Origin of the sequence: Streptomyces achromogenes subsp. achromogenes (assembly GCF_000720835.1) — a bacterium.
GTDB lineage: Bacteria > Actinomycetota > Actinomycetes > Streptomycetales > Streptomycetaceae > Streptomyces > Streptomyces achromogenes.
Genome location: NZ_JODT01000035.1, coordinates 1 through 56,472, shown reverse-complemented (window position 1 = coordinate 56,472; position 56,472 = coordinate 1). Strand labels below are relative to the sequence as shown.

General features: G+C 72.8%; 50 protein-coding genes and 2 pseudogenes. 28 read left to right on the top strand and 24 right to left on the bottom strand.

The genetic code is table 11. The features are described 5' to 3' along the window. Positions 1-122: 122 nt before the first annotated feature. The gene (locus IH25_RS0130125) at positions 123-428 is read left to right on the top strand and encodes a universal stress protein (RefSeq protein ID WP_030617665.1); all 306 of its coding nucleotides are present in this window, start codon (positions 123-125) and stop codon (positions 426-428) included. 228 nt (positions 429-656) lie between these two features. On the opposite strand, the gene IH25_RS0130120 is transcribed toward IH25_RS0130125, so the two are convergent. The 4 genes from IH25_RS0130120 to IH25_RS0130105 form a co-directional block, all read right to left on the bottom strand. After that, positions 657-1,523, bottom strand: coding sequence for an SCO6745 family protein (locus tag IH25_RS0130120; protein ID WP_409350151.1), 867 nt, complete (start codon positions 1,521-1,523; stop codon positions 657-659). Between the two features lie 156 nt (positions 1,524-1,679). Next, entirely contained in the window at positions 1,680-2,570 is an 891-nt protein-coding gene (locus IH25_RS0130115) for a fumarylacetoacetate hydrolase family protein (protein ID WP_030617662.1), read from the bottom strand. Next, positions 2,567-3,346, bottom strand: coding sequence for an SDR family NAD(P)-dependent oxidoreductase (locus tag IH25_RS0130110; protein WP_030617661.1), 780 nt, complete (start codon positions 3,344-3,346; stop codon positions 2,567-2,569). Before IH25_RS0130110 ends, IH25_RS0130115 begins: the two co-directional genes overlap by 4 nt. Further along, positions 3,343-4,452: an epoxide hydrolase family protein gene (locus tag IH25_RS0130105; protein WP_209445393.1), complete on the bottom strand. Its 1,110-nt coding sequence runs from the start codon at positions 4,450-4,452 to the stop codon at positions 3,343-3,345. The genes IH25_RS0130110 and IH25_RS0130105 overlap by 4 nt, the downstream gene beginning before the upstream one ends. A gap of 94 nt (positions 4,453-4,546) precedes the next feature. Between IH25_RS0130105 and IH25_RS0130100 the strand changes: the two genes are divergently transcribed. The 4 genes from IH25_RS0130100 to arr all read left to right on the top strand — a co-directional run bounded on the left by IH25_RS0130100 (position 4,547) and on the right by arr (position 8,480). Next, the gene (locus IH25_RS0130100) at positions 4,547-5,473 is read left to right on the top strand and encodes a LysR family transcriptional regulator (protein WP_030617658.1); all 927 of its coding nucleotides are present in this window, start codon (positions 4,547-4,549) and stop codon (positions 5,471-5,473) included. 69 nt (positions 5,474-5,542) lie between these two features. Further along, on the top strand, positions 5,543-5,800 hold the full coding sequence (locus IH25_RS0130095; RefSeq protein WP_051754223.1) for a hypothetical protein: 258 nt from the start codon (positions 5,543-5,545) through the stop codon (positions 5,798-5,800). Positions 5,801-6,012: 212 nt separating this feature from the next. After that, entirely contained in the window at positions 6,013-7,749 is a 1,737-nt protein-coding gene (locus tag IH25_RS0130090) for a sensor histidine kinase (RefSeq protein ID WP_030617654.1), read from the top strand. A gap of 320 nt (positions 7,750-8,069) precedes the next feature. Further along, positions 8,070-8,480: an NAD(+)--rifampin ADP-ribosyltransferase gene (gene arr / locus IH25_RS0130085; protein ID WP_030617651.1), complete on the top strand. Its 411-nt coding sequence runs from the start codon at positions 8,070-8,072 to the stop codon at positions 8,478-8,480. A 288-nt stretch (positions 8,481-8,768) separates the two neighbouring features. On the opposite strand, the gene IH25_RS0130080 is transcribed toward arr, so the two are convergent. From IH25_RS0130080 to IH25_RS0130065, 4 genes are read right to left on the bottom strand one after another with little or no spacing between them, the layout of a single operon-like run. After that, positions 8,769-9,776: a DUF5914 domain-containing protein gene (locus IH25_RS0130080; RefSeq protein WP_030617648.1), complete on the bottom strand. Its 1,008-nt coding sequence runs from the start codon at positions 9,774-9,776 to the stop codon at positions 8,769-8,771. Further along, positions 9,773-10,798 carry a phytoene/squalene synthase family protein gene (locus IH25_RS0130075; protein ID WP_030617645.1) on the bottom strand — a complete coding sequence of 342 codons (1,026 nt, stop codon included), beginning with the start codon at positions 10,796-10,798 and terminating at the stop codon, positions 9,773-9,775. Before IH25_RS0130075 ends, IH25_RS0130080 begins: the two co-directional genes overlap by 4 nt. Then, entirely contained in the window at positions 10,795-12,561 is a 1,767-nt protein-coding gene (gene crtI / locus IH25_RS0130070; protein ID WP_030617643.1) for a phytoene desaturase family protein, read from the bottom strand. Before crtI ends, IH25_RS0130075 begins: the two co-directional genes overlap by 4 nt. Beyond that, a complete protein-coding gene (locus IH25_RS0130065) occupies positions 12,558-13,862 on the bottom strand; it encodes a polyprenyl synthetase family protein (protein ID WP_030617641.1) in 1,305 nt (434 codons plus the stop codon). Before IH25_RS0130065 ends, crtI begins: the two co-directional genes overlap by 4 nt. Positions 13,863-14,142: 280 nt before the next feature. Between IH25_RS0130065 and IH25_RS0130060 the strand changes: the two genes are divergently transcribed. From IH25_RS0130060 to IH25_RS0130050, 3 genes are read left to right on the top strand one after another with little or no spacing between them, the layout of a single operon-like run. Further along, positions 14,143-15,387, top strand: a complete 1,245-nt coding sequence (locus tag IH25_RS0130060) for a lycopene cyclase family protein (protein WP_030617639.1) — start codon at positions 14,143-14,145, stop codon at positions 15,385-15,387. Further along, the gene (locus IH25_RS0130055) at positions 15,384-16,112 is read left to right on the top strand and encodes a class I SAM-dependent methyltransferase (protein WP_030617637.1); all 729 of its coding nucleotides are present in this window, start codon (positions 15,384-15,386) and stop codon (positions 16,110-16,112) included. The genes IH25_RS0130060 and IH25_RS0130055 overlap by 4 nt, the downstream gene beginning before the upstream one ends. Further along, positions 16,109-17,695, top strand: a complete 1,587-nt coding sequence (locus IH25_RS0130050; protein ID WP_030617634.1) for an FAD-dependent oxidoreductase — start codon at positions 16,109-16,111, stop codon at positions 17,693-17,695. Before IH25_RS0130055 ends, IH25_RS0130050 begins: the two co-directional genes overlap by 4 nt. Before the next feature lie 136 nt (positions 17,696-17,831). Here IH25_RS0130050 and IH25_RS0130045 read toward each other — a convergent pair whose 3' ends face one another. Together IH25_RS0130045 and IH25_RS40075 are read right to left on the bottom strand one after the other, a co-directional pair. Further along, positions 17,832-18,776, bottom strand: a complete 945-nt coding sequence (locus tag IH25_RS0130045) for an SDR family oxidoreductase (protein ID WP_051754222.1) — start codon at positions 18,774-18,776, stop codon at positions 17,832-17,834. 187 nt (positions 18,777-18,963) lie between these two features. Beyond that, positions 18,964-19,257, bottom strand: a pseudogene (locus IH25_RS40075) (FAD:protein FMN transferase); the annotation flags it as partial. Between the two features lie 439 nt (positions 19,258-19,696). Between IH25_RS40075 and IH25_RS0130040 the strand changes: the two are divergent. The 4 genes from IH25_RS0130040 (at position 19,697) to IH25_RS43225 (ending at position 22,344) form a co-directional block, all read left to right on the top strand. Continuing rightward, positions 19,697-20,158, top strand: a complete 462-nt coding sequence (locus IH25_RS0130040; protein ID WP_030617631.1) for a hypothetical protein — start codon at positions 19,697-19,699, stop codon at positions 20,156-20,158. A 404-nt stretch (positions 20,159-20,562) separates the two neighbouring features. Continuing rightward, the gene (locus IH25_RS0130035; protein ID WP_457852785.1) at positions 20,563-20,862 is read left to right on the top strand and encodes a DUF3592 domain-containing protein; all 300 of its coding nucleotides are present in this window, start codon (positions 20,563-20,565) and stop codon (positions 20,860-20,862) included. A gap of 38 nt (positions 20,863-20,900) precedes the next feature. Then, a complete protein-coding gene (locus tag IH25_RS0130030) occupies positions 20,901-21,980 on the top strand; it encodes a protein kinase family protein (RefSeq protein WP_030617627.1) in 1,080 nt (359 codons plus the stop codon). A 139-nt stretch (positions 21,981-22,119) separates the two neighbouring features. Next, positions 22,120-22,344 carry a helix-turn-helix domain-containing protein gene (locus IH25_RS43225; RefSeq protein WP_030617625.1) on the top strand — a complete coding sequence of 75 codons (225 nt, stop codon included), beginning with the start codon at positions 22,120-22,122 and terminating at the stop codon, positions 22,342-22,344. A gap of 137 nt (positions 22,345-22,481) precedes the next feature. Here IH25_RS43225 and IH25_RS0130020 read toward each other — a convergent pair whose 3' ends face one another. Together IH25_RS0130020 and IH25_RS37925 are read right to left on the bottom strand one after the other, a co-directional pair. After that, on the bottom strand, positions 22,482-23,630 hold the full coding sequence (locus tag IH25_RS0130020; protein ID WP_030617623.1) for a trans-sulfuration enzyme family protein: 1,149 nt from the start codon (positions 23,628-23,630) through the stop codon (positions 22,482-22,484). Beyond that, a pseudogene (locus IH25_RS37925) lies at positions 23,630-24,821 on the bottom strand (MFS transporter). Before IH25_RS37925 ends, IH25_RS0130020 begins: the two are co-directional and overlap by 1 nt. A 54-nt stretch (positions 24,822-24,875) precedes the next feature. On the opposite strand from IH25_RS37925, the gene IH25_RS0130010 reads away from it, so the two are divergent. Continuing rightward, the gene (locus IH25_RS0130010; protein WP_037655889.1) at positions 24,876-25,619 is read left to right on the top strand and encodes an AraC family transcriptional regulator; all 744 of its coding nucleotides are present in this window, start codon (positions 24,876-24,878) and stop codon (positions 25,617-25,619) included. 488 nt (positions 25,620-26,107) lie between these two features. On the opposite strand, the gene IH25_RS0130000 is transcribed toward IH25_RS0130010, so the two are convergent. Continuing rightward, entirely contained in the window at positions 26,108-26,584 is a 477-nt protein-coding gene (locus IH25_RS0130000; protein ID WP_030617617.1) for a MarR family winged helix-turn-helix transcriptional regulator, read from the bottom strand. Positions 26,585-26,627: 43 nt separating this feature from the next. On the opposite strand from IH25_RS0130000, the gene IH25_RS0129995 reads away from it, so the two are divergent. Continuing rightward, positions 26,628-27,551, top strand: a complete 924-nt coding sequence (locus IH25_RS0129995) for an alpha/beta hydrolase (protein ID WP_030617612.1) — start codon at positions 26,628-26,630, stop codon at positions 27,549-27,551. Positions 27,552-27,627: 76 nt separating this feature from the next. Here the strand turns inward: IH25_RS0129995 and IH25_RS0129990 are convergent, their stop codons facing one another. After that, positions 27,628-28,413, bottom strand: a complete 786-nt coding sequence (locus IH25_RS0129990; protein ID WP_030617609.1) for a helix-turn-helix domain-containing protein — start codon at positions 28,411-28,413, stop codon at positions 27,628-27,630. 63 nt (positions 28,414-28,476) lie between these two features. Between IH25_RS0129990 and IH25_RS0129985 the strand changes: the two genes are divergently transcribed. The 3 genes from IH25_RS0129985 to IH25_RS0129975 all read left to right on the top strand — a co-directional run bounded on the left by IH25_RS0129985 (position 28,477) and on the right by IH25_RS0129975 (position 35,882). Continuing rightward, positions 28,477-29,283: an SDR family oxidoreductase gene (locus IH25_RS0129985; RefSeq protein ID WP_030617606.1), complete on the top strand. Its 807-nt coding sequence runs from the start codon at positions 28,477-28,479 to the stop codon at positions 29,281-29,283. Between the two features lie 278 nt (positions 29,284-29,561). Further along, positions 29,562-33,755 carry a CHAT domain-containing protein gene (locus IH25_RS38705; RefSeq protein WP_051754219.1) on the top strand — a complete coding sequence of 1,398 codons (4,194 nt, stop codon included), beginning with the start codon at positions 29,562-29,564 and terminating at the stop codon, positions 33,753-33,755. A gap of 102 nt (positions 33,756-33,857) precedes the next feature. After that, complete coding sequence (locus IH25_RS0129975; RefSeq protein WP_051754216.1) at positions 33,858-35,882, top strand: caspase family protein; 2,025 nt, start codon at positions 33,858-33,860, stop codon at positions 35,880-35,882. Between the two features lie 8 nt (positions 35,883-35,890). Here the strand turns inward: IH25_RS0129975 and IH25_RS0129970 are convergent, their stop codons facing one another. From IH25_RS0129970 to IH25_RS38700, 3 genes are all read right to left on the bottom strand, one after another. Then, the gene (locus IH25_RS0129970; protein WP_051754214.1) at positions 35,891-36,541 is read right to left on the bottom strand and encodes an RES family NAD+ phosphorylase; all 651 of its coding nucleotides are present in this window, start codon (positions 36,539-36,541) and stop codon (positions 35,891-35,893) included. A 2-nt stretch (positions 36,542-36,543) separates the two neighbouring features. Next, a complete protein-coding gene (locus tag IH25_RS0129965; RefSeq protein ID WP_030617593.1) occupies positions 36,544-37,212 on the bottom strand; it encodes a hypothetical protein in 669 nt (222 codons plus the stop codon). A gap of 212 nt (positions 37,213-37,424) precedes the next feature. Beyond that, complete coding sequence (locus IH25_RS38700) at positions 37,425-38,129, bottom strand: glycerophosphodiester phosphodiesterase (protein ID WP_157847041.1); 705 nt, start codon at positions 38,127-38,129, stop codon at positions 37,425-37,427. 700 nt (positions 38,130-38,829) lie between these two features. Here IH25_RS38700 and IH25_RS0129955 point away from each other — a divergent pair. From IH25_RS0129955 to IH25_RS0129915, 9 genes are all read left to right on the top strand, one after another. Then, entirely contained in the window at positions 38,830-40,257 is a 1,428-nt protein-coding gene (locus IH25_RS0129955) for a nitroreductase family protein (protein WP_030617588.1), read from the top strand. 5 nt (positions 40,258-40,262) lie between these two features. Beyond that, positions 40,263-41,702: a class I adenylate-forming enzyme family protein gene (locus IH25_RS0129950; RefSeq protein WP_030617585.1), complete on the top strand. Its 1,440-nt coding sequence runs from the start codon at positions 40,263-40,265 to the stop codon at positions 41,700-41,702. 28 nt (positions 41,703-41,730) lie between these two features. After that, positions 41,731-41,994 (top strand): phosphopantetheine-binding protein, encoded by a 264-nt coding sequence (locus IH25_RS0129945; RefSeq protein WP_030617584.1) that lies wholly within the window; start codon positions 41,731-41,733, stop codon positions 41,992-41,994. Next, on the top strand, positions 41,987-42,703 hold the full coding sequence (locus IH25_RS0129940; RefSeq protein WP_030617581.1) for a dihydrodipicolinate reductase C-terminal domain-containing protein: 717 nt from the start codon (positions 41,987-41,989) through the stop codon (positions 42,701-42,703). The genes IH25_RS0129945 and IH25_RS0129940 overlap by 8 nt, the downstream gene beginning before the upstream one ends. Beyond that, complete coding sequence (locus IH25_RS0129935) at positions 42,700-43,449, top strand: class II aldolase/adducin family protein (RefSeq protein ID WP_030617578.1); 750 nt, start codon at positions 42,700-42,702, stop codon at positions 43,447-43,449. The genes IH25_RS0129940 and IH25_RS0129935 overlap by 4 nt, the downstream gene beginning before the upstream one ends. A gap of 175 nt (positions 43,450-43,624) precedes the next feature. Further along, positions 43,625-44,761 (top strand): acyl-CoA dehydrogenase family protein, encoded by a 1,137-nt coding sequence (locus IH25_RS0129930; RefSeq protein ID WP_030617575.1) that lies wholly within the window; start codon positions 43,625-43,627, stop codon positions 44,759-44,761. 70 nt (positions 44,762-44,831) lie between these two features. Beyond that, complete coding sequence (locus IH25_RS0129925) at positions 44,832-46,208, top strand: condensation domain-containing protein (protein ID WP_030617572.1); 1,377 nt, start codon at positions 44,832-44,834, stop codon at positions 46,206-46,208. Beyond that, positions 46,205-47,296: a polysaccharide deacetylase family protein gene (locus tag IH25_RS0129920; RefSeq protein ID WP_051754210.1), complete on the top strand. Its 1,092-nt coding sequence runs from the start codon at positions 46,205-46,207 to the stop codon at positions 47,294-47,296. The genes IH25_RS0129925 and IH25_RS0129920 overlap by 4 nt, the downstream gene beginning before the upstream one ends. A gap of 6 nt (positions 47,297-47,302) precedes the next feature. After that, entirely contained in the window at positions 47,303-48,586 is a 1,284-nt protein-coding gene (locus IH25_RS0129915; protein WP_030617565.1) for an MFS transporter, read from the top strand. Positions 48,587-48,779: 193 nt separating this feature from the next. Here the strand turns inward: IH25_RS0129915 and IH25_RS0129910 are convergent, their stop codons facing one another. Genes IH25_RS0129910 through IH25_RS0129880 form a run of 7 tightly spaced genes read right to left on the bottom strand, consistent with a single transcriptional unit; the run spans position 48,780 to position 54,704 of the window. Next, positions 48,780-49,760: a transketolase family protein gene (locus tag IH25_RS0129910; RefSeq protein WP_030617562.1), complete on the bottom strand. Its 981-nt coding sequence runs from the start codon at positions 49,758-49,760 to the stop codon at positions 48,780-48,782. After that, positions 49,757-50,629, bottom strand: coding sequence for a transketolase (locus IH25_RS0129905; RefSeq protein ID WP_078844490.1), 873 nt, complete (start codon positions 50,627-50,629; stop codon positions 49,757-49,759). Before IH25_RS0129905 ends, IH25_RS0129910 begins: the two co-directional genes overlap by 4 nt. After that, the gene (locus tag IH25_RS0129900) at positions 50,626-51,768 is read right to left on the bottom strand and encodes a M20/M25/M40 family metallo-hydrolase (protein WP_051754208.1); all 1,143 of its coding nucleotides are present in this window, start codon (positions 51,766-51,768) and stop codon (positions 50,626-50,628) included. The genes IH25_RS0129905 and IH25_RS0129900 overlap by 4 nt, the downstream gene beginning before the upstream one ends. Then, positions 51,765-52,598: a [LysW]-aminoadipate kinase gene (locus IH25_RS0129895; protein WP_030617556.1), complete on the bottom strand. Its 834-nt coding sequence runs from the start codon at positions 52,596-52,598 to the stop codon at positions 51,765-51,767. The genes IH25_RS0129900 and IH25_RS0129895 overlap by 4 nt, the downstream gene beginning before the upstream one ends. 41 nt (positions 52,599-52,639) lie before the next feature. Further along, positions 52,640-53,677, bottom strand: a complete 1,038-nt coding sequence (gene argC, locus IH25_RS0129890; RefSeq protein WP_030617554.1) for an N-acetyl-gamma-glutamyl-phosphate reductase — start codon at positions 53,675-53,677, stop codon at positions 52,640-52,642. Beyond that, a complete protein-coding gene (locus tag IH25_RS0129885; RefSeq protein ID WP_030617551.1) occupies positions 53,665-54,543 on the bottom strand; it encodes a RimK family alpha-L-glutamate ligase in 879 nt (292 codons plus the stop codon). Before IH25_RS0129885 ends, argC begins: the two co-directional genes overlap by 13 nt. Continuing rightward, positions 54,540-54,704, bottom strand: a complete 165-nt coding sequence (locus IH25_RS0129880) for a lysine biosynthesis protein LysW (protein ID WP_030617547.1) — start codon at positions 54,702-54,704, stop codon at positions 54,540-54,542. The genes IH25_RS0129885 and IH25_RS0129880 overlap by 4 nt, the downstream gene beginning before the upstream one ends. A 320-nt stretch (positions 54,705-55,024) precedes the next feature. On the opposite strand from IH25_RS0129880, the gene IH25_RS0129875 reads away from it, so the two are divergent. Further along, positions 55,025-55,753, top strand: coding sequence for a sulfotransferase-like domain-containing protein (locus tag IH25_RS0129875; protein WP_030617543.1), 729 nt, complete (start codon positions 55,025-55,027; stop codon positions 55,751-55,753). A gap of 41 nt (positions 55,754-55,794) precedes the next feature. Next, positions 55,795-56,364, top strand: coding sequence for an adenylyl-sulfate kinase (gene cysC, locus IH25_RS0129870; RefSeq protein ID WP_051754206.1), 570 nt, complete (start codon positions 55,795-55,797; stop codon positions 56,362-56,364). The last annotated feature ends 108 nt before the right edge of the window (positions 56,365-56,472 follow it).

The following is a 56,472-nucleotide window of genomic DNA, read 5'->3' as shown; positions in this document are numbered from 1 at the left end:
CGTCCCGGAGCGGGCGCGGGGGCCGAACGGGCCGGGGCAAGACCGTGCGGCCTCTACCCGCCCCGTGGGTGCCGCACGACGCCGGCAGTGAGGAACAGACCGAGCGCAGGAGGTGCGCACCCATGTTGTCGCCTGTCATCGCCGGAGTCGACGGATCGGCCGAGGGCCTGGCCGCCGCGGAGTGGGCCGCCCGGGAGGCGGTACGCCGGAACCGGCCGCTGCACCTGCTGCACGTCTGGGTCCGGCACTCGCACGGACACCACAGCACGCCGGCGAGCACCGCACATCGGTATCCGGCGCGCCGTGCCCTGCGCGAGGCGGAGGACCGCGTTCGCCGTGCGTGCCCCGGCGTCCGCCTCGGCGCGGCCGAGCAGGTCGAAGGGCCCGCGACCGCTGCCCTGGCCGACAGTCGACAGTGCAGCGGTTAGTGGTAGCAGTGGTTCCGATTCAGGTCTGGTCACTTATGAAACGCGCCGTGCCCCCGCACCCGTCGCAGAGCCCGGGACGCCGGCGGCCGGCGTGGCCGCGGCGCACCTGGGCGCCACGCCGTCGGCCGGGCACTTGTCCTGGCCGGCGGCGCGTCCATGCTCACGGCAAGCCTGGCTGTTCGCCTGCCGTGGCCGACACCGGCGGGATGTCCCGCCACCGCGATCGGACTACCTGGCGGCCTCCAGATCGGCGGACTGCGTGTCTCCTATCTCCACGCGGAAGGGGTATGTCCCGGCTGCGGTGAACGTGTCGTGGATCGGCATGATGAGCGAGGTGAGGCGACGGACGTTCGCGTCGCCGATCGGCGTCCACAGCGCGGCGCAGTGCTCGTCGGTCTCGACCTCGATCTGCTCGCGCGCCGCGATACCGGCATCGGTCGCGGTGCCGTCGGCGTTGAGCCAGCCGCGTGCGACGAGGCGTGTCGTTGCCGCAGCCACCTCCTCGTCGTTCCACAGCCGGGTGGCACGTGCGATCGCTTCCGGGAAGTGACCTGTCGCGGTTTGCAGAACGTTGCAGTCGCACGGCCCGAGGCCGTTGGCGGCGAGCACGATGAAATGCGCGTCGCCGCGCCACTCGCGCAGCACCGTGATCTGCTGCCATAGCGCGACGAGCGGATCGGACGGGAGGGCGACCGAGACGTTGGCGGCAGCCATCGTCTTTCCGGCGTAGTCGGCACGCGCGACGACCGGGTCGATCAGCGATCGTGCCTCCGCGATCTGATCGGCGGTGAGGTGTACGCCGACGCGCTGCAACGCACGATCGACGGCCGCGAAGCGAGCGGCCTGCCACTGCTCTGGCGTGGCGATGTCCCACACGCCTGCCATGGCCTGCACCGACCGTGGACTGAAGTTGTAGAAGGCCGCGAGCGTGACCTGCCACGGGACTGCGCCCATCGGGGCCGACCGGAACGCGAAGTACGCCGGTCCGTACTCGGTCACGCCGAGCTTGGCGGCCTCTTCCGGTGCCTCGGGGATGAAGTAGACGAACAGGTGGGTCGCATTGATGGTGAGGCTGACCTCGCGAACGGCGTTCATGTCCATGTGGGCACGACCAAGGGTGCTGGCGAGATGCATCGCAGGTTGTCTCCTGGCAAGTCGAAGGATCAACGGCGGGTGAGGGGGTGGCACGAGGGTGACCGCACTCAACCTCAAGTGGTGAAGTGCGAGATCGTCTTTGACCTGTCCGGTATGTCAGGACGGCTCTGGCGCGGTGATCCGTGCGGAGATTGCGCCGAGTTCTTGCACTTCGACCCGGACCGTGTCTCCCGGTGCCAGGTAGGGGCGATGGCCGGACAACTCCTGGATGCAGCCGGTGCCCACGGGGCCGCTGGCGAGGATGTCACCGGCTCGCAGCGTGGTGCCGCGCGACGCGTGCGCCAGCATCTCGCCGAACGACCAGTGGATCTCGTCCCAGCTGCCGCCGCCGTAATGCTCGCCGTTGACGTACCCGTTCATCCGCAACGCATAGCCCTTGTTCGAGCGGTAGGGCTCCAGCTCGTCGGGGGTGACGAGGAACGGGCCGAGGCTGGTCGAGGCGTCCTTGCTCTTGGACGGGCCGTACACGAACCCCATCTCGCTCGCGGAGATATCGCGCGCGCTCCAGTCGCAATAGACCAGGTAGCCGGCGATGTGCTTCTCCGCCGTGGCGGCGACGAGGTCGGAACAGTCCCCGGCGATCACCGCGGCGACCTCGACCTCGTAGTCCCACCACCGCGCGCCCGGGGCGATGGGGACCTCGTCGTGCGGTCCCTTGATCGCCGCCGGGTTCGAGAAGAAGAAGAGTGGATACTCGTACCAGACCGGGCTGACCGTGCCGTCGGCGACGGCTGCCTTGCCCGCGTTGCTGATGTGACGCTCGAACGCGGCGAAGTTGCGGACCGCCGGGGGTACCGGTATCGGCGCCAGCAGGTGGGCCGTGGCCAGCTCGACGATCTCGGTCGGTTCCCTGGCTGCGGCGGCCTCCAGCCCGCCTTCGGCGCGCAGCAGCTCCAGCAGGTCCGTACCCAGGGCGTGGATGGTGTCGTCGTGCACCACGCCGCAGCGTGTGGAGCCGTCCGCGGAGCGGTAGCTGACCCACCTCATCGGGCAAGCACCTCCCGGGTGTAGTCGTGGAGTCGTCGTGCGTCGGCGGGGGATGAGGCCTGGGGGTCCAGGGGAATGGCGACCCCCTCGCTCAAGGCGACGGGGTGGCCCGGGGCGCCGGGATCCAGGAACGGCAGGATCTCCCCGACGGCGGTCTCCACGGGTTTGCCGGTCGCGCGAAGGCGGCCGATCTGCGCGGCCTCGGCCTCGTCGTAGTCGCCGGCGAAGCTCGTGGCGACGGTGCCGGGGAAGTTGAGCACGTACTGGATGGAAGGGTGACGGCCGACGAAGTCGACCGCGAGCGCGGCATTGAGGAGCCCGGCCCGGACCATCGCGGTAAGTCCCTGATAGCGCGTCCGCTGCTGAAGGGCGTCCCAGCGTGGGGGCCCTAAACACCCGGCGCCGCCGAGGTTGAGCACGACCGGATCGGCGGCGCGGCCGAGCAGGCCGGCCAGGCCGTGGCTGAGCAGGAAGCGACTGAGGTAGGACAGCGCGAAGTTGGACTCCGAGCCGTCGGCGGTCTCCGTACGCCTGGAGCGCTGGAACCGAGCACCCAGGACGAGAACGTCGATCGTGTCGAGCTCTGCGGAGAGCCGGTCGATCAGCCGCCTGTTCTCGTCGACGAGCTCCAGGTCGGCCCGGAGGAACAAGGCGCCGGGCTCGGCCTTGGCCTTGTCCGTCCCGACGGTCACGACCCGGTCTCCACGCCCGAGATGGGTACGGGCGAGGCCGCGCCCGATGCCGTCCGTGCCCCCGGTGATCACGACCGTCCTCATGCGGCCACCGTCCGCGCGAACTTGACGATCTCCTCGACGAACAGCTCCGGCTGCTCCAGAGCGGCGAAGTGGCCGCCCGCGGGGATGTCGTCATTGAAGTAACGCAGGTCGTGGTAAGCGCGCTCGGCCCAGACGCGCGGGGTACGCGTCAGTTCGTCCGGGAAGACGCTGACACCGACGGGGAGGTCCAGCTCGGTCAGAGCGAGCGGCTGCCGGGCGTACTCCCAGTACAGGCGGGCGGCAGAAGCAGCGGTACCGGTGAACCAGTAAAGGGAGATGTGGTCGAGGATCTCGTCGGGGGTGAGGGCGCCCGGCCGGGTCCAGTCGAGAAACTTTTCGTAGATCCACGCCGCCTGCCCGGCCGGGGAGTCGGTCAGGGCGTAGCCGATGGTCTGCGGCCGGGTGCGCTGCATGATGTGGTATCCGGAATGGACGGCGATGAAACGGCTGCCCTGTTCGAGTGCGACCTTCTCCTCAGGGGCCGGGTCGTCGCCGACCGGCGGGGCGGCGAGGAACTCGGGGAAGTTGACGTGGATCGCGCGCAGGCCCGCCGGGCGCTGCGCCCCCATGCGGGTCGCGACGACACCGCCCCAGTCCCCTCCCTGGGCCACGTAGGAGTCATAGCCGAGGCGCTGCATGAGTACGCCGTACGCGCGGGCGATCCGGTCCGGGTCCCAGCCGGTGGAGGCGGGCTGGTCGGAGAAGCCGTAGCCGGGCATCGAGGGGATGACGAGGTGGAAGCCGTGCTCGGTGAGCGGGCCGACGGTCTTGAGGAACTCCAGGAACGAGCCCGGCCACCCATGCAGCAGCAACAGGGGAGTGGCGTCGGGGCGAGGCGAGCGCACGTGCATGAAGTGGATGCCGAGACCGTCGATGGTGATACGGAATTGGCCCAGCTCGTTGAGCTGCCGCTCGAGCTTGCGCCAGTCGTAGCCAGTGGCCCAGTAGTCCAGCAGCTCCTCAAGGAGCTCCAGTTGCACCCCCTGGCTACTGTCCGGCGCTGTCTCCCGGCCGGCAAGGCGTACCCGGTGGAGCCGGTCCTTCAGATCCTTAAGGGCACTGTCCGGAATGTCGATGCGAAACGGTGTCGCACTGTTCGGTGTCATGATCACCACGATGCGCCTGCGCCGGATCCGCGGTCCAATGATTGTTCCGCAACACGTAATACGAAGCGCGTATAACACCAGCTAGGCTAGTTTGGTGTCCGATCCCTTCCCCACCCCCGTGGATCTCGACCTGCGGCTGGTGCAGTGCTTCACGGTGGTCGCCGAGTACCAGCATTTCGGCCGCGCGGCCGAGGCGCTGCACACCACCCAGCCGTCGCTGAGCCGGCAGATCCGCCGCCTCGAACAGCAAGTGGGCGCCCGCCTGCTCGACCGCACCACGCACGGCACCCGGCTCAGCGAGGCCGGCGAGATCTTCCTGCCCCAGGCCAAGGGCCTGCTGCGCGCCGCGGTCGAGGCGATGGCCCGCACCCGCGCCGCGGCCCGGCCCAGCAGCGTCACCATCGGCTACACCAAGGGGCTGATCATCACCTCGGCCGTGCGCGCCCTGCGCGACCGCAATCCCGATGCCGAGGTCCACACCCGCCTGCTCGCCTGGAACGACTCACGAGGCGCGTTGCTGGAGCACCGCGTCGACGCGGTGGTGACGCGCCTGCCGTTCCCCACCGACCAGCTACGCATCACCGTCCTCTACGACGAGCCGCGCGTGCTGGTCGTGCCGCGGGACCATCGTCTGGCCGGCAAGAAGTGGGTCACCCTCGACGACATCGCCGACGAGCCGATCCCCCACGTACGCCAGTCCGACCCGCTGCTGAACGCCTACTGGCGGCTCGATCCCCGGCCCGACGGGCGGCCCGCGCCCGACGGCCCCCTGGTCGAAGCCCTTGAGGACAAACACGAACTCATCGCCGCCGGGCAGGCCGTGGCCATCGGGCCGCCCCTCGACTACGCGACCGGCCTGCACCCCAGCCTCACCACCATCCCGTTGCAGGGGGTCGAACCCAGCCAGGTCGTGCTCGCCACCCGCACCGGCGACCGCAGCCGCCTGGTCACCGCTTTCCGCAAACATGCCGAAGCTCTGCTCACCGGAACCCACCAGGCTGGACCGACACGCACGACGTGATCCGCGGCGGCTCCGCCCGCATACACGAGCGATCATGGCCTGTGCCTGGTCTGCCGCCACAGCGCCTCGATGAGATCGGCGGACTCGTCCGGGGACTTCCCCCGCACCGCTGAACTGGACGACGCCGAGCAGGCCGCGCTCGATCAGGGCGTGACAGTACGGCGCGGTCAGGGCTGCACCCCGCGCGTCAGCACCACACCCGGTGTCCACCGCGCTCTCCCCACCCGATGCCGGCCCCTCGACGGCACCCTGCCCATCCCGGAACAGCGCAAGGCCCGCCGCGAGTACGAGAACCGCGCCAACACCCTCGTGCCCGACACCCCGTAGCAAACCGCGATCGCGCCCACGTGGGCGTGCCGCCGCCAACGGGCCGGCGGTCGACCGCCGCCGGTGAACGAGGGGCTGCCGGATCAGCACGGCTGAACCGCCTTCCTCCTCCGGGAGCGGGACTCTCGCACCGGCCCCGCAGCGGAGCCGATACGTTGGTGCCGAGCGGCGAAAGGCGTCGGTCATCGCATCGGGTGTGTGGAGGGACGGCGTTGGGGAGCGCGGAAGAGACCCAGAGGGCACGTCTACGGCTGCCCCACCTCCGCCTGGACGAGCTGCTGGAGGAGGTACAGGCCCGGCTGGACGCCGCGCGCGGCACCCGTGACCGGGTGCACAGCCTGCTGGAGGCGGTGCTGTCGGTCGGCCGGGAGCTCGATCTGCAGCAGGTGTTGCACAGCATCGTCGAGGCCGCCGCGCTCCTCGTCGACGCGGAGTACGCGGCCCTCGGCGTCATCGGCCCGGACGGCAAGCGGCTGTCCGCCTTCCACACGGTGGGCGTCGGGCGGGAGCAGATCGCGCGCATCGGCAACTATCCGGAGGGCCACGGCATTCTCGGCGAGCTGATCCGGCACCCCGAGCCGCTGCGCCTCGCCAAGCTCTCCGAACATCCCGCCTCCTACGGCTTCCCGCCCCACCACCCGCCCATGAACAGCTTCCTCGGTGTCCCCATCAGGGTGCGGGACCACGTCTTCGGCAACCTGTACCTGACCGAGAAGCGCGGCGGGCAGCAGTTCGACGAGGACGACGAGTCGGTGCTGGCCACCCTGGCCGTGGCGGCGGGCGTGGCGATCGACAACGCCCGCCTGTACGAGGAGTCCCGGTTGCGCGAGCGGTGGCTCCAGGCGAACGCGGAGATCACGCACAGCCTGATGTCCGGTGCCGACCAGGGCGCGGTACTGGGCCTGATCGCCGAGCGGGCCAGGGAGATCACCGCCGCCGCCCTGAGCGTGGTGGCCGTGCCGGTACGCGGCACCGACACGCTCGTGGCCGAGCTGGCCATCGGCAGGGCGGCCGAGGCCCTGCGCGGCCTCGTGCTCCCGGTGGAGAGCAGCCTGGTCGGACAGGCCTTCCTCCAGGCGGCGCCGGTCAGCACCACGGACGTGTCCCGCGACGAGCGGATCTCGGCGGACCCGCCGCGTTTCGACGGTCTGGGACCGGCCGTGGCCGTTCCGATCGGCTCCGGGGGCAAGCAGGTCCGTGGCGTCGTCCTGCTGGTACGCGAAAGGGACGGGAACGAGTTCACCGCGAAGGAGACGGGGCACCTACAGGTCTTCGCCGCGCAGGCCGCCGTGGCGATGGAACTTGCGGAGCACCGCGAGGACGCCGAGCAGATCGCCCTCTTCGAGGACCGTGACCGCATCGCCCGGGACCTGCACGACCTGGCCATCCAGCGCTTGTTCGCCACCGGCATGACCCTCCAGAGCGCCGACCGCTTCATCGACCACGAAGGCGCCGCCGAGCGGGTGCGACGCGCTGTCGACGACCTCGACGAAACCATCAAGATCATCAGGTCCACCATCTTCGGTCTGCGCTCCCGGGAGGACGACACCGCCGGTCTGCGTTCCCGCGTGGTCCGAGCGGTCGGTGAGGTCACGCCGGCCCTGGGGTACGCGCCCAGCCTCCGTATGGAGGGCCTGCTCGACACCCACGTGTCGAAGGAGACCGCCGACCACGTCATGGCCGTCCTCTCCGAGTCCCTCACCAACATCGCGCGGCATGCCCGGGCCGACCGTGCCGACGTGGTCCTCGAGACGGACGGCAGGCTGGTGCGGCTCACGGTCACGGACAACGGCGTAGGCATACCGCCCGAGGGCCGTCGCAGCGGCCTCGCCAACATGGAGGAACGGGCGCGACAACTCGGCGGCGCCATGGAGCTGAGCAGCCCCCGCGGAGGCGGAGCGCGGCTGGTGTGGCACGCCCCGGTGGGGGAGACCCCGCAGTCTTCGTGAGGCCGGCGCCGGGACCTGGCCTCGCGCGGCGCGCCGGCCTTCCGCCCCGTGACCGCCAGGCCGGGGCCGCACCACAGCCCTGCCGCCGCAGCGGATTGCACCACCACCGCCACAGCCGATCCCCTGGTCCCCGCCGACCCCTTTCCGCCGCCCACGGCATCCCTCCGCTCGGGGGATTCCTGAGCCCAGGGGGACCGCACCACCGTCCGGACGGGGCCGTTCACCGGTGGTTCCGGGACCGGGGCCCGCGCCCGCTCGTGACGTCCCAGCCGTCCTGGACAGGCCGACCTCACGACAGCTCGGTGGGATAACCTGCCCCGATGGACAAGGTGTTGGACGAGGGCCCTTTCTATCACGGGACGAAAGCCGATCTGCGGGTCGGAGATCACCTCACCGCCGGTTTCCGTTCCAACTACCGGCCCGAAGTCGTGATGAACCACATCTACTTCACCGCGTTGCGCGACGGCGCGGGACTCGCCGCCGAACTCGCCGCCGGCGACGGGGCCCCGCGTGTGTATCTCGTCGAACCGACAGGGGAGTTCGAGAACGATCCGAACGTCACCGACAGGAAATTCCCCGGCAACCCCACCCGCTCCTACCGCAGCAGGGAACCGCTCCGGATCGTCGGCGAAGTCACCGACTGGACGCGACTGACACCCGAGGCTCTCCAGATGTGGCGAGAGCGGCTGGCCGCGATCCGTGCGGACGAGCGCGCCGAAATCATCAACTGACAGCCGTTCGGCCGGCCCGGGAGCGGGACGAGTCACGCCGCCGGGCCGGCGAGTACGGGGGAGGAACATGGCCTCGGGCGGGCCCGTCCGAAGCACTGAGACGTAGGCGATGGGCGGGCAGCTGCCGCAGGTCGGATTGTCCGGAAACGTAACGTACCGCGCCGGCCACCCGAAGGCCGGCACGGGCGAAGTACGCGATCCGCCGCGCACCCTCGCCCGACTGGCGGCCCCTCGCCCGGCTGGTAAGGCACGGGACGGCCCCGTGTCCCGCCGAGCGCGCACGGCCCCTCAGCCCGGGAAGCCGCCCGTGGACCGCAGGTGCCAGCGTCGCTCCGCGTAGGCCAGGTCGTCCCGCCACAGGCGGCCGGCCGTGCCGCGTACCAGGGGACGCAGCAGCGGCGCGGCGCGGCGGGCGGCCGTGAAGCCCGGGCGGTCGGAGGCGGCGATCACCGCCTCGATGACGGCGGTGCGGGGCCGCCCGGCCCCGTCCGCGCCGAGCGGGGTGGCATGGGTCTCCACCACGGACCCCGCGCCCTCGCCCTCGGTGACGCGCATGACGACCGTGCGGGGGCCGGGTGCGGTGAAGACGGCGCGGACCGGTACGACGAGGCGGCCCGCCACCTTGAAGGACACGTCGACGGTCAGGGCGTCCGGGCCGACGTCCATCGCGCCGGCCGGATCCCCGGAGGCGTCCACCACGGTCAGGTCGACGAACGAGTACGGGTGCAGCCACGCCCCGTGCCACGGGTCGAGCCGGTTGGCCACCACGTCCTCCGGCTCACAGACACCCACGCCGGTGTAGACGGCCGTCAGAGCGCGCGCGGGCTCGGGCCGGGCCGGTACGACCGGTGCGGCCAAAGGCTCCTCGCCGCCCACCGCGTCCAGCCGCGCCCACACCAGCACCCCGTCGTCGTACACCGGCAGCGGCGACCAGCCCGCGTACGGGCCGCCGTCCAGGGCCAGCCCGTGCCAGTGGCACACCAGCGTGCCGCAGCGCACCGGACTGTCCCGCAACGGCGCCCCCAGGTGCGGGCAGACCCCCGGGCCACCGACGGGCCGGCCGTCGGGCCCCCGCCACACGACGATCTCCTGCCCCGCCACGGTCCGCGCCAGTTTGCCGTCGCCCCGCAGGGCCCGGGAGGCGCCGACGACGTACCAGTTCCCGGACGGGCGGGCCTGTGCCCGCTTCAGCGCCGCGGCGATCAGACCGGGCCGCGCCTCGCGCCAGGTCGGCCGCTGCCTTTCCCAGGGCACGGCATGGCGGCGCAGCGACAGCGGCAGGCGGCGACGGCTCACGCGACGCCCTCGGCGAGGCGGACGGCCGTCGTCGGCGGGAGGGAGGCGGCGGGCAGGGCGCGGCCGGCCGGCCGGGGTGGGGGAGTGGTCCGCGCTCGCAGCCGGGCCGCCGCCACCCGGGCCAGCCCATCGGCGGCGACCACCGCCCTGCGCCGCCGCGCCACCACGGACCGCCGGTGCAGCACGGCGTAGCCGTCGCGGGCGACGGCGTCGAGGATGCCGCCGTACAGGACGGCCGCGGTGCGGATGCAGGGCCGGGCCACCGGTTCGAGCAGCTCGATACCGGGCACGGCCTCCCGGTACACGCCGCGGGTCAGCGCCTCGAACTCCCTGAGCGCGGCGGTGATCCGGCGGTCCGGGTGGCCCGTGGCGCGGCTCCAGACCAGCAGTTCCCTGTCGACGCCGTGCCCGGCGAGCAGGTCGGCGGGCAGGTAGACGCGCCCGCGGTCCAGGTCCTCGCCGACGTCCCGCAGGAAGTTGCTCAGCTGGAAGGCGACGCCGAGCGCCGCGGCGTACGGCTCGGCTTCCTCCCGTGGCGCCACCGTGCCCAGTACGGGCAGCATCTGGAGCCCGATCACCGCGGCCGAGCCGTGCATGTACGCGCGCAGGTCGGCGTAGGCGGGGTAGCCCGTCACGACCAGGTCGGAGCGCATGGCGGTCATGAAGTCCCGGAAGTGGGCGTGGTCGATGGCGTAGCGGCGGGCGGTGTCGGCGAGCGCGCGCACCACCGGCTCCCCGCCGCCGCCCCGCCGCAATCCCTCCTCCAGCTCCTCCTGGAGCCGGGTCAGAGCGCGCGCCCGCGCCTCGGGTCCGGGTCCGGTGCCGAGGGAGTCGACGATGTCGTCGGCCCAGCGGGCGAAGCCGTACAGGGCGTGTACGGCGGGCCGGCGCTCGACGGGCAGCAGCCGGGTGGCGAGGAAGTAGGTCCTGCCATGGCGGGCGTTGAGGGTCCGGCAGTGGCGGTAGGCCGCGCGCAGCGCCGGGTCGGTGATCCCCGCCGCGTCCAGTTCTCGATCCGTCATCCTGTCCTGTCTTCGGTCGTGGGGGCCGTGGGGCTTCCCGGCGGCGGGGACTGCCGTGCGGCGGCCGGGGAGTCCGGGGAGTCCGGGGAGTCGAAGGAGGAGATCGGCGGCAGCTGTGCGGCGGTGAGGCGGCGGAAAGGCTTCTCAGGCGCTTGTGGGGCGGCCCGTTCACCCGTGGCGGCCGGGGCGGCGGTCCGCTCCGGCACGGTGGCGGCGGGGGCGCCGGCCCGCTCCGGCGCAGTGGCGGCCGGGAAGGAGCGCGGGCGGCCGCCGCCCCGGCCGGGTCCGCCCGTGACGCGGGCCGCGGCCAGCTTCCCCGACAGCAGCACGGTCGGCACGCCGACGCCGGGCGTGGTGCCGCAGCCGGCCAGGACGGCGTTCCGCGTGCCGCGTACCAGGTTGCGCGGCCGGAACGGCCCGGTCTGCGCGAAGGTGTGGGCGGCCGAGAAGGGGGTTCCGGCGGCGTGTCCCCGCGCGTGCCAGTCGGCCGGGGTGACCAGGCACTCCTCCTCGATGGCGGCCTCGATGCCGTGCAGTCCGCGCCGCTCCAGCTCCCGCAGCAGCGTGTCCCGGTAGCGCGGACCGAGGTCGGACCAGGCCGCGGGGCCCGGGCCGATGTCGGTGTTGGGGCAGGGGGCGAGGATGTAGTGCAGGTGGCGGCCGGGTGGCGCGAGGGACGGATCGGTCGCGGTGGGGCGGGTGACGAGCAGCGACGGGTCGCTCATCAGGCTTCCGGCGCGGGTGAGTTCGTCGAAGGTGCTGTGCCACGCCGCGCCGAACGAGATCGTGTGATGGGCGAGGTGGGGCCAGGTGCGGTCCGTGCCGGCGTGCAGCACGACCGCGGAGGGGGAGTGGCGCAGCCCGAGCGGCCGGCGCGGCCGGCGGCCGAGCAGCCGGTAGACGACGGGCAGGTCCGGGGTGAGGACGACCGCGTCGCACGGGATGCGGCCGGCGTCGGTGACGACGGCCGTGACGCGCTCGCCCGACCGCTCGAGGCGGGTCACCGGCTCCCCGAACCGCAGCTCCGCCCCGGCCGCGGCAGCCGCCTGGGCCATCGCCCGCGGCAGGGCGTGCATGCCGCCCCGGGGAAAGTACACGCCGGCGACGGTGTCCATGTAGGCGATCACCGCGTAGGCCGCCAGCGCCCGCGCCGGAGGCACACCCGCGTACAGGGCCTGGAAGGAGAACACCCGGCGCAGCCGCTCGTCGCTCAGGAAACGGCCGATCCGGGCGTCCAGGCGGCCGAAGCCGCCGAGGGCGGCCAGCCGGGCGAGATCGGGGTGCAGCAGACCGAGCGGCGAGTCGAAGTCGGCGTCGATGAACCGGCGCAGCTGCACCCGGTACAACCGCTGGAGCCAGTCGCGCAGCCGCAGGTAACCCGCCGCCTCCGCCGCCCCGGCGAACCGCTCCACCTCCGCGGCCATCGCCTCCGCGCCGGTGTGCACGTCGAGGCTGCTGCCGTCCGCGAAGCAGGCCCGGTAGGCGGGGTGCAGGGGGATCAGCTCCACCCGCTCGTACAGGCTCTCGCCGACGGCGGCGAACGCCTCGTCGGCCAGGTCGGGCATGGTCAACACGGTCGGCCCCGTGTCGATCCGGTAACCGGCCAGGTCCAGGCGCCCGGCCCGGCCGCCGGGCGCCTCCTCGCGCTCCACGACGGTGACGCGGCGTCCGGCCCCCAGCAGGTGCAGCGTCGCCGACAGCCCGGCGAGTCCCGCGCCGACGACCACGACGTGGTCCGTGGGCCCGGGCAGGGCGCGGGTCACCGGTCGTCCCCGCGCCGCCGCGGGCACGGGCCGTGCGCGGGCGGCGGACCCGCGCCGGCGTGCGTTTCCGGCGGCGCCCCCGCCGTGGCGAGCAGCAGGTCGCGCAGCGGCCCGGCGCCCTCGGCGTCGAGGGCGGCGCCGTCGAAGTGCCGCAGCCCCTGCGCGGCCAGCCGGTCCACCTCGGCCTCCACGGTGGCGCGCGCGCCCGTAGCGACCAGTACGTCCCGCACCTCGTCCAGGCCGCGCTCGGTGAGGGCCGGATCACCGAACCACCGGTCCAGCACGGCGAGCGCGGTGCCGTCGCCGGCGGCCTCGGCCCCGGTGCGGGCGACCGCCAGCAGATAGGTGGGCTTGCCCTCCCGGATGTCACCGCCGCACGCCTTGCCCGTCCGAAGCGGATCCCCGAAGACGTCGTCCAGGTCGTCGCGCAGCTGGAACGCCATCCCGACACAGCGCCCGGCCTCGCCCAGCCGGCGCAGCGTCACCTCGTCCGCGCCCGCCACGGCGGCCCCCAGGGCGAGGGGCCGCTCGACCGAGTACAGGGCGCTCTTCAGGCGGGCGGCACGCAGCACGCGGGCCGGGGACTGGGCCGAGGTGACCTGACCGTGCAGGTCCAGGTACTGGCCCGCCACCATCTCGGTGCGCATGTCGCTCCACAGCCGGCGCACCACCTCACCCGTTCCCGGCGCCAGCGGTGTCTCGGCCACCAGATCATCGGCCCAGACCAGCGCCAGGTCCCCGCCGAGGACCGCCGCCGACTGCCCGAACCGCCCGGCCCGCTCGGACCCGGCCCGGTCGGCGTACCGGTCGGTCAGGTCCGTGTGCAGCGCGGGCCGGCCGCGCCGCAGCACGGCCCGGTCCATCACGTCGTCGTGGACGAGCGCGCACGTCTGGAGCAGTTCGAGGGCACCCCCGATCCGCAGGGCCGCGGCGGCGGGCCCCGGGTCCCGGCCGGCACAGGCCCGCGCGGCCCACCACACCAGCCGGGCACGCGTGCGCTTGCCACCCTGGAGAGTGAACCGCGCCACCCGTTCGGCCAGTTCCCCGGCGAACAGGGGATCCGCCAGACGAGCGCCGCGCAGACGCTCCGCCAGCACGTGGCCGAGCACCCGGCCGACGGCTCCGGGCACGTCGGCGTCGATCCGGCGCACCTCGGCCGGCCCGGCCGGAAGCGGCTGGCGCTCGCGGACACGGTGTCCCTCCCCGTCGTCGGCCGCCGTCGCGTGCGGAAGCGACCCCGCGGGTCCCGCCGCGCCCGGCGGCGCGGTCGCCACGGGGTCCTTCGCGTGGACAGGCCGCATCCCGGTTCCCTCCGTCGTGCTCGTATCCGTCGTGCCGTCACCCGTCCGCCGTCGCACGTGCGGACACGTGAACGCCCCGCGCGATCGCCGGGACCACCGGGGATCCGCCCCCTCCACCGTGCCGTGTCCGGCGCCCGGCCGCTCGTCACCAGGGGGCGCCCTGCATCCGCCGGGGTACACAATCCGCGATACCGGGCCGGGACAGCGTGTCCCCGACGGCCGGTCCGGGGCCGCGAGGCTCCCCGGGCGGACCGGAAGCACACCGAGGAGAGGAGGCGCCGTGCCGGACACGGACGTGGCCGTCGTGGGCGCGGGTGCCGCCGGGCTGTCGCTGGCCCACCGGCTCGCGGGACACGCCCCCGGACTTCGGACACCGTCCGTGGTGCTGGTGGACGCGCCGCCCGGCCCGCTGCGGCCGCCCCCGCGGACGTGGTGCCACTGGACGGCGGGAACGGGACGGTTCGACGCGGCGGTGCGCGCCGAGTGGCGGCGGCTGAGGGTGCGCCCGCGCACCGGCGCCCCGGTCGAGGATGACATCGACCCGCTGCGGTACCGCATGATCCGCTCCGACGACTTCGAGCGCCTCGTCTCCCGGGACCTGGCCCGCAGCCCCAACGTGCGGCGCCTGGAGGCGACCGTGGAAGCGGTGGAGGACGTACCCGGCGGTGCGCTCGTCCACCTGAGGGACACCGGCGGCCGGGCGCGCGTGCTCAGCGCCCGCTGGGTGCTCGACTCCCGCCCCCTGGGCAGCCTCCCGGCCGCCCGCACCACCCTGCTCCAGCACTTCCACGGCTGGTTCGTGCGCACCGCCCGGCCCGCCTTCGACCCGGCCGTCGTGGAGCTGATGGACTTCCGTACCCCGCAGCCCGCCCACGGCCTGTCCTTCGGCTACGTCCTGCCGACCGGGCCGTGCGAGGCGCTCGTGGAATACACCGAGTTCTCCCGGCGCACCCTCGCACCGGACCGCTACGAAGCCGCCGTGCGGCACTACGCCGACGAGGTGCTGCGGCTCGGTGAACGGCGGATCCTCGCCACCGAGACCGGTGTCATCCCGATGACCGACGCGCCGATCGCCCGGCAGACCGGGGCCTCGGTCTTCCGCATCGGCGCCGCCGGCGGAGCGACCCGCCCCGCCACCGGTTACACCTTCGCCGGACTGCAACGCCAGACCAGGGCCGTCGCCGACGCCCTGCGCCACGGGCGCCGCCCCCTGCCGCCCGCCGCCCACCCGGCGCGCTCCCGCGTCATGGACGCCGTCCTGCTGCGCGCCCTGGACAGCGGCCGGGCCGACGGCCCGGACCTGTTCGCCCGCCTCTTCACCCGCGTGCCCATGGCACGGCTGCTGCGCTTCCTCGACGGGGACACCCGCCTGTACGAAGACCTGTCCATCGGCCTGCGCACCCCCGTCAAGCCGATGCTGAGCTCCGCCCTGGAACTGCCCCGCCTGCCCCGCCGCTCCTTCGACCCGCCCCCGCCGACGCCTCCTTCCGCCGCCCCGCACCTCCCCCCGACGGAGACCGCATGACACTGTTGCGCGACGAGCACCTCGCCGCCGCCTTCGACCACGCCGCCCGCAGCTACGACACCCTCGTGGCCGCCAACCCCGGCTACCACGCCCACCTGCGCCGCTCGGTGCGCCGGCTCCGCCTGCCCGGGCAGGGCCGGGGACTGCGCCTGCTCGACCTCGGCTGCGGCACCGGCGCCTCCACGGCCGCGCTGCGGTCCGTCCTGCCCGCCGCCCGCATCACCGCCGTGGACGCCTCGGCCGGCATGCTCCGGCGGGCCGCGGCCAAACCGTGGGCGGACGGGGTCACCTTCGTGCACGCCCCCGCGGAGCGGCTGCCCGAGGCCGGGGTGTCCGGCCCGTTCGACGCGGTGTTCGCGGCCTATCTCTTCCGCAACGTCACCGACCCCGACGCCGTACTCGCCGCCGTGCGCGGGCTGCTGCGGCCGGGCGGCCGGCTCGGCGTGCACGAGTACACCCTCCGCGGGCGGCACACGGACCGCGCGGTGTGGACGCTGGTGTGCCGGGGAGTCGTCCAGCCGGTCGCGACCCTGCTGGGCGACGGGCCGCTGTACCGGCACCTGTGGCGCAGCGTGGTGGACTTCGACACCGCCGGACGGTTCGCGCGGCGGCTCGGCGCGGCCGGCTTCGACCAGGTCCGCGCCCTGCCGCTGCCGGGCTGGCAGACGGGCATCACCCACACCTTCGTCGCCCGCCGGGCGCCCGCCCCGAGGGAGAACGCATGAGGCGCACCAGGACCCAGGGCCAAGGCGCCGCACGCCGGGGCCGCGACCGGCGGGCCCGCATCCTGCCGGCCCGGCCCGGCACCTCCCGGGTGCGGGGGACCCCGCCGACGGTGGCGGTGGTCGGCGCGGGGATCGCCGGCCTGGCCGCCGCCACCGCCCTCGCCGAGCGCGGGGTGGCCGTCACCCTGTACGAGAAGCGGCCGTACCTCGGCGGACGGGTCGGCGGATGGCCGGTCGAACTGCGCGACGGCACCACGGCGACCATGAGCCGCGGCTTCCATGCCTTCTTCCGCCAGTACTACAACCTGCGCGGACTGCTGCGACGGACCGACCCTGGCCTGGAACGGCTCACCGGCCTCCCGGACTACCCGCTGCGTCACGCCACCGGCCTGCGCGACAGCTTCCGGCACGTCCCGCGCACCCCGCCGCTCAGCGCGCTCGGATTCGTGGCGCTCAGCCCCTCCTTCCGGCTCGCCGACCTGCGCGCGATGGACCCGCGGGCGGCCCTGCCACTGCTCGACGTGCGCGTGCCGGAGGTGTACGACCGTCTGGACGGCACCAGCGCCCACGCCTACCTGGACGCCGTGGGCTTCCCCGACAGCGCCCGGCACCTGGCCTTCGAGGTGTTCTCGCGGAGCTTCTTCGCCGATCCGCGTCAGCTGTCGGCGGCCGAGATGGCGCTGATGTTCCACATCTACTTCCTGGGCTCGGCCGAGGGCCTGTTGTTCGACGTGCCCCGCGCCCCCTTCCCGGCCGCCCTGTGGGACCCGCTCGCCCGCCGGCTGGCCCGGCACCACGCCGAGGTGCGCACCGGAACAGCCGTCGAACACCTCGCGCCCACCCGGGACGGCCGTCTCGTCGCCACCACCGGCCGGGACGAGCGCCGCTACGACGCAGTCGTCCTCGCCCTCGACACCGCCGGACTGCGCTCGCTGGTCGGCCGCTGCACGCAACTGGGCGACGCGCCCTGGCGCGAGCGGATCGGACGACTGCGGACCGCGCCCCCCTTCCTGGTCAGCCGGCTGTGGCTGGACCGGCCCGTCGCACCCGACCGGCCCGGCTTCCTCGGCACCAGCGGCTTCGGCACCCTGGACAACATCAGCGTGCTGGGCCGTTACGAGGACGAGGCGGCACGCTGGAGCGCGCGTACCGGGGGCTCCGTCGTCGAACTGCACGCCTACGCCGTACCGCCCGGAGCCGCTCGGGACGTCGAAGAGAAGCGCCTGCTCGAGCAATTGCGCCGCGTCTACCCGGAGACCGGCCCGGCAACGGTCCTCGACGCCCGCCACGAGTGGCACGAGGACTGCCCCCTGTTCCCGGTGGGCGGCTACGGCGACCGTCCCACCGTCCGCACCCCGCACCCCCGGCTGGTCGTGGCGGGCGACCTGGTCCGCACCGGCCTGCCCGTGGCCCTCATGGAACGGGCCGCCACGAGCGGCTTCCTCGCGGCCAACGCTCTGCTGGAGCGGTGGGGTGTGCGGGGCCAGACGCTGTGGACGGTGCCGGACCGAGGGCGCAGCGCACTGCTCAGGGCCCTGGCCACCCTGGGACGGACACCCGCCGGCCGCGGCCGGGCGGACTGACGGAGGACACCCCTGCCCACCCGGCCCGAGTCCGCGGAAAGTCGAGTCCGATGCCCGGATGTCCCGTGGGCCCGGATGTCCCGTGGGGAGACACTCGTCCGCCACCGGGTGTACCGGGCCCGCGCCGGCGTACTCGCTACCGTGGCGGAGCGGACCCCTCGCCCGCCGAGGCGGCGTACGCCTCCCAGTCGGCGCGTCCGCCCACGCCCATGACCCCCGTGCCGGCCGCGAAGCCGGCGGCGGGCATACGGCGCATCTCGCGGCGGGCGACACGGGTGACCAGTACGGGGAACAGCGGACGCAACGGCTGGCACCAGCGCAGCCAGGGCGGGGCGTAGACGTGGGCCGCACGGCGTTCCACACCGGCCGCGAGCCAGTCGGCGACCCGCTCGGACGTGTGCACCCGGCGGGCGAACCACGGTTGGTGGGCGCGCAGGGCACGCAGCACCGGGTGCTCGTCCAGACCGGTGAGCATGTCGGTCGCGGTCCAGTGCAGGTAGGCGATGCCGACGGCGATCCCGTCGGGCTCGACCTCGCCGCGCAGGGCCTGCGCGAAGGACTCCGCGCCCGCCTTGGACGCGCAGTAGGCGCTCATCATGGGGGCCGCGCCGAACGCGGCGGTGGAGTCGATCTGCAGGAAGTAGCCGTGCGTGCGGGTGAGCTGTGGCAGGAAGGCGCGGGCGGTGTTGGCGGAGCCGACCAGGTTGACGTCGATGACACGCCGCCACAGGCCGGCGTCGGTCAGCCGGAAGGGGCCGCCGGCCGCGACACCCGCGTTGGCGACGACCACCGACGCGTCCCCGAGCCGGTCCGCCACCTGCCGCGCGGCCTCGTCGAGCGCGTCCGGTTCGGTGACGTCGCACTCGAAGCACAGGTTCGGGGTACGGAGCGAGGCCGCGGCGGCGCGCAGGGTCTGGGCCTCGCGGCCGAGCAGCGCGACGTGCATGCCGGCGGCGGACAGGCGGCGCGTCAGGGCTTCGCCGATCCCGCGGGCCGCACCGGTGACGACGGCGACGCGGCCCCGCAGGACCGAGTCGCCGGAGACCGCGGTGCCGGGCCGCGGCCCTGAGATGGGGACCATGGTTGTACCTCGCTCCGGGCGGCGCGCGGGTGAGGCACCGGACGTCCACGGACATCCCGCGCCGCCGACACGCGCGGACGACCACGAGTACCCGTCCCGGCGTCCTCGTACGCGCACACCGGTCTCCGGAGCCGTGGCCCGCGTCGCCGCCTTCCGCGCGGTGCGGGATGCGTGCACGGCGGTTCGGACCGAACCGCACCACCGCTCCCTCGGTGCACCGCGCCCCGTCACCGGACGTGATCAGCAGCGCTCCCCTCCCGGCAGGGCTCCAGCCATGCCGGGCCCGCCCACGAGCCCATCGCGAACGGCACCGTGGCCCGGCAGTCTGTCCAGGTCAGCCGGGCCGACGTGGTTACCACGGCCAGGTTCGGCACCGTCGGCCGCCCGGTGCGCGGGTCCATGATGTGTGTGCCCCGCTCGGCCGTACAGAGGTCGCCGACAGCTCCTCCGCGCCCGCCGCCGAGATCACTGCCGCGAGACCGCGGGCCGCCGACCCACTCCCCGCGGGGTGGGCGGGGTGCGTGTCGGCGGAGGCGGGGACGTGCAGATGGCGGGCTCGCCGGAGCCACGTCGAACCCGCCGGTAGCCGCGGCGGTCGGCCGGGTCGGCCGGGTCGGCCGGGTCGGCCGGGTGGGCCGCGACGGGTGCGCAGCGCCGGTACCAGGCGAACCGTCGTCGCGGCGCATCGCGAGTGAGGCGGGCAGGCGTGCCCACCAGGCGCCCGTCACCGTCTCCGGGCGCGGCCCGCCCGGCAGGGCCGAGGCGAGCAGCGCGAGTGGCGCGGCGGCGCGAGCGAGTAGCCAGAAACGCCCTGTGACCAGCGCGCCGGCCCGAGGGAGGCGGTATCCACCCGCGTGACGCCATGATCTACGGTCTTCTACTGCACCAACAATGATCTTCGACAACGGGGAGATACGCACATGCGCAAGACAGCAACCCTCACCATCAGTCTGCTCGCGGCGGCGGTCGTGATGACCGGGTGTGGCAGCGAGAAGAAGCACGCCAGCCCGGCCAAGACGAACGAGGCTTCACCGAGCACCTCGGCGAGCGGCGAGGCGAAGGGCTCCGCGTCGGGGACGAAGGGTGCTCCGCATCAGGTGGTCTTCGAGGTGGGCGGCACGGGCGCGGCCCAGATCATGTGGAATGGCAACAGCAACCACTTCGAACAGGTGACGCTGCCCTGGACCAAGACGGAGTCCATGCAGCTGGAGGGTGCCGAGCTGAAGGTCGGCGTCTTGGTGTCGGTGGTGCCCGGCTCGGTCAAGGGCCCGGACGGGATGCTCAAGCCGGCCCCGTGCACGATCAAGGTCGACGGCAAGCAGGTCGCTGACAACCAGGACGGCAAGTCGCCCAAGCCCTGCGAGTACAAGCTCAAGGACTGACAGCCGGTCACCCCCTTCGCCTCGCTCTGGCGAGGCGTTCACGTGCGCTCCGTGGCACCGCGTTCCCCTACGCGCGGTGCCACGAAGCCGACTGGCCCCGACCCTTGGGAGCGCCGTCGACATCCAGAGGGCTTCCCATCGTGCCGACGGACCGGCCCGGCGCTCAGCAGGCTCCTGGAGCGCCGCCCTGATCTGCGGCGGAGGCCATGTCCATGCCCGGCAAGGCCACAGAGGCGAACCTCTGCCAGAACGGCAACCAATGAGGCCGCCGGGACGTCGGACACCACATGGAACATGAATGGCTCTTCTTGCTCATACCGATGGTGATCGGGGTGAGTTTCCTCGGCGTCGGCGTGTACGGACTTCGCCGCGCCGGCGCGCTTCGCCGCAACGGAATCACCGCGGTGGGGCGAGTCGTACGTCTTGACACCAGGCGGGACGACGACGGAGCCAAGTACCACCACCCGGTCGTCGCCTGGACCACCCGGGACGGACGCGCGTGCACATACCCTTCCGCGTTCGGCCGCGGCACCGTTCTCCCCGGCTTCGGCACCGGAAGCTCCGTCACGGTCCTGTACGACCCGGACAATCCCCGCCGCTTCGAGATCCGAGGCTGGGATTCCAAGCCGTTCCACCTGCTCTTCGCCGGGGTGGGGACAGCGCTCACAGCAGGCACGTTGCTGGTCCTCCTCGTCCTGGCATGATCGGCGGCGGTCGATGTGATGTCAGGCAGGAGCTACCCATGGACAAGACCGAGCCACTACTTGCCGCGCGTGTATCCGCCCATGCGACCGTAGGAGCACAGCTCTCGTTGCTCAGCGACCGAAGGCTCGGCGACGCGGTGGCTGCCGCTCCGGCACTGGGCTCGGGCATCGGTGGCAGACGGGGCGAGATGGAGGTCGCGGGACTGCCTGTCTTCGTCAAGCGGATCCCACTGACGGACATCGAGTCGCGGCCGGAGCATGTGCGCTCCACCGCCAACCTGTTCGAACTCCCTCTCTACTACCAGTACGGGGTGGGTTCGGCAGGGTTCGGGGCTTGGCGGGAACTGGCCGCCCACGTCATGACCACCACTTGGGTGCTGAAGGGTGAGTTCGCCGGTTTTCCGCTCATGTATCACTGGCGGGTTCTGCCGGACCGGCCTCCAGCTGACTTCGCTGACGAGTTCGGAGGCGTCGAGGGGGCCGTCGCGCATTGGGAGGGATCGCCTGCCGTACGTCATCGGCTGGAAGCCATCGGAAAGTCCTCCCTCAGCCTGGTGCTCTTCCTGGAGCACGTGCCTCGGACACTCGCGGCCTGGCTCAACGACCCAAGTGGGGCGGCTGGTACGGAGCCCAAAGGTGACTCCTCCTACCTGTGGGTGGAAGACGCCCTGTTGCGAGGAACCGAGTTCATGAGTTCACGTGGGCTGGTGCACTTCGACGCACACTTCGCCAACCTGCTGACCGACGGCCGACAGGTGTACTTCGCGGACTTCGGGCTCGCACTCAGCCGCCACTTCGAGCTCTCGGCTCAAGAAGCGGCCTTTCTTGCTGATCACCTCGTGTACGACCGATGTTACGCACCGTGGCATCTGCTGCGCCATCACTTGCCCCAGGCCCTGCGCGGCGACACGGAATTCGCAACCTTTCTGCGCGAATGGATCGCAGGCCGCCGCCCCGACGGTGTTTCTCCCGGAATCACGGCGATCATCGATCGACATGCCCCGCACGCCGCCGTCATGGACGACTTCGCCCATCGACTCGTTACGGAGACGAGGCGCACTCCCTTCCCCGCAGATGAGGTCCGGAAAGCTCTGGCCGGCGTGTCAGCGCCGGAGTGAACGGCGCGTAGCAGATGTCGCGGGAGCCGCTCTCGTGCGGTGGCCGCCGGCGGAGGAACGCGACGGTCGGAGGCGTCGTGCCGTTTCCGGGGTACACGACGATCAAGACCGGGGAACGGATCACGGAAGGAGACGAGTTGTGCGGAAGGGTGAACAGATCACTGGTGCGGCGCGTGAGAAGCTCGCGCGGGAGATGAAGGAGCAGTACGAGGGCGGGAGGTCCATCCGGGCCATCGCCGAGGCTTACGGCCGGTCGTACGGGTTCGTCCACCGCGTTCTCACCGAGACGGACGTATCCCTGCGCGGCCGTGGCGGGGAGCAACCGCAGCGGCGCCTCGGCCCGGCCGTCCCCTCAGGCCGGTAGCCGTCTCCGCGCCGGGCGGCGGCCCGCCGTCCGCGGCAGGCGACCCGCCGCCCCGGCGCGGGGACGGGCCCCGGCTGGCCGGCTGTCGCCGCCCCATCGCACGGCACCGCCAGGCCGCCTGGCCCGTCCGGCTCCGTTCAAGCGGTAAGTGCCGAGGCCAGGTCGTCGCAGAGGTCTCGGGGGTTTTCCAGTCCGATGTGGAGGCGAACCAGTCGGGGCGCGTCCGCCGGGATGGCGAGGGCCCGCAGATGGTGGGGTACGGCGGGCATGACCAGGCTCTCGAACCCGCCCCAGCTCGTGCCGAGGCTGAACAGGGAGAGACGGTCGATGAACCGGGTGAACGTCGCTTCGCTGCACGGGGCCAGCTCGACGGTGAACGGACCTGCCGCACCGGAGAACTGCGAGCGCCACAGCTTGTGACCGGGATCGGTTTCGAGCGCGGGGAAGAGGACGCGCTGAACCCTGGGCTGTGACCGCAGCCACTGTGCGACGGTGCGGGCCGAGCGTTGGTGGCGTTCCATGCGCACGGCCAGTGTGCGCAGTCCGCGCAGTGTCAGCCAGCAGGTGTCCGGGGCGGCATGGGTGCCGCTGCGGTCACAGTAGGCGCGAACGCCGGCCAGGGCGTCGAAGGTTCCGGTGACGAGTCCGAGCAGGAGATCGGAGTGGCCGTTGATGAACTTGGTCGCGGCATGGACGGAGATGTCGACCCCGAGCGCGTGCGCGTCGAAGAAGACCGGTGTTCCCCAGGTCGCGTCGCATGCGACGGGGACGCCTCGGTCGTGCGCCGCCGCGCAGATGGCGGGTACGTCCCACATCTCCATCGTCAGCGACGCGGGGGTCTCCACGAACACGAGGCTCGTCGTGTCGCGCAGCAGGGCCGATACGTCGGCGTCGTGGGCGAAGTACTCCACGTCCGTTCCGGACGGCACCAGTTCCTTGTCGCAGAAGACCCGGGTGGGCCCGTACACGCCCGCGCTCACCAGGATGTGGCGTCCGGGACCCGCGTGTGCGGCGAGCACGGCGGTGATCGCCGCCAGCCCGCTGCCGGTCGCGACGCACGTCTCGGCGTTCGCGAGCTCGGCCATGGCACGTTGCAGCTCGAAGGTCGTCGACGTGCCGGATCTGCCGTAGCGCGGACCGTCGAAGACCAGCTCGCTCTGCGCCCGCTTGTAGGCGTCGTACGAGTCGAACACGGTGGTCGAGGTGCGTACCAGCGGAGGGTTCACCGCGTGCGCGGCGGCCGCAGTCTGCCTAGCGGCGTGAATCACAAGGGTCTGCATGTCCATCAGATCGTCCTTCGGTGAGCAATGACATGGCGCTTGTCGAATCCGACGTGGTGTTGACGCGGGTCCGGCGGTGCGGCGGGTTCGGGCAGGTCGCGGAAGAACATTCGGCTCAGCAGAGGCATCAGGACGAGCGGCACCAGGGCGGTCCGCAGGGACGTGGCGTCGGCGAGGCCGCCGATGACGGGACTGGCCAGGCCACCGGCGCTGACGCTCAGACCGAGGGTGATCCCGCCGGCGGTGCCCGGCCGGGAGGGCAAGTAGTCCTGGCCGAGCGTGACCTGAAGCGAGAAGGGCACGTACAAGCTCACCGACGCCAGGGCCACGAACAGGTAGACCGCCGGGCCCGGTACCCACACCACCCCCGCGATGGTCACGGACGAGATCGGGTACGACCAGCGGGAGACCGGCACCCGGTGCCAGCGGCTCGCCAGAAATCCGCCCAGCACCGAGCCGATCGCACTGCCTCCGTAGAGCACGGTCAGGGCCGCGGTCCCGACGGCCGCGCCGCCGCCCAGAAGCGCGACGAAGGTGCTCAGACCTGCGAACGCGATCGACCGGAAGACCACGGCCAAGGACAGCTTCACGAAGGAGGCGATGTCGTCGCTTCCGGCCGGCACCGACGTACCGGCTCCGTCGGCCTGCCACTGCCGCAGGTCGCGCACCACGGGCAGGCACAACATGGCACCGGCGAGGGCCGGCAGCACCAGCAGCGGCGTCCGGCTCAGTGCCCCGGAGGCCACCACGGCGGAGACCATGAGCGGGGCCAGCGCGAAGCCGATCGTCCCACCGGTGGAGAACCAGCCCATGGCCCGGTGGCTGCCCTGGCCGGCGATGTGGGCGACACGGGCGGATTCCGGGTGGTAGGCGGCCACGCCGAGGCCCGAGAGCGCGACGCACACGAGCGTGAGCGCGTACGAGCCGCCCAGTCCGCTCAGCGCGATGCCGACACCGCCGAGCAAGGTGCCGGCCGGCAGCAGCCAGGGCATGGCCCCAGCGGTCGGTGAGCGCGCCGAACACCGGCTGCGCCACCGAGGACAGCAGCGAGGCGGCCGGCACGATGCCCGAGGCGACCACGTAGGGGTAGGCGCGTTCGTCGATGAGGAACGGCACCAGGGCCGCCACGGCACCTTGGTAGATGTCGACGCAGGCGTGCCCGACGGACAGCAGGGTGATCGACGCATTCCTTCGCACCCCACCATGGTCCGGACCCGTCTTCGTGTCGCGCTTCCGATAAACTGCCGGATGATGACGGAAATCCGCCATGAGCCGGTCGCTCCGACGCGCACCCAGCGGCTGGCACCCGGCGGCGCGATCGACGCCCATCGGCACGACGACCACCAGATCGTCTATGCCGGGCGAGGAGTGCTGGCCGTCACGACCAGCGCGGGCTCCTGGGTCGCCCCGGGCACCCGCGCCATCTGGGTACCCGCCGGCGTCGTCCATGCGCACCAGGCCCACGGCGAACTCGAACTGCATCTGGTGGGACTGCCCGCGGCCGAGAACCCCCTCAACCTCGACGCACCGACCGTGCTGGCCGTCGGTCCGCTGCTGCGTGAACTGATCATCGCCTACACCCACACACCCGACGACGACAGCCCGGAACGGACCCGGTTGCGCGCGGTACTGCTCGACCAACTACGGGCCTCTCCCCAGGAACCGCTGCACCTGCCCACGCCGGCCACACCGCTGCTGCGTGCGCTGTGCGAGATCCTGCTGGCCGATCCGGCCGACCCCCGCACCCTTGCCGAGCTGGGCCGCCGGGTCGGCGCGAGCGACCGCACGCTGTCCCGGCTGTTCCGCAGCGACCTCGGCATGACCTTTCCCCAGTGGCGCACCCAGCTGCGGCTTCAGCGCGCGCTGATCTTGCTGGCCGAGAAGGAACCGGTGACCACCGTGGCACACCGGTGCGGCTGGTCGTCGGTCAGCGCGTTCATCGACGTCTTCCGGCGCACCTTCGGCCACACACCGGGCGCCCACCCGACCGACTGACCGACGCACCGCGCCCGGCAGGCCGCTGCCAACTCCCGCGCCGGAACGGCCAGGGCCCGGTGCACTTCGTAGGCGTTCACGCGAGGTTGTTGACGGCGACGTAGGCGGACATCCGGATGACCTGGGCGAAGGAAGCCGGCACCGGTGACACCAGGAACCCCGTTGGCGCCGCATTCCTGACGGCAGCGGCCTTACCGCCCCTGGAGTGGTTCGTCCAGGACGTCCTGATCCACTGCATGGTGATCTCCGCTGCAACCACCTTCCGCCCGGGACTCTACGGCGACCGCGGCTTCTACCGCACCGGCGGCCCCCTTGACGGCCGCCGTTGCCTGCCACCTGGCGAACTGAGGCATCACAAAGCCCTGGTGAACACCGCACCTCTCCGAACCCTCACCGGGTTCCTGCTGTGCCGGCGGGACTCCGGCAAGGTGTTGTCCCCGTGCGGGCCGGAGGCCGGGTGTGTCCGCCCGCCCGGGACCGGGGGGCCGTCAGCCTGTGGGCGTGCCGATCTGGTCGCGTTCGAGTACGGAGCGCAATTTCGAGAGGGCCCGGACGGCGGCCGCGGCCGAGGAGCCGTCGAGTGTGTCTCCGATCAGCGCGGCGAGTGTGTCGGTGAAGGTTTCCTCCGCCGCGTCGGCGAGTTGGGAGCCGTCGGCGGTCAGGGCCAGCAGGGAGGAGCGGCGATCGGACGGATTCGGCTGCCGGACGATCCATCCCTGTTTCTCCAGGCGGTCGGCGCTCTTGCTGGTCGCGCCGACGCCGATGGCGAACTCGGCGGCGAGGTCCGCCACGCGGGCCCCGGGGTGGTCGCGCAGGTAGCGCAGGAACTCGAACTGCGAGGTGACGATTCCGTGCCGCTCGCGGAGACGGTCGTTGAGGGCGTTGTACAGACGCGTCTCGCAGCGGACCAGATCGGAGAAGAAGCCGGGGAGGTCGACTCCGTCACCGCTCAACTTATATGCCATGGCATATAGTGTAGTGGAAGCTACCTACGGCGGGAGCATACCCATGAGCAAGGAACAGCGTGCCCGGATCGACGCGATGATGCGGCAGCCGCGACCCGAGGGTCCCCGGTCGGTCGAGGAACTGCGTGCCGGTTTCAAGGCGTTGATGGCCCGGATGATCGTGCCCGACGGCATCCGCGTCACACAGACGACGCTCGGCAACCGTTCCGCCCTGCATGTCGAGCCGGGCAACGGACCCCGCGCCGGGACGATCCTGTACTTCCACGGCGGCGGCTTTGTGTTCGGTTCCCCCGAGACCGCCCTGCCGCTGACGGGACAGCTCGTGGCCAGGACCGGCTTCACGGCGTACTCGGTGGACTACCGGCTCGCCCCCGAGCACCCGTTCCCGGCCGCGATCGAAGACACCCTGAACGCCTACCGCGCCCTCCTCGACACAGGAATGGACCCCTCGACCATCGCGTTCGCCGGCGACTCGGCCGGCGGCGGCCTCACCGTCACCACCTGCCTCGCCGCCCGTGACGCGGGCCTCCCACTGCCCGCCGCCATCGTGGCGTTCTCCCCTGGCCTCGACGCCACCCGCACGGGCGAGAGCATGGACACCAAGGAAGGCATCGACCCGATCTTCACCCGTAAGGCCGTTGAACACACCGGGGCCATGTACCTGGCGGGAGCCGACCCCCACCAGCCCCTGCTCAGCCCGGCCGTCCTCGCCGACCTGACCGGCTTCCCACCCATGCTGATCCAGGTGGGCACGAACGAGATCCTGCTGGACGACTCCACGCGCCTTGCCGCGCGGGGGAGGGCGGTCGGGGTGGACGTCATCCTGGACGTCACCGCCGACGTGCCGCACGTTTTCCAGTCGTTCGCCGGCATCCTGGACGAGGCGGACGAGGCACTGGACCGCGCGGCTCTCTTCCTCGGTCAGCGTCTTCGCGCCGGGAACGCGGCAAGCGTGTCGGCGACGTAGGTTCAGCCCCGGTCCGCACTCGGGCTGGGATCACCCCGTCCACCCACGACGAGCAGGAGCGCAGCCGCCCGGCGCGTCAGGCAAGAGCCGCCAGGGCCGCTTCGGACGGGCTTCCGGCCGTCGCCTGGTACACGATGATCACCTGTTGCTCGGCGCCGCCGACGGTGAGCGCCTGCCTGCGCAGGACGAGGCCGCCGACGACCGGGTGCGTGAAGCGCTTGAGCTCGTCCCGGGCGGGCCGTGGCTCGTGCCGCAGCCACAGACGACGGAACTCCTCGTCCGTCTCCAGCTCGGCGACCAGGCGGACGGTCCCGGGGTCGCGTGGGTCGGCTTCGGCGCGCAGGGCCGCTGCGGTCTGCGCGGCCACCTCCGCCCAGTCGGGAAAGAGCCGGCGGGACGCCGGGTCGAGGAACACCGCTCGGACCAGGTTGCTCCCGGGCTCGTACATCGGGGCGAGCGCACGGGCCTTCTTGTTCGCCGCCAGTACGTCGAAGCCCCGGTCGCGGACGTACGCGGGGCGGTCCGCCCACGCGTCGAGCAGCCGGTGCACGTCCGCGGAGACTTCGGTCCGTGACGGCGGCACGGGGCCGGGACCGGCGAGGGCGTGCAGGTGGGCGCAGGCGTCGGCGTCCAGCCTCAGCGCCTGCGCGAGGGAGCGCAGCACCTGGGGTGAGGGGTGCCGGTCGACGCCCTGTTCGAGCCGGACCAGGTACGGCTCGCTGATTCCGGCGAGCCGTGCCAGTTCCTCCCGGCGCAGTCCTGCCACCCGGCGGCGTCCGCCGGCGGGTATCGCCGCGTCCGCCGGAGCGACCCGTCCACGCCGGGCCTTGAGGAAGTCTCCCAGAAGATTGTCGGCCGCCATGATGCGAGGGTAACCCTGTAAGGGTGCTGGCTGCCGAGGCGCGAACGGCGCAGGCTCGATGCCATGAAGACCTGGTTCATCACCGGCGCGTCCCGCGGCTTCGGCCGTATCTGGGCCGAAGCCGCTCTCGACCGCGGCGACCGCGTCGCCGCCACCGCACGTGACCTCGACACCCTGCGGCCCCTCCGCGACGCCCACGGGGACGCCGTCCTCCCGCTCCGCCTCGACGTGACCGACCGCTCCGCCGTGACCGCCGCGGTGCGGCGGGCCGCCGAGGTCTTCGGCCGCCTCGACGTGGTCGTCAACAACGCGGGCTACGGCCTGTTCGGCATGGTCGAGGAAACCACCGAAGAACAGGCCCGCGCGCAGCTCGACACCAACCTGTTCGGCCCGCTGTGGGTGACGCAGGCGGCCCTGCCGTACCTGCGGGCCCAAGGCAGCGGCCACATCCTGCAGGTCTCCAGCCTCGGCGGTCTCGCCGCCTTCCCCACGCTCGGGCTGTACAACGCCTCCAAGTGGGCCCTGGAGGGGATGAGCGAAGCCCTGGCCCAGGAGGTCGCTGCGTTCGGCATCAACGTCACCCTCGTCGAACCCGGCCCCTACGGCACCGACTGGTCGGGCGCCTCCGCGGTGCACACCGAGCCGCTGCCCGCCTACGAACCCGTCCGCGCCGCGCGCCGGGCCGGTGCGTCCGCCCGCACACCCCAGGACGCGCGAGGCACCGCCGCCGTCGTCCTCGAACTCGTCGACACCGACGAACCACCCCTGCGGCTCTTCCTCGGCACCTACCCCTATCCGGTGGTCGAGGCGGCCTATCGGAAGCGGCTCGACACATGGAACGAATGGCGGCACCTCGCCTCCCGCGCGTGACCGGCACGGAGCACCCCGCGCCGCCCGCGCCCCCCGCGCGTCACCTGCTGGTCACCGGCATCGAGTACGGCACGCCTCGACGGCAGCCGCTGCGTCCGTCCGCGCGCCGCCCGGACAGGAACAGGGCGTCCCAGTGGTTCGAAGACCGTCAAGACCCGGGATTCACCCGGAGGACGACCCGCCGACTACCCGTAAAAATCGAGCGGTTGAGGTTCACTGGTCTTCGGGGGCGAAGCCGCTCCGGGACGGCGTTCGGGGATGCGGGACGGAGTACGGGGATGCGGGACGGCGGTGCCGAACGGGACCAGGCGGACGGGGACCTCGGTGGAGTGTCGGACGAGGAGCTGAGGGAATGGGTCGCCAAGGCTCGTGCCGAGTTGGCCGGGCACCCGCCGGGCGGTGACCCCGATGCCTCGGCGACGCGGGTGATGACGGCCCTGTGGCTCGCGGAGCTGGCGACCCGCCAGGGCGATCCCCGCGATCTCGAAGCCGCGATCGCCGCCGTCGACCAGGCGCTCGGCGACGACCCCGGCCACCTCGACGCACCCCAATGGCGCGGCATCCTCGGCCAACTGCACTGGTACCGCTACGAGGCGGCCTCGGACCCGGGGATGTCCCCGCAGCAGCAGGCCGACCTCCTGGTGGAGCCCGTCCGGCACCTGGAGACCGCCGCGGCCGTCCTCGCCCCGGGCGAGGAGATCACCCGTCAGGTCCGCGCCCGGCTGGGCGTCGCCTACGGAGCCCGCTACTGCTGCCTGAACGACCCGGCCGACCTCGACGCCGCGATCACGGAACTCGGCGAGGCACTCGACGGCGTGCCCGAGCCCATGGGCCAGCAGGCTTTCTTCCGTTTCCACTACGGCCGGCAATACGCCCGCCGCTACGACCTGACCGGCGCCACCGCCGACTGTGACCGGGCGCTCGCCGAGATCCGGCGGGCAGTGAAGGAGGGGGAGGAGTCCACCGAGTGCGAGGACGCCTGGTTCCCGATCGCCCGCGTCCAGCTCGCCCGGATCCTGCTCCTGCGTCTGCCGGACGCTCGTGAACACCGCGACCGCGCCGACGCCGCGCTCGCCCTGGCGCACCTGGACCGGCTGCCGCTCGACAGCCCCGAGCTGGCGGAACTCCCGCTGCCGCTGCTGAGGAAGTACGGCATGCTGCTGTGCGAACGGGCCGGGGAGCAGACGCGGTCCGAGGACGCGTCACGGGCGCTCGCCGTGTTGCGGCAGGTGGCCGAGCGGTGGCCCGTGGACGCCCCCGACCGCTGGATCGCCCTGATGTCCTTGGCCGCCGGATGGCAACTGGTCGGGCTCGGCACGCTCGACGCGGAGGCGCTGCGCGCCACGGAGGACGCGTACACCGACACCCTCGCGGCGTGCCCGCCCCGGTTACGGCACTTCGTGGAAGCCACCCGCGGCTACGTCAGAGAGGTACGGGTACGCGCGGGACATCTGCCGGACGTGCCCGGCGACCCCGTCGTCCACGCGGGCCGGCAGGCGGCGAAGGCCCTGCGACAGACCATGGCCGAGCCGGGCACGAGCGGACAGGAGACCGGCGAAGACGGGGCGGGGGAGCTGCCATCGCTGGGTCTGACGGGTGTCGGATCCGGGGGCGAGGACCTGCAGAGGGTGATCGAGCGCTGCGAGCACACGGCCGCGGTGCCCGCCCTGCGCCGGCTGCCGTTGATGCTGATGGCCTTCTTCGCGCCCTTCCTCGGCGAGTTGGGCATCCGGCCCACCGCCGAGGAGGTGCGGGAGCGGATCCGCGCGGCCATGGACGCCCTGCCCGAGGACGACCCCGTGCGGGCGAGCCTGCACATGGTGGCCGGACAGGCGGTGATGACCGAGGCCGGTCAGACCCACGACCTGGAGCGGGTCGAGGTCGCGCTGGAGCATTTCGACATCGCCCTCGCCATGACGGACACCGACGCGGGGACGGACGACGCGGCGGAGGACGCCGTGTTGCGTGGCAACCGGGAGGTCTGGCGCGTCAACGCGCTCTCTTTCCGGGCACAGGTGCGGGGCACGCAGGACGCCCTCGCCGAGGCCGCCGCCGCATTGGCCGTCCTGCGCGCCGATCAGTCGGTGACGGCGTACACGCGTGTGTGCGCGGCGGTGCAGCACGCCCTGATCAGGGCACGCCAGGCGTTCGCCGTGCACGACGTCGCCGGGCTGGCCGCGGCGGCGGCCGACCTGCGCGACGCCCGGGACAGGCTCCCCGCCGACGACGCCCTACGGACCAGGGCGGCCGCCCTGCTCGACGCGCTGACCTCCGCCCAGCGCTTCCTCGCTCCCGGAGCCGAGCCGCCGTCCGAGGACATCGACATCGACCGGGTTCGGTACGCATCGGTGCCGCTGCCACCGGCGGACCGTGCCGAGGCCCGGGGCTTGGCCGGTCTCGCACTGGGCCTGCGGGTCCTGGAAGGCCGGGAGGCCGGCCGGATCGACGACGCCATCGCACTGTTGGAGGAAGCCCTCGCACCGCCGCATCCCCGCGCCGACGGAGGGAATCGGTTCCGGTTCGCCCAGGCCCTGGCCCTGCTCCGGCTGCGCAGATACCGTGCGGGCCGCGAAGAGACCGACCTGGACGAAGCCGTCCGCTGGTCCGAGACGGCCGTGCGGCTGCTGACCCATCCGGGCCACTCCGGATGGGCGCTGGCAGTCATGCAGCTCGCCGACGCCTACCGCACGGCCGGCCTGGCCGGACGCGGCGACCCGGCCGCCCACTTCGCCCGCAGCCGCGCGGCCGGGCTGCGGGCCCTGCGCGGTCACGCCTGGCAGGTCCTGCTGCAGTCCCGTGCGCAGTACACGACCGAGGCCCTCTCCCTGTCCGCCGCCCATGCCCTGACGGTGGCCCGCTGGTGCATCGCCGACGGCTGCCCGGACGAAGCGGTGCGGGCACTGGACTCCGGCCGCGGACTCGTCCTGCACGCGGCCTCGGCGGCCGGCACGGTACCGGAACGGCTGACGGCCGCGGGCCGCCCCGACCTCGCCGCCGAGTGGCGTACGGCGGCCGGCGCGGATGACCTCGCACCGGCCGGTGACATCTCCGGCGACCTGCGGTACCGGGCGCTACGGGTCCTGGCCGGCACGGACGGCCTCACGTCCGACACCGACGATCTCGTGTCCGGTACTGATGGCCTCGTGTCGGGCACCGAGGACCTCGCGTCGGGCACCGACGATGCCATCTCCGGTCCGCCGGCCGACGGTGCCGGTACGACGGGGCCGCTCACTCGTCCCGGCGACCTGCTCAACCCGCCCTCCCTCCGTGACATCGCCACGGCACTGCGCCGTACCGGAGCGGACGCGATGGTGTACCTGGTGCCAGGCGAGCGGACGGGATCCGGCCAGGGCGGCTCGGCCGTCACCGTCCACGCCGACGGCCGCACCAGCCTGCTGTACCTGGCACAGCTGACGGCCGACGCGCCCGCGCTCACCTCCTACCTCGGCCCGGGCCCGACCCCCGCGGACCGGGACATGGGGCCCGCCGACGCGGGGCCGCCGCCGTCCGCCGGCGGCCGGGACATCGGACGCCGCACGCTGGAAGACCTCTGTGACTGGGCGTCGCAGGCCGTGCTGGAACCGCTCCTCGCGCACCTGCGGGCCGAGGGCGCCACCCAACCCCCCAAGGTCGTGCTGGTGCCGATGGGACACCTCGCCGCCGTACCCTGGCACGCGGCCCGCAGACCTGCGCCGGGCGGCCGGTACCGGTACGCCGTCCAGGACGCCGTCATCTCGTATGCCGCTTCGGCCCGGCTGTTCTGCGAGGTCGTCGCCCGCGAGCCGGTTCCCCGCGACGCACCGGGCCTGGTCGTCGGCAACCCGACCGGGGACCTGCCCCACGCGGGCCGGGAGGCCGCCGCCCTGCACGCCGCCTTCTACCGCGGCGCGCCGTACCTGGGCCGGCACGAGTCGGGCACGTCGAGCGGCACCGGCACTCCGGCACAGGTGCTCGGCTGGCTGCGGCTGCGCGGTCTGTCCCCGGGCGGGGTGCTGCACCTGGCCTGTCACGCCGACGTACCCCGGGACGCGGCGGCCCGCACCGCGCGGCTGCACCTCGCGGGCGGCACCCTGGCCGCCGAACAGCTCACCGAGCGTGCTCAGCACCGCAACCGGCCCGGCCGGCTGGGGCTGGTGTCGCTGGCCGCCTGCACCACCCATGTCTCCGGGCGCGGCTACGACGAGGCGTTCACGCTGTCCACGGCGTTCCTCGTGGAGGGGGCCAGGTCGGTGCTGGGCTCGCTGTGGCCGGTGCCGGACGCGGCCACGTCGTACCTGATGTTCATGGTGCACCACTACCTGAACGCGGAGGGTGCGCGCCCGGCCGTGGCACTGCGGCTCGCCCAGTTGTGGATGCTCGACCCCGACCGGCGTCCTCCCGCCTCCATGCCGCCCGAACTGGCCCGCCAGGCCGGCACCGTGGACCCCGACGACCTGCGGGGGTGGGCGGGCTTCACCCACCTCGGCCAGTGAGGGGGTGACGCGACCGGCTCGGACCGACTGCCACCGCAACTCGCCCTGCCCGCAACCCGGTTGCACCCGGACGCGCGGGGCCGCTTCTGGGAGACTCCCGCCATGGGGACTGTGTACGCGCTGTTCGTGGGGATCGACGACTATCCCGCTCCCCAGCGGGGACTGAGGGGCGCCGTCAACGACGTGGAAGCGGCGGCCGCTCTGCTCGGGGCGCTGGCACGGGAACCGTTCGAGCCCCGCCTGCTGAGGAACGGCGAAGCCACCACCGACGGTGTGGTCACCGCCCTCCGCGATCACCTCGGGGCCGCCGGCCCCGGTGACACGGCGCTGTTCTGGTTCTCCGGTCACGGCACCGACTTCGAAGCCGTCCTGCCTCTGCACCGGCGCACCGAGGCCACCGGCCGCTACCAGGCGCTGGTCTGCGCCGACAGCCCGCGCGAGGGCGGCCGGCCGCTCGTCGACAAGGAGCTGGGCGGACTGCTGGAGGAGGTCGCCGCGCGGGGCGCTCACGTGGCGGCCGTCCTGGACTGCTGCTTCTCGGGCGGCGCGACCCGTGCATCCGTTCCGGCGGGAGTGATCGCGCGCTACGCCCCACCCGCGACCTGGTGGCAGGCGCCTGCCGCACAGCGGGGACTGACCGGGGCTGCCGGCACGTCCACGGCCCGCCATGTGCTGCTCGCCGCCGGCCGGCTCGACGAGCTGTCCTACGAAAGGGACTTCGACGGCGTCCCGCACGGAGTGTTCACGCACGCTCTGCTGGCGGCGGTGCGGGCGGCCGGACCGGGCGCGACCTACCGCGATGTCCTGGCCGCCGCTCACTGCGCGGTCCAGACCGAGCGCGCCGACCAGCACCCGGTCCTGTTCCCGCCCGCCCCCGGGGGCCCCGCCGACCGGCCCTTCCTCGGCGGAACGGTGGCCCGTACCCGCGCCCCGCACCTGCTGCGCCACGGGCCGCACGGCTGGGAGGTCGACTGCGGCCGCGTGCACGGGCTGTCCGCCCACGACCCCGACGGCACCGAGTTCACCGTCACCGCACCCGGAGCCTCACCACGCGTCGTACGAGTGCGGGCCGTGCACGCCGACCGTGCCGAGGTGGGCCCCGTCGGCCCGGAGCCCGACCGGCGGCGGGCCCATCCGGTGGCGCTGTCGGCGCTCGCCCTGCCGCCCACCCGCGTCCGTATCGAGACACCGGACGGCTCCGCCGCGGCCCGCGCGGCGGCCGCACTGCTCCGGGAGGTCATCGCATCGTCGGGTCCCGGGGGCGGTCCGGCACCCCTGCTCCGGCTGACCGACGACCCGGCTTCGGCTGCGGGCCACCTGCTGCGCGTCGTCGTGTCCCCGGACCGGGACGGGGGCCTGAAGGCCGGTGTCGTGCGGCGCGACGGCTCGGCGGCCGTACCGCCGCTGCCGCTCGACGGGCGCGAGGACGCCCGCCGTGTCGCCGACTGCCTGCACCACCTCACACGCTGGCACCAGCTGTTCACCCTGGACAACCCGTCGTCACCGCTGAAGGACCTGGTCCGCGTCGAGATCCTCCCCTGGACCTACGACGGGCCCTGGAGCTCCGACCGGCCAGGCCCCCTCCTCCCGGACGGCAGCGGGGAGATCGTCTGCCGCTACGGCCACGCGCCGACCGGCCGCCCGCGGGAACCCTGGCTGTCCATCCGCCTCCACAACCGCTCGGCGACCCGGACCCTGTGGTGCGTCCTGCTGAACCTCACCGACAGCCACGCCGCCCACACGGACCTGTACCCGGGCCACTTCATCGGCCCCGGCCGTACCGGTTTCGCGCTGGACGACCGGCCGGTGGCACTGTCCGTGCCCGCGCACCGGGCCCGCCCCGGAGCAGAGGTGCGGGACTGGCTCAAACTCATCGTCTCGGAGGGCGAGTTGAACACCTCCCCCTTCCACCTGCCGCCCTGGAACCTGGACGCCTCCGGCGATCGCGGTGCCCACCGGCCCGGCGCGCACACCGTTCTGCGTCTCACGCCGCCCGGCCGGGGCGACCGCGACCTGGGGGAGGCCCGCCCGCAGGCACCGGGCCAGTGGACGACACGTACGATCCCGCTGCGCACGGTCATCCCGGACGGCAACCGGCCGGAACAGCAAGCCGGTTCGCCCTTTTGACCGCCGGATCAAGGCGCGAGGCGCGCGTGGTAGGGCGCGAGGACGGTGTTCAGCCAGTCCTCGCCGTCCGGAGTGCCGAAGTCGACGGCCGGCTCGCACTCGGTCACCGTGTCCGTCGCGCACCGGTCACCGAACAGGATCACGACCCGGTCGGCGGGTTCCCGCTTGGACGGCCAGACGAAGCCCTGCGCCCACGGCTCGGTCCGGTCGCGGATCCAGTGCCCCCAGTTCCGCGTCCACGGGTACTCGGCGGCCTCGGCCTGCACCAGCCAGGAGTCCTGCCCCACCGCCGCGAGGTCGGCGCCCGACATCAGCGACACCACCGTGACGTCGGTGGCCAGGCGCAGGAACGTGCAGCGTTTGCGGGCGATGCCGGTGCGCGGCAGCAGCCGGGGCCCGCCGTCCGCGGCGAACGGCACCGATCGCAGCAGCGACTCGCAGACCGCTGCCGCGGGCGCGAGCCCCGCGTACAGATAGGTGTAGGGCCGGTCCTCCGTCGCGTCGAAGCGCCCGCCGCCGTAGAGCCGGCCGGCCGGGACGGGGTTGAACGCGGCACCGGCGAGGGCTGAAGCGTGCACCCGGAACAGCGAGGTGCCCTCGGGCAGCGTCACCTTCGTGGGCGTGCCGGGCAGCGCGGCGGGCGGGGGTACGTTCGGCACCGTCACTCCCCGTCCAGCAACGTCCGTGCCGCGGACACGAGTTCCGCGTCCCGGTCCGCTCCCAGCAGCGCGGCCGGCTCGGTGCGCAGCCAGGCGTTGGCCGACAGCCACCAGTCGGCCGCTCCCCACGGGTCCCGGCCCGCCTCCAGCAGCGCGTTTACCTCCAGCACCACCCGCCACGGCAGCGCACCGTCGCGGAACTGGAACCGCGGCAGCACCGCACGCCCCCCGGTCCCCGGCAGCCGGATCAGGTCCGGAGCCGTCGGATCCCCGCCCCGAAGGCGGACGTCCGCGTCGTCCAGTACCGGATGCGCGAGCAGCCGCTCGCGGACCGGACCGAGCACGGGACCCACCATGGGGCTGCCGTCGACCAGCAGTACGGCGAGGTCCGTGGCGCGGAAACCGTGGACGGTGACCTCTCGCGCGCTCTGCGAGTACCGGGCGCCTTCACCGACACCCAGCCTCCCGGCCTCCTCCGGCGGCAGGCAGCCGAGGACCAGCCGCGCGGCGGTCTCGGCGTGGCCGCGGCGCTCGCCTTCACCGCCCGCCGCGCGCAGCCCCTCCAGGGCCGCCGCCAACCGCGCGCCGGGCTCGGCCGCAAGACGCGTCAGATACGGCCCCAGCCGCTCCCACGCGGCCGCCACAGCGGCCAGTACCTGGAACGGATTCACCGGCTCCTCGCCCCTTCCCCCGGCTCCACGGGCGCGCCCACACACCGTACCAGGGCCGACCGTACCGCCGACCACGCCGACGCACAGCCCAACAGACGGGAAAGTAGGGCGAGTTGCTCGGAAACACAAAGGTGGGCTGCCGGAAGAGTCCACTCTCGGCAGCCCACCGGACCCCAAGCCCTGGCAACAGCGGGTTTTCGGGTTGTTCGTTGTTATGGTGCGGTTGTCACCGTCGGGGCGCACGCGGTGCGGGCCCATTCCTTGTACGGTTCCACGCGGTCGGTGAGTACCGCGTCCACACCGGCGGCCTTCGCCTTCTCCCACGCCGGCGGCCAGTTCGCCGTCCAGGTGTAGACCTTCAGCCCGGCGGAGTGCCAGTCACGGACGGCACTGGGGGTGACGAGGAAGCGGGAGACGTTCAGCGAGGTCCCGTACCGGGCCGCTTGGTTGCCGGTGATCCGGGTCTTCTCGTGGGTGAGCGCGGTGTGCAGTTGGGGCGCGGCCCGGTGTACGGCGTCGACCGCGTCCGCGTTGAAGCTGTGCACGATGACGTAGGGGGCTGCGCCGGTCGCGCGGATGACGGACAGCAGCGAATCCAGCTGTGCGGGAGTCGGTGTCGGCTTCAGCTCGACCATCGCGGTGAGGCGGCGTGCGGTCGTGAAGCTCAGTGCCTCCGTGAGGGTCGGCACGGGTTCGCCTCTCTTGGTGTGCAGGGCGCGGACCTGAGAGGCGGTCATCGCGGTGATGGGTCCGTGCCCGGTGGTGGTGCGGTCGACAGTCGGGTCGTGAGAGAGGACCGGCACGCCGTCCCGGGTCCACCACACATCGAATTCCACGCCGCTCACCCCGGCGTCGGCGGCGTCCCGTAATCCCCGCAGCGTGTTCTCGTCCTCGGGAGTGCCGCGATGGCCGATCACCTGGGGCACTGTGCACCGGGACGCGGCAGCGGCGGCGGTGGTGTCCGCGGCTGCCGCGGTGTCCTCCGCCCAAGGCGGAGAACAGGCGGTCATCACAGTGACAGCGGATGCCACAAGGGTCGCTAATCGAACTAATCTTCGCTTCGTCACCGGCCAACGGTAGCCCGCGTCCGGCTGTGTTGACAGGGAAGTGGTTCGAATCACCGGCGCGCAAGCTGCGTTACGGGATCGATGCCTTTTGCCGGAGCCGGCCCGACCGCGAAGCCGGCCTGCCGTTGCTCTGTGTGCTGATCTTCGTGGTGACCGGGGTCGCGCCGCCGGCGCCGCCAGGGCTCGGGCGCGGTGACCCGCCGGTCATGGGGTGGTCGTTCATTAAACAGCCTTGTTTCATTGGTCTTGACCAATGCGGGGGCCTCTTGGCATGCTGTCGATGGCCGAAACCGATCATGTGTTCCCTTCCTGTACGACGCTCTCCCGGATGCGTGCCGCATTCCGGTTCCAGAAGGTCACGCACCCGTCTCGCGATCCGAGAACGCGTCAGTCCTGATCGAAGAACATCTGCAAGTCCTGCAAGGCGCCATTGCGACTGTAAATGTCACATCTCGCATTGGTGTATTGCCTCCGTGCCGTCCGCACGGAGGTCACCGCCTGTCTCAGGCACATCCCGTGGGCTGTCAGACAACAGGAGGCTGGTGCCGACGTGCAAGGAAACCTGACCGTACGCAAACCCGTACCGGAAGCCGACCTGTGGGACCGGGTGGCGCTGCCGTCGGCGCCCCCCGACCCACCCGCCGGGCCCGTTACCGCGCCCGGACTGCGCCGCGCCCTGTCCTTGCTCGAGGAAGGCGTGCTGACCAGCAAAGCCAACCGCTCCTGCGGTTCGTACGCGGCGCGGGCGGTGCCGTCGGCCGGCGCCCTGTACCCCTACGAGTTCGCCGTCCTCACCGGCGAGGACGGCGTGCCGACGGCGTTCCGGGTCGACGCCGACCGGCGCACCTGCGCCCGGGTGGCCGCCGGGGCGGCCGTCACCGCCGCACTCGACGCGTCCGGTCTGGCCGTCCCGGAAGGCGGCGGCGCCCTGGTTGTCACGCTCACCCGCCCTTGGCTTTCCATGCGCAAATATGGCGACCGGGGATATCTTTACACCCAGCTCGACGCGGGTCACGCGGCCGGGAACCTCGTACTGGCCGCGGCCGGCCGTGGCGCGGCGGGGGCGCTACGGCTGCGCTTCCCGAGGGAATCCCTCTCGGAATTGCTGGAGGCGAGCGAGAACTGCCGGGAGATTCACTCGGTGACCCTGCTGCCGGCCGGTCCGGCCGACGACTCCTGGACCCGGTGGACCGTACACGACGACACCGACCGGGAACGGCGCGGACCCACCTGGCGGTCATGGCTGGAAAGCACCTGCTGGGACTCCCTCGCCGGGTGGACCGGGCACTCCGAGGTCCCGGCCCTCCACACGGTGGCCGCGCCGCTCGCGCGCGTCCGCACGGACGGACGACTGCCCGCCGCGGACAGCGGCCTGGGCGAGGCGTCCGCGTGGTCCGAACTGATCGGAACGCGCGCCTCCAGCAAGGCGTTCACCGGCGCCCCCGTCCCCGCCGCCGCCGTCTGGCAAGCGGTCTCGGCCCTGACGACACCGCTGGAGACCGACCTGCCCGCCGCCACAGCGCTGTCCGCCACGCTCGTGCTGCGGTCGGCCGTGGAACCCGGACACGACGCGGTGTACCGGCTGGACACCGGCGAGCGGCGGCCGGGACGGCTGCCGTCCACCGACGAGGTGGCCCGAGCCTGCATGCAGCAGCGCGCCCTCGCCGGGGCCGCCGCCATCCTGCTGCTGCACGTGCCGCGCACCTCGCTCGCCGGGGCCGGCTCCGCCGCCGGCGCCGAGAACCTGCGCGAGCTCGCCTTCCGCTGCGGCGCCCTGGGCCAACTGCTCTACCTGGGCGCGCACCGCGCGCGGGTCGGCGTGACCGCCATCGGCGGTTTCGACACACCGCTGTGGCGAACGCTGGCGGGGCTTCCGGACGACGACGAGATCCTGTACGCCCTGCTGATCGGCCGCCCGGACGACTCGGGCATCAAGTTCGACCGGCTTGCCATGGCGCACGCCCAGAACGAGCGGTGACCCCGATGCGCGCCGTCCTTCCCGACGTACTCACCGACGTCCTCGCCCGCCACGGCGACCGGGTCGCGGTCACCGACGCCGACGGTCTCCTCGGCTACGCCGACCTGGCCGTCCGGGCCCATGCCGCGGCGGACCGGCTCGCCCGGTACGACGTGCGCGGCGAGCCGCCCCGGGTGGGTCTGTACGCGACCAACTCCGTCGAATACGTGGTCGCCTACCTGGCCACGCTGTTCGCGGGCGCGGTTCCCTTCCTGGCCGACTCGGCGTTCGGCCCGTTCGAACTCTCCCGGATCGCCGAGGACTGCGGGCTGGATCTGCTGATCCACGCCCCGAGCGCCGACGTCCGGGACATCGTGAGCGAAAGCCTCACGGACGACGGCGAGTTCGGTTACCTCACGGTCAGCCGGGTGCGCCGGTACGAAACCCCGCGTCCGCGGCTGCTGGACGACACCGAGGTGTGCCGCTTCACGTCCGGCTCCACCGGCAGGCCCAACTGCATCGAGTTCTCCGGCACGGCCGTGTCCGCGGCGGCCGCCAACTGGGTGAAGGGCACCGGTCTCACGGCCGAGGACCGGATCGCCTGCTTCGCGGCGCTCTCCAACGGCCTGGCGTTCAACACCTCGTTGCTGGCGGCCTTTCTGCAAGGTGCCTCACTGCACCTGTCCCACGGTCTGCCCACCGCCTCCCGGGTCGTACGGCTCCTGGAGAGCACGGCCGCCACCCGGCTGGTGGCGTTCCCGGCGCTGTACGACTCGATCGTGCGGCGGGCCCCCGAGGAGGGCTTCGCCACCGTACGCACCGCGATCTCCTCCGGTGCCCCGCTGCGCGACTCGGTGCGCGAGGAGTTCACCCGGCTCACCGGCGTACCGATCCACAACTACTACGGCGTCGCCGAGACCGGGCCGCTGACGTACGCCGCCGACGCGACCGGCAGCGGGCTCGGCACGCCCCTGCCCGGTGTGCACCTGCTCGCCGAGGAGCACGGCATCCGGGTCAAGAGCGAGTCGATGGGCTCGCGTTACCTCAACGCGCCCGGCCTGTTCGAGCAGCGTCTCGACGACCAGGGCTACTACCACACAGGTGACCAGGGCCGGCTGCTCGACGGCGCGCTCCACCTGACCGGGCGCACCAGCCGGATGGTCAACGTGGGCGGGCGCAAGATCGACCCGATCGAGATCGCCGACGTGCTGCGCGAGGCCCCCGGTGTCCTGGACGCGGTCGCCTTCGAGGCCGACAACCAGCACGGCGAACCGGCCCTGGCCGCCGTCGTCGCCGCGGAACCGGGCGTGACCGCGCAGTCCCTGCGCGCGCACTGCGCGGCGACCCTCCCGTCGTTCAAGGTGCCCGGCATCCTGCGCCTGGTGGACCGGATACCGGCGAACTCGATCGGCAAGCCGTCCGTCGAGCGCCTGCGCCGCCTGCTCGACACCCCAGACAGCCACTGAACCTCCCCTCGACCCACAGGACTTGCCCATGGACAGCAGCGCGCTCCGCACCAAGATCATCGATCTCGTCATCGCGGCCGGTGACGGCAGCGTCACCGCCGCCGACCTCGCCGCCGCCGGCTACTCCCTGCGCGACGTCGGGTACACCTCGCTCTCCTACATGCGCCTGATCGACAGCATCGAGAACGAGGTCGGGGTCTACCTGGACCCGGAGGCCGCCATCGAGCACTATGAGACCATCGACTCCGTCACGGCCCTGGTGCTCGCCGGCGGCGCGGGCGCCGATGCCTGAGACACCCGCGGCGGGCGGCCGCACGATCGGGATCGTCGGCCTGGGGCGGCTCGGCTCGGCCGTGCGCGCGGTCTGCCGGGCGGACGGCACCCGGGTCTGCCTCACCGCCTCCCGCCGTACCGGCTGGTCCGCCGAGGCGGTCCCCGACGTGCTGATCGACGCGAGCGCCCCCGAGGCGCACCCGGACGTCCTCGACTACTGCGCGGGACACCGGGTATCGCTCGTCGCCTGCGTCTCCAATCTGTCGGACACCCAGTGGAAGGCGCTGGCGGAACTGGCCGCAACGGTGCCGGTGGTCCGGGCGACCAACCTCTCCTTCGGCCACTACCTCCAGGCACGCATCGCCGAGTTCACCGCCGCCTACGCCACGGGCCGGTTCGACCCGGTGACCACCGTCCGCGAACGGCACCCGCTCGGCAAGGCACACCGGCCCAGCGCCACCGCGCTCGCGCTCGCCGGGACCTGGGCCGCGGCGAGTGGCCGGGAGGTGGCCGACATCGCCGACGAACGGTCCGGACTGCCCGTCAGCGAACACGAGCTGACCCACACCTGGGACGGCGAGTCGCTGCACGTGCGGCACCACGTCGGCAGCTGGACGGTGCCGGCCCGGGGCGCGCTGGCCGCCGCCGACTGGGCCCGCGCCGCCGCTCCCGGCCTGGTCACCATGCGGACCGTCTACGACGACCTGACAGCTAGGAACAGGACATGACCACCGAGGAACCGCAGCCGCTCAACCCGGCAGAACGCCGGATCGTGCTCCAGGTGGCGCTCGGCGCCCGGATGCTCTCCCTCGACGGGCACGACGACTTCAACCAGGGCCAGATCTCCGCCCGGATACCCGGCCGGGACGAGTTCTTCATCAAGGGCGCCCTGGTCGGCTTCGACGAGGCCGCGCCGGCGGACGTGGTCCGCTGCGCCGTGGACCACACCCGCCCCGCCCCGCCGCAGGCGCCGCCGGAACTCCCCCTCCACCAGGCCATCTACCGGGCCAGGCCGGATGTCAACGGCATCGTCCACAGCCACGCGCCGTACACCCTGCTGTTCGGCGCCACCGATCTGGAGATGCGCCCGGTCTCGCACGACGGCGCCTACTTCCGCGACCGGCTCGGCCTGTTCACCGAGACGAGCAACACCGTCCTGGACATCGCGACCGGTGAGCACATCGCCAAGGACCTCGGCGAGCACCCGGCCGTGCTGCTGCGCAACCACGGCGGAGTGATCGTCGGCAAGAGCGTGCGGCACGCCGCCGTCTTCGCCCAGGTGCTGGAGCGGGCCTGCCGCCTCCAGCTCACCGCCGAGAGCACCGGCGTGCCGTACGTCTGGTCCACCGACCGGGACGTGGCCGCCAAGCAGGACTTCGTCTACGCCGACCTCTCCGTCCGCTCGTACTGGGACTACGCCGTCCGCCGGGTCGGCCGGCACTGGCCGGAGACCGCCGGCTGGGACCGCGGCTGACCGCACGCCCGAACGGCCCGCCGGGGGACGGCCGGGCCGCCGCCGAACGGGCGCCGGTCCGGCGCGCCCGGGCGCTGTCCGGCCGCCCCCGCACCGCGCTGCGCGCCGCCCCCGCGTGACCCGGCCCGCCCCCGGCTCCCGCCCACCCATACCCGACACGCACGGAGGACTTCCGATGAAGGTCCAGCGCATCCTGCCCACCGAGGAGGCGGCCGATCTGCTCGGCCTGGTCCGGGACATCGCTGCCGGCGAACTCGCGCCCCGCGTGGCCGAGTTCGAGGAATCCCACACCTTCCCCCGGGAGATCGTGCGCACCCTGGGCAAGGCCGGGCTGCTGAGCCTGCCGTACCCCGAGGAGTACGGCGGCGGCGGACAGCCGTACGAGGTCTACCTGCAGGCGCTGGAGGAGATCGCCTACCACTGGTTCGGGGTCGCCGAAGCGGTCAACGTGCACAACCTCGCCTGCTTCGGCACCGCCGCCTACGGCACCCGGGCCCAGCGCGAGGAGCTGCTGCCCGGCATGCTCGGCGGCGAACTCCTGGGCGCCTACTGCCTGTCCGAGCCGGAGGCCGGGTCGGACGCCGCCGCGCTCACCACCCGGGCGGTACGGGAGGACGACGGCTACCGGATCAGCGGGACCAAGGCGTGGGTCACCCACGCCGGACACGCGGACTTCTACACCGTGTTCACCCGCACCGGGGGACCGGGCGCCCGGGGCCTGTCCTGCCTGGTCGTGCCCGGTGGTACGCCCGGCATGGTGGTGCACGAGCCGGAACGGAAACTCGGCGTGTGGTCCAACCCGACCGCCCAGATAGGCTTCGACGGCGTCCGGGTGCCGGCCGGGCGGCTGATCGGCCGCGAAGGCAAGGGCTTCCTGATCGCGATGGGCGCACTGGACTGCGGCCGGCTCGGCATCGCGGCCTGCGCGGTCGGCATCGCCCAGGCCGCCGCCGACTACGCCGTGCGGTACGCCAAGGAACGCCGCCAGTTCGGGCAGCGGATCCTCTCCTTCCAGGGCATCGGCTTCCTGCTCGCCGACATGGCCACCCAGATCGCCGCGGCCCGGGCACTCACCCTGGCGGCCGCCCGGCTCAAGGACGCCGGCCGGCCGTACTCGCTGGAGGCCGCGAAGGCGAAGCTGTTCGCCACCGACGTGGCGATGAAGGTGACCACCGACGCGGTGCAGGTCCTCGGCGGCGCCGGCTACGTCCGCGACCACCCGGTGGAGCGATGGATGCGCGAAGCCAAGCTGCTGCAGATCGTCGAAGGCACCAACCAGATCCAGCGCATGGTCATCTCACAGGGCCTGTAGCCGTCCGGGCACACCCACCTTTTGTCAGCAGCGCCGAACGAGGCAACCCGAAAGGACGGTTCGGAACACGATGACCACGGTCGAGGAGCGGATCCTCACACTGGACTCCGCCAGATCCGGCACCGGCCCCGCCACCTGGGGCCAGCGGGCGATCTGGGGCGTCGTCACCCGGCTCGGTGACGACGCCCCCCGCTACAACCTGCGGCTGGACCTGCCGCTCGACCCGCCCCGCCCCGCCTCCCGCGTCCTCGCGGACCTGACGGAGCTGCTGCGGATGCACGACAGCCTGCACACCCGTCTCCTGCCGGACGGCGAGGACGGGCTGCTCCAAGTCGTGGACGGGAGCGGCGAACTGCCCGTGGCGGTCCGCACCTGCGCCGCCGCGAAGGCCCCGGCGGTCGGCGAAGCCCTCCTGGACGAGCTGGCGGGCCGGTCCTTCGATCACGCGCGCCAGTGGCCGTTCAGGGTCGGCCTCGTGGAGTGCGAAGGGCTGGTGCACCGGCTGGTGCTGGCGGCCTCGCACACCGCGATGGACCTGTGGGGCGAGGGCCGGATGCTGCGCGACCTGCGGCTGATCGAGGCGGGCGAGACCGCCGAGTCGCTGCTCGCGGCCCGGCCCGCCCTCCAGCCGCTGCAGGCCGCCGAGTTCCAGGCGTCCCCGCTCGGCCGCCGCCGCGACGAGGCGGCCCGGCGCTACTGGTGCGAGCGGCTGGCCGCCGGCCCCCGGCGGATCTTCACCGCCCCCGCGGCACCGGACCTCGCGGACACCGACCCGGGCCGGCTCTTCCCCAACGCGCTGCTGCGCTCGCCCGCGCTCGCGGTCGCCGTCGAACGGGTCGCCGCCGGGTGGGGCGCGAGCGACGCGGCGGTGCTGCTGGGCGCCGCCTCCCACCAGCTGGCCAGGATGTCCGGGAGCGACGACATCCTGTTCCAGGTGGTGGTGAGCAACCGCTTCCAGCCGGCCGCCGCCGAGTCGGTCAGCACGATGGCGCAGGAAGCGGTGTTCCTGCTCCCGGACGCCGGGCGGGACTTCGAGGACGCGGTACGGCGGACGCGGTCCGTCTCGTTCAGCGCGTTCCGGCACGCCGGATACGACAAGTGGGCGCTGGACCGCGAGGTGGCGCGGCTCGTCGAGCGGGGGGCGGCCGCCGACCACTCGTGCTGGTGGAACGACACCCGGGACCCGGGCACCGGCCCCTTCGACACCACCGGACGCCCACGGGCCGCGCTGACCGAGCTGACCGGCCGCACCGAGCTGAGCTGGCCCACGGAGTTCCTGCCCCGGGCGAACGTCTCCGTGGCGGTGGACGTGCTGACCGCCCCCGGCGCCCTGGAGCTGTGCATGACCGCCGACCCGGCCGTCCTCACCCGCGACGGCATGGAGACCTTCCTGCGCGGGGTCGAGCGGCTGGTCGTCACCGAGGCGATGGCGCTGGGGGAGGCGTGAGCAAGCGGTACGCGGGCATCGCCTGGACGGGCACGGGCTACCGGGTCGAGGTCATCGACGGCGCGGGCCGCCGGGTCACCGGACCGAGCGGCTGGGGCGCCGCCCAGGTCGCCGAACTCATCGCCTGGCTACGGGAACTGGGCCGGGAACAGCCGCTGGCCGTGGTGATCGACAGCACCAACGGCCTGCTCGACGGGCCCATGACGGCGGCCGGCCTGGAGGTCTACCGTGCCGATCCCTGGCTGCTGCCGCCCCGACCGCGGTTCGGCTCCGTCCCGGCCCGCCGGCTGGCCGAGCAGGCCCGCAGCACCCCGGGCGAGCTGGCCCGGGTGACCGCCGAGAGCGGCACCCTGTCCGGCCGCGCCGACGAGTACTTCGAGGGCGTACGGCGCAGCGAACCGCTCCAGGCGGCGCTGACGGCGGCCGGGCGCTGCCTGGCGCACGGCAGCCGTGACACGCCCCGGATCGCGCTCACCTTCGACGACGGCCCCGACCCGGTGCGGACCCGCCGGATCCTGGAGATCCTGGACCGCTACGACGTCCGGGCCACCTTCTTCTGCGTCGGCCACCATGTCGCGGCGCTGCCCGACGAGGTGCGCCGGATCGCCGAGGCCGGCCACGAAATCGGGAACCACTCCTGGTCGCACCCCTTCCTGCCCGACCTGACCGCGGAGCAACTGCGCGAACAGCTCGACCGGACGGCGGAGGCGGTGGCCCGGGTGACCGGCGAGGCGCCGACCCGGTTCCGGCCGCCGTACGGCGCGCTGAGCCCGGAGGTGCTGGCCGCGCTCGACGGGCACCCGACCACCCTCACCCTGTGGGACGTGGACTCCCGCGACTGGGCGAGACCGGGACCGGAGCGGATCGCCGCGACCGTCCTGGAGGCCGCCGGACCGGGCTCGGTGGTGCTGATGCACGAGAGCGGCGGCGACCGGCGCCAGACCGTACAGGCCCTCCCGTCGATCATCGAGGGCCTGCTCGCACGCGGCCTGGAACCGGTCCCCGTGGCAGAACTGCCCACGCCGCCCGGCCCCGGCAAAAGCCGGCCGCTCGACCAAGCAGAACACGATCTACGGCTGGAGCACTGAAGACCCATGAAGGATCGCTCGGCAGACCACACCCCGGCGGTGACGGCCCCACACGACCAGGACCCGGGCGCCGGGCCGCCGCCGGCCGGGGAACCGGCGATCTGGTCCCGCAACTTCCAGTACTACTTCACCGCCCGCAGCGCCGGCCTGCTCGGCTGGGCCATGCTGCCGGTCGCGGTCTCGGCCGGACTGCTCAGCTCCGGGTACGGCCTGAGCACCGCGGGCTACTCGATGGCCTTCCTGGTCGGCCCGTTCGCCGGGCTGGTGCTCTTCGGCGGGGTGCTCGCCGACCGGTTCACCGCCCGCCGGATGATGATCGCCTCCGACCTGGCCAACCTCACCACCCATGTGCTGCTCGCCTTCCTGTTCCTGCACGGCATCGACCACCTCTGGCACCTGTACGGCCTGCTGATGGTGGCCGGCACCGCCAACGCGATGTTCCAGCCGGGCGCCTCCTCGACCGTCCCGCTGGTGGCCCGGGACGTGCAGGGTGCCAACGGTGTGCTGCGCATCTCCGAGGCGCTCACCGCGCTCGGCGGCCCGGCGTTGGCCGGCGTGCTGGTCGGCACCGCCGCCACCGGCTGGGTCATGGTGATCTCCGCCGTCGCCTACGGCACCAGCGCGGGCTGCCTGTTCGCGCTGCGGCTCGGCGTGGTGCCCGCGCCGCCGGCCGGCGAGAGCCTGTGGCGCAACCTGGTGGCCGGCTGGTACGAGTTCCGCTCCCGGAGCTGGCTGTGGGGCGTGATCGTGATCTGGATGTTCTTCGCCGTGCTCTCCTGGGGACCGCAGCTGTCGGTCGCCGCCGGGGTGATCGTGCCCGCGCACGGCGCCACCGCCTTCGGCCTGCTCAACTGCGCGTTCGGGGCGGGCACCGTGGCCGGCGGGGTGCTGGCGCTGCGCTACAAGCCTGTCCGTCCGCTCGCCGCCGGGGCGGTGGCGATGCTGGCGTATCCGCTCTACCCGCTCGGCATCGTGCTCGGCTGGCCGGTGTGGCTGCTCGCCGTCGCCCAGGTCGTGGTCGGGATCGGCATCACCTTCTGGGGCGTCATGTGGGCCACCAGCGTGCAGACCCAGGTGCCGGGCGAGGTGCTCAACCGCGTCCACGCCTACGAGGTCGCGGGTTCCGTCGGCATGTTCCCGGTCGGCAGCGCGCTGGCCGGTCCGGCCGCCGGAGCCTTCGGCACCGACCGGGTGCTGCAAGTGGGCATCGTGGTCGCCCTGCTCACCGCCGCCGCGCTGCTGCTGACCCGCCCGATCCGCACCCTGGCCCGGATACCGGACCGCGCCTGAACGGCCCGGCACGAGTTCCCCGGAGGCGGAGCGGGGAGCGGCTCGCCGGCTCCCCCCCCGCCGCTCCCCGCCCGTCGTCCCGGGGTACCACGACGATGAGCTGCCGGAACCGGCGGTCGAGTCCGACTGGGCGCATGGTCTGCCGGGCGGGGGGCGGTCCTGCCTGTTGGGGTGGCCGCGACACCCCGGTGGGCTACCGCCCGAGCGCCTCGGTCGCCGCGGCGAGGACCGCCTCTACCGTGATGCCGTTGCGTTTCAGCAGATGCGTCTGACCGCCGGTGCCGGCGGCGAACCGGTCGCCGACACCGATGCGGCGGACCGGGACCGGCAGGCCCAGCTCGGCGATCGTCTCGGCCACCGTCGAACCGAGGCCGCCGCTGACCCAGTGCTCCTCCACGGTCACCACGGCCCGGCTGGCCCGGGCCGCGGCCACCAGGGCCCTGGTGTCAAGCGGCTTGATGGTGTGCAGGTTCAGCACCGTCGTGGCCACGCCCGCCGCGTCCAGCGCCGACGCCGCCTCCAGGGCCAGGTGGACGGGGTAGGGGCCGGTGGCCACTATGGTGAGGACGTCCCCCTCGCGCAGGCGCTGGGCCTTGCCCAGTTCCACCGGCGGGGCGTCGGACGGCAGGTCCGGGGTGGCGTCGCGGCCGAGCCGGATGTACACCGGGCCGGGCAGTTCCTGGGCCTGGCGCAGCAGCTCCGCGGTGGTGGTGGCGTCCGTCGGCACCACCACCGTCAGGTTCGGCAGCAGCCGGGTGACGGCCAGGTCCTCCAGTGCGTGGTGCGTGGCGCCGAGATGCCCGGCCGACAGCCCGCCGTGCGTGGCGGCGATGCGCACCGGCAGGTCGTTGAGCGCGATGTCCAGCTTCAGCTGCTCCAGGGCCCGCGTGGTCGCGAACGTCGCCATCGTGTTGACGTACGGCGTCCGGCCCGAGCGCGCCAGGCCGGCCGCGGCACCCATCAGGTTCTGCTCGGCGATGCCCAGGTTGACGTAGCGCTCGGCACCCTTGCCGAAGTCGACGCCGTTGAACAGGCCCGTGTCGCTGTCGAGGCAGACGACCCGCTCGTCCGCGTTGAGGAACTCCACCAGGAGGTCGCGGTACACCTCGCGGCTGGAGGGGACCGGTGCCTCGGCCGACTGCGGGTCCGCGGGTGCGGTGACGGGGCCGGTCATGCCTGGGCCGCCTTCCTGTACTGGGCGCGGAGGGTGGACAGCGCCCGCTTCTTCGGACGCTCGGTGAGCCGGGCGAAGTGACTGCGGGTCTGGCCCTCGATGTAGGGCAGTCCGCGCCCCTTGACGGTGTGGGCGATCACGACGGTCGGACGGTCCGCGTCGGCGGGGATCGCGTCGAACGCGGCGCGCAGCGCGTCGATGTCGTGACCGTCCACCTCACGCACCGTCCAGCCGAAGCTGCGCCAGCGGTCGGCCAGCGGCTCCAGGCCGACGGCGTCCTCGGTGGGACCGGTGATCTGGAGGGTGTTGCGGTCCACTACGGCGACGAGCCCGCCGAGGCCGAGGGAGCCGGCCGCCATGGCAGCCTCCCACACCGACCCCTCCTGGAGCTCGCCGTCCCCGAGCACCACGAAGCAGCGGCGGTCGCTGTTGTCGAAGCGCGCGGCCAGCGCGAAACCGACGCCTTGGGGCAGCCCGTGCCCCAGCGACCCCGTCGGCATCTCCACGCCGGGCACCGCGGGGTTGGGGTGCGCCGAAAAGGGGCTGTCGGGCTGCCCGTAGGCGGCCAGCTCCTCCTCGGGGAAGAAGCCGCGCTCGGCGAGCACCGCGTACAGCCCGATCGCCCCGTGCCCCTTGCTGAGCAGCAGGATGTCACGGCCGGGGGCGTCGGGCGCCCGCGGGTCGACGCGCAGCGTGGACCGGTAGAGCGTCACCAGGATCTCGACCAGGGACATGGAGCCACCGAGGTGCCCGCCGCCCGCCGAACCACACATCTCCACGATGAGTTCGCGCACCCTGAGGGTGTGCTCCGCGGGCGGGCCGCCGTGCCAGGCACCGGCCGCCGGTGCGGTGCCGGTCAGTTCAGTCATCGTTGTCCCCGGTGGTGGGCTTCGGTCGGATCGGACGCTGCGGGCCGCAGTGTGTCGCTCAGCTCATGGAGCGCGTCGGTCAGCACCTTGATGGCGCTGAGGTAGTCGCTCAGGACGATGTGCTCCTGGTCGGAGTGGTCGAGCTTGCTGTCTCCCGGGCCGTAGGTGGCCATGGGGATGCGCCAGCCCTCGGCCAGGGTGTTCATGTCGGACGTCGCCGTCTTCACCTTCGCCCCGGGACGGACTCCCTGACGGCGGATGGCGGCGGACAGGGCCCGCACCACCGGATCCGTACGGCCGACCCGGACGGCGCGGACGGCGTTGACGAGGTCGAGGCGGCCCTGGGGCAGCCGCTCGGACAGGCGCGAGACCAGCCCGTCGTGGTCGAAGCCGGGCGGGACGCGGACACTCATCTCGACGCGTGCGGACGTCAGGTCGCCGGTGATCGACTCCAGGGTCGGACCGGGCCGGTCGAACGAGCCGTGCCCCGCGTCGGGCCCGAGCAGGTCCAGCAGCTGAGCCCAGCAGGCGGCGGCCAGTTCGGACGCCTTCGGATCGGGGTTGCTGCCGTGCGTGGCGGGGACCTCCACCTCGTAGACGAGGTCGAGCTTGCCCTTGTAGCCGAGCACGGCCGTGTCCCAGCCGCTCGGTTCGCCGATGACCAGCGCGTCCGGCTGCCGGTGGGTGCGGCCGATGTGGGCCGCGCCACGGGAGAGCACGGTCTCCTCCTCCACCGCGCCGACCACGACGATCCGGCCGCGGAAGCGGTCGGCCGCCGCGGCGGCGCAGATCATGGCGGCCAGCGGCCCCTTGGCGTCCACCGCCCCCCGCCCGTACAGCAGCCCGTCGCGGGCCTGCACCGGCACCTCGCCGGAGACCGTGTCCATGTGGCCCAGCAGCATCACCGTGGGACCGTCAACGGCCCGGGTACCGCCGCGCACGATCTCGCCGACGGCGTTGCCCGCCTCGTCGACCCGGGCGTCGAAGCCGAGCTCCCGCATGCTCCGCACGAGGAGCTCGGCGAGCGGTCTCTCCTCGTACGACAGCGACGGGATCTCCAGCATGCGGCGCAGCAGGCCCACCGCGAACGACTCGTTGGGCCGTGGCGGCAGGGCCGTACACACGGAGAGCTGGGTCATGCGCGGGCCTCCTCGGGCAGCAGGGTCACCTCGGTGGCGTGACCGGCCAGTGCCGCGCGCACCGGGTCCGGCCGCCGTCCGTCGGCGACGAGCACCCGGCGGGCCCCGCCGAGCAGCGCCTCGCGGGCCGCGATGAGTTTCAGCCCCATGCCGCCGCCGGTGAACGGCGGTGGACCGGAGCGGGGTACCGCGCACACCGGAAGGACGGAGTCCTCGTCCGCCGGGTCCGCGAGCACGCCGGGAGCGCCGGTGAGCAGCACCAGAGTGCGGGCCCCCAGGGCGCCGGCGACGGCGGCGGCCGCACGGTCGGCGTCGGCGTTGACGGGCCGGCCGTCCTCGGCGAGCGCGGGCGGCGAGACGACCGGGACCGCGCCGGACGACAGCAGCGTGCCGAGCAGTCCGGTGTTCACGGAGGTCACCCGTCCGCTGTGGTCGTCGCGCACCAGCACCCGGCGGCCGTCCACCAGGGCGCGGTGGACGCCCTTGCGCTTCGCCCGCAGCAGTCCGCCGTCCAGGCCGGTCAGCCCGACGGCCGGGACCCCGGCCGCGACGAGCGCGCCGACCAGGCGCGGCTTGGCCAGTCCGGCCAGCGCCAGGTGGACCACCTCCAGTGTGGCCGCGTCGGTGTGCCGTGCGGACACGCCGTCGGGGGAGACCAACCTGCGCATCGGCACGCCGAGCCGCCCCGCGAGGGCGTCGATGTCGGCGGAGCCGCCATGCACCAGCACCACCCGTTCGCCGTCGCCCACCATGCCGGCGACGTCGGAACAGACGGCCAGGGGGTCGACCGCGGCGTTGCCGCCGCACTTGACCACCGTGATGTCCTGCATCTGTGCCCTTTCGGTCTTCGTCGTGCCGCCCTGCCCGATGCCTAGTTCGGGTGCAGACCGGTGAACTCCAGGCCGAGCCGTTCCGGCCAGCCGTGCCGGACGTTGAGGCACTGCACCGCGTTGCCGGAACCGCCCTTGACGAGGTTGTCCAGGGCCCCCACGACCAGTGCCGTGCGTGACTCCTCATCGATGTCGAAGCCGACGTCGCAGTAGTTGGAACCGGAGAGGATCTTCGGTTCGGGCAGCCGGTACAGGCCGCGCTTCTGCGCCACCACGCGCACGAACGGCTCGTCGGCGTACGCCTCGCGATAGGCCCGGCGCACCGCGCGCTCGTCGGCGCCGTCGGTGAGGGAGACCCGGCACAGCACCTGTACGCCGCGTACGGCCTCCACCCCGGTGGCGGTCATCCGCACCGGCAGCCCGGTGGCCTGGGTGATCTCCGCCTGGTGCCGGTGGCTGTTGGGGGCGAAGATCCGCATGGCGCCGCTGCGCTCGGCGTGCAGGTTGGCGGAACCGGCCGACACTCCCGAACCGCTCGATCCGGTACGGGCGTCCACCTGGACCTCCCCGTGGATCAGCCCGGCTTCGGACAGCGGACGCAGCGCCAGCACGCCGGCCGTCGCCATGCAGCCCGGCACCGAGATGCGGTCGCTGCCCCGGATCTCCTTGCGGTGCCACTCGGGGAGCCCGGTGGCGAAGCCGGGGATCAGTTCCGGCGCGGTGTGCGGCACGCCGTAGTGGCGTTCGTACACCCGCGGGTCGCGCAGCCGGAAGTCGCCGGACAGGTCGATGACCTGATCGGCCAGCGACAGGTACTCCGGCATCCGCCCCATCGTCTCCTTGTGCGGGGTGGCCAGGAACAGCACGTCGTACTGGTCCTTGGCCGCCGCGAGACGGCCGGGGTCGAGGAAGGTCAGGTCGGTCGTGCCGCGCAGGTTGGGGTGCGGGCCGTCCACCCGCTTGCCCGCGTGCCGACTCGACGTCGCGACGGTGACCGTCACCCGGGGGTGCCCCAGCAGGAGCCTTAGAAGTTCGCCGCCGATGTACCCGGAGGCACCGACGACCGCTACTCGAAGCATGATTGGGCCCTTGTCATCAGGAACTCTGCGATGCGGTCGGCCACGTCGACGCGGTCGCCCACGGCGCGCTGGAAGCCCGAGAACTCCACGCCGTCGTTGACCTCCAGCACCAGGGGCCGGCCGTCCGCGTCCTCGATCAGATCGACCCCGGCGATGTCCGCGCCGACCGCCTCGGCCGCGGCGAGGGCGAGCTTGACGATGTCCGCGGACGGCTCGAACGCCTCCGTGGTCGCACCGCGCGCCACATTGGTGCGCCACTGCTCACCGCGGCGGTGCACGGTGCCCAGCAGTTCTCCGCCGACGACGATCGCGCGGATGTCACGGTCGGGCTTGGCGATCATCTCCTGCGCGTACACGATGTGCGACTGCGGAGAGGGCAACGCGGCGATGTACTCCATGACGGTCTCGGCGGTACGCCGGTCGGGGACCGGCGTCACCAGCCGGCCCCACGAGCCGACGAGCGGCTTGACCACCGCCGGATAGCCGATGGCCTCCAGCGCCTCCAGCGCCGCTTCGGGGGTGAGGCCGAGCGCGGTGCGCGGAGTGGGCAGGCCGGCCGCGCGCAGCGCCACCGAGGTCTGCCATTTGTCGCCGCACACGTCGGTGGCCGCCGCGGAGTTGACCACGACGTGACCGGCCGCTTCCAGGGCGCGGGCGGCGTACAGCGCACGGGCGTGCCCGATCTCCCGGTTGAGCACCAGACGTCGTTCCCGTGCGTCCTGGTGCAGCGGGGACCACGCCGTTCGGCTGTCCAGGTACTCGTAGCGCATGCCCCGCCGTTCGAACGCGTCGAGAAGGCGCTTCTCATCGGCTCTCACCCGGGACGCGAGCAGGAGGAAGGAGGCCGCAGGCGTGGCCGGGTTCACTCGCCCCAGTCCTCCTCGACCTCCGGCGCGATGGCCAGTTCGACCGGGTCGACCGAGATGATCTCCAGTTCGGTGGCGCACTCGCCGCACTCCACGATCTCGTTCACGCGGGGGTTCTCCTCCAGAGCGACAGAACCCTCGCACCCCGGACAATTCGGCATTGTTCTCTTCCCATCGGTTTCCGTGGATTCCTGGGCGGGATTGCGCCAGGACGCGAGCCGTAACGCTAGGCGGGCACGGGCCGGTGGTGCATCCACTGCGCTGATGAATCGGTCCTGGCCCGCCGGTGGACATGACGCTGAGCCGGGCCAACGGATGTCGAAGCGCGTTGACGTCTTCTCAACGGCACGCTGACAAAGGCGTCTCAATTTGCGATTGCATGGCGGTCCGGGGCTCGTCCGCCATTGCTATCGGGGGGTTGGCTGTGGCTATGGTGAACCGCTCTTAGGCAATCGGCCACATCCCGGATGAGGAGAGTCAGATGAGCCAGGTGCACCTCCCGCGTATTCTCGCGTTGTGGAGCGCGCCACGCTGCCGTTCCACCGCGTTCTTCCGGATGATGGCGGAGCGCGGGGATTTCCAGCTCCTGCACGAACCCTTCTCCTACCTGGCGGAGTTCGGCTCGGTGGAAGTGGCGGGAGAGCGGATCGGCTCCGAGCCGGACCTGCTCGCGGCGATCCGCCGCCTGGCCGCCGAACAGCCGTTGTTCTTCAAGGACACCACCGACGAGCGCTATCCAGGAGTGCTCGCGGACACCGGCTTCCTGAGGGAGGCGCGGCACACGTTCATCGTGCGCGATCCCGTGGAGACGATTGCGTCGTACTACGCCATCAATCCCGAGGTGAAGATCCACCAGATCGGGTTCGAGGCACAGTACGAACTGTTCCAGCGGGTCTGGGAAATCACCGGGGAACGTCCCGTGGTGGTGGACGCCGGCGATCTCGTGGCCGCGCCGGAGCAGACCGTGAAGGCGTATTGCGACGCGCTGTCCCTTCCCTATGTCGCCGAAGCGCTGAGCTGGAACGAGGGCAGCCGCGGCGAGTGGGCGCCGAGCGAGAAGTGGCACAAGGACGTCAGCAACAGCCGCGGCTTCGAGGCGAAGTCCGGCGGCGACCGGGTCGACGTGCGCAACCATCCGGTACTCGCCTCCTACCTGGAGCACCATCTCCCCTTCTACCGGGAGCTGAGCTCGCACCGGCTGGGCGCCTGACCAAGTCCTCCCAGCCGACCGCAGAGGGGTTTGAGAAGGAAATGACAGACATACGGTGCACCTGTCGGACACCGCGGAACGCCGGCGCCACGATCTGGCTGACCGGGCTCCCGAGTGCGGGGAAGACGACGATCGCGAGAGCGCTGGCCGACCGGCTGCGCGCGGAGGGACACCGCGCCGAGGTGCTGGACGGGGACGAGATCCGCCGGTTCCTGTCCGCGGGCCTCGGCTTCTCGCGGGCGGACCGTGACGCGAACGTGCAGCGCATCGGCCTGGTCGCGGAGGTACTCGCCCGTAACGGCGTGAAGGCGGTGGTGCCGGTGATCGCCCCCTACGCGGACAGCCGCGGCGCCGTGCGGGAACGGCACGCGGCGTCCGGCACGGACTACGTGGAGGTCCATGTGGCGGCGCCGGTGGAGGTGTGCAGAGAGCGGGACGTGAAGGGCCTGTACGCCCGCCAGGCGGCCGGCGCGATCAGCGGGCTGACCGGTGTGGACGACCCCTACGAGGTACCCGACGCACCGGACCTGCGGGTCGATTCCCACACTCAGACCGTGCGCGAATCGGCGGATGCCGTGTACGCGGCACTGGCGGAGCGGGGGCTGGTGTGAGCGACTTCACCCTGTCGCATCTGGACGCGCTGGAGTCCGAGGCGGTGCACATCTTCCGCGAGGTGGCGGGCGAGTTCGAGAACCCGGTGATCCTGTTCTCCGGCGGCA

What these genes read in the sequence shown, in the direction of transcription:
- IH25_RS0130125 (WP_030617665.1), top strand. Translation starts at nt 123, where the DNA reads ATGTTGTCGCCTGTCATCGCCGGAGTCGACGGATCGGCCGAGGGCCTG.
- IH25_RS0130120 (WP_409350151.1), bottom strand. Translation starts at nt 1,523, where the DNA reads ATGAACGCCGTTCGCGAGGTCAGCCTCACCATCAATGCGACCCACCTG.
- IH25_RS0130115 (WP_030617662.1), bottom strand. Translation starts at nt 2,570, where the DNA reads ATGAGGTGGGTCAGCTACCGCTCCGCGGACGGCTCCACACGCTGCGGC.
- IH25_RS0130110 (WP_030617661.1), bottom strand. Translation starts at nt 3,346, where the DNA reads ATGAGGACGGTCGTGATCACCGGGGGCACGGACGGCATCGGGCGCGGC.
- IH25_RS0130105 (WP_209445393.1), bottom strand. Translation starts at nt 4,452, where the DNA reads ATGACACCGAACAGTGCGACACCGTTTCGCATCGACATTCCGGACAGT.
- IH25_RS0130095 (WP_051754223.1), top strand. Translation starts at nt 5,543, where the DNA reads ATGAGATCGGCGGACTCGTCCGGGGACTTCCCCCGCACCGCTGAACTG.
- arr (WP_030617651.1), top strand. Translation starts at nt 8,070, where the DNA reads ATGGACAAGGTGTTGGACGAGGGCCCTTTCTATCACGGGACGAAAGCC.
- IH25_RS0130075 (WP_030617645.1), bottom strand. Translation starts at nt 10,798, where the DNA reads ATGACGGATCGAGAACTGGACGCGGCGGGGATCACCGACCCGGCGCTG.
- IH25_RS0130065 (WP_030617641.1), bottom strand. Translation starts at nt 13,862, where the DNA reads ATGCGGCCTGTCCACGCGAAGGACCCCGTGGCGACCGCGCCGCCGGGC.
- IH25_RS0130055 (WP_030617637.1), top strand. Translation starts at nt 15,384, where the DNA reads ATGACACTGTTGCGCGACGAGCACCTCGCCGCCGCCTTCGACCACGCC.
- IH25_RS0130050 (WP_030617634.1), top strand. Translation starts at nt 16,109, where the DNA reads ATGAGGCGCACCAGGACCCAGGGCCAAGGCGCCGCACGCCGGGGCCGC.
- IH25_RS0130045 (WP_051754222.1), bottom strand. Translation starts at nt 18,776, where the DNA reads ATGGTCCCCATCTCAGGGCCGCGGCCCGGCACCGCGGTCTCCGGCGAC.
- IH25_RS0130040 (WP_030617631.1), top strand. Translation starts at nt 19,697, where the DNA reads ATGCGCAAGACAGCAACCCTCACCATCAGTCTGCTCGCGGCGGCGGTC.
- IH25_RS0130030 (WP_030617627.1), top strand. Translation starts at nt 20,901, where the DNA reads ATGGACAAGACCGAGCCACTACTTGCCGCGCGTGTATCCGCCCATGCG.
- IH25_RS0130020 (WP_030617623.1), bottom strand. Translation starts at nt 23,630, where the DNA reads ATGGACATGCAGACCCTTGTGATTCACGCCGCTAGGCAGACTGCGGCC.
- IH25_RS0130010 (WP_037655889.1), top strand. Translation starts at nt 24,876, where the DNA reads ATGACGGAAATCCGCCATGAGCCGGTCGCTCCGACGCGCACCCAGCGG.
- IH25_RS0130000 (WP_030617617.1), bottom strand. Translation starts at nt 26,584, where the DNA reads ATGGCATATAAGTTGAGCGGTGACGGAGTCGACCTCCCCGGCTTCTTC.
- IH25_RS0129995 (WP_030617612.1), top strand. Translation starts at nt 26,628, where the DNA reads ATGAGCAAGGAACAGCGTGCCCGGATCGACGCGATGATGCGGCAGCCG.
- IH25_RS0129990 (WP_030617609.1), bottom strand. Translation starts at nt 28,413, where the DNA reads ATGGCGGCCGACAATCTTCTGGGAGACTTCCTCAAGGCCCGGCGTGGA.
- IH25_RS0129985 (WP_030617606.1), top strand. Translation starts at nt 28,477, where the DNA reads ATGAAGACCTGGTTCATCACCGGCGCGTCCCGCGGCTTCGGCCGTATC.
- IH25_RS38705 (WP_051754219.1), top strand. Translation starts at nt 29,562, where the DNA reads ATGCGGGACGGCGGTGCCGAACGGGACCAGGCGGACGGGGACCTCGGT.
- IH25_RS0129975 (WP_051754216.1), top strand. Translation starts at nt 33,858, where the DNA reads ATGGGGACTGTGTACGCGCTGTTCGTGGGGATCGACGACTATCCCGCT.
- IH25_RS0129950 (WP_030617585.1), top strand. Translation starts at nt 40,263, where the DNA reads ATGCGCGCCGTCCTTCCCGACGTACTCACCGACGTCCTCGCCCGCCAC.
- IH25_RS0129945 (WP_030617584.1), top strand. Translation starts at nt 41,731, where the DNA reads ATGGACAGCAGCGCGCTCCGCACCAAGATCATCGATCTCGTCATCGCG.
- IH25_RS0129940 (WP_030617581.1), top strand. Translation starts at nt 41,987, where the DNA reads ATGCCTGAGACACCCGCGGCGGGCGGCCGCACGATCGGGATCGTCGGC.
- IH25_RS0129935 (WP_030617578.1), top strand. Translation starts at nt 42,700, where the DNA reads ATGACCACCGAGGAACCGCAGCCGCTCAACCCGGCAGAACGCCGGATC.
- IH25_RS0129930 (WP_030617575.1), top strand. Translation starts at nt 43,625, where the DNA reads ATGAAGGTCCAGCGCATCCTGCCCACCGAGGAGGCGGCCGATCTGCTC.
- IH25_RS0129925 (WP_030617572.1), top strand. Translation starts at nt 44,832, where the DNA reads ATGACCACGGTCGAGGAGCGGATCCTCACACTGGACTCCGCCAGATCC.
- IH25_RS0129915 (WP_030617565.1), top strand. Translation starts at nt 47,303, where the DNA reads ATGAAGGATCGCTCGGCAGACCACACCCCGGCGGTGACGGCCCCACAC.
- IH25_RS0129910 (WP_030617562.1), bottom strand. Translation starts at nt 49,760, where the DNA reads ATGACCGGCCCCGTCACCGCACCCGCGGACCCGCAGTCGGCCGAGGCA.
- IH25_RS0129905 (WP_078844490.1), bottom strand. Translation starts at nt 50,629, where the DNA reads ATGACTGAACTGACCGGCACCGCACCGGCGGCCGGTGCCTGGCACGGC.
- IH25_RS0129900 (WP_051754208.1), bottom strand. Translation starts at nt 51,768, where the DNA reads ATGACCCAGCTCTCCGTGTGTACGGCCCTGCCGCCACGGCCCAACGAG.
- IH25_RS0129895 (WP_030617556.1), bottom strand. Translation starts at nt 52,598, where the DNA reads ATGCAGGACATCACGGTGGTCAAGTGCGGCGGCAACGCCGCGGTCGAC.
- argC (WP_030617554.1), bottom strand. Translation starts at nt 53,677, where the DNA reads ATGCTTCGAGTAGCGGTCGTCGGTGCCTCCGGGTACATCGGCGGCGAA.
- IH25_RS0129880 (WP_030617547.1), bottom strand. Translation starts at nt 54,704, where the DNA reads ATGCCGAATTGTCCGGGGTGCGAGGGTTCTGTCGCTCTGGAGGAGAAC.
- IH25_RS0129875 (WP_030617543.1), top strand. Translation starts at nt 55,025, where the DNA reads ATGAGCCAGGTGCACCTCCCGCGTATTCTCGCGTTGTGGAGCGCGCCA.
- cysC (WP_051754206.1), top strand. Translation starts at nt 55,795, where the DNA reads ATGACAGACATACGGTGCACCTGTCGGACACCGCGGAACGCCGGCGCC.